The sequence below is a fragment of the Jiangella asiatica genome (genome assembly GCF_004349065.1).
GTDB lineage: Bacteria > Actinomycetota > Actinomycetes > Jiangellales > Jiangellaceae > Jiangella > Jiangella asiatica.
This window is the reverse complement of sequence record NZ_SMKZ01000026.1, coordinates 1-56,340: the sequence shown is the minus strand read 5'-3', so window position 1 is coordinate 56,340 and position 56,340 is coordinate 1. Positions and strand designations below refer to the sequence as shown.

Sequence of the window (56,340 nt, the reverse complement as noted above, 5' to 3'; positions counted from 1 at the left end):
TCCTCCGTACTGATTCGCCCTCACCAGCACGCCTGCGCCGCGCCCCCCTTGGCAGGCCCCGGATACGTACCCGGGACAATCCAGAGAATACCGGGCAATCGTCGCCTATTGATCACCGACTGTCCGCTACCTGTTCAGCCCGCATGCTAGGTGTTTCGCAAGGCAAAGGCCAACGTTTGTCTCACTCGTCACGCCATCCGCAGCGGAACGCCGGGATTCCGCGCCTGCTCCAGAACCACCTGTGCCGGCAGCGGTTTCGACATGAAGAAGCCCTGCGCCCGGTAGCAACCCAGGTCCAGCAGGGTCGTCACCGCGGCCGGATCCTCCACCCCCTCCGCGACTGTCGTCAGGTTGAACGCCTCGGCCAGCCGGACGATCGCGGCGACGATGGCGCGATCCCCGCTGCTCTCGGCCAGCGCCGAGACGAAACTGCGGTCGATCTTCAGGATGTCGACCGGCAGCTGCTTGAGCTGGGCCAGCGAGCTGTAACCGGTGCCGAAGTCGTCGATGGCCAGCGTGACGCCGAGGCCGCGAAGCCCGTTGAGCGTGGCCTGCACGTCGTCGAGCTCACGCATCACCGTGCCCTCGGTGATCTCGATGCCCAGCTCGGCCGGCGCCAGGCCGTACCTGCTCAGCAACGTGGCGACGAACCCGACGAAGTCCGCGCTGATCAGCTCTCCGGCGGAGATGTTGACCCGCACGACCGGCGGCGGCACCGACGATGTGCTCTTCCAGACCGACAGCTGCCGGCAGGCCTCCTCCAGAACCCAGCGGCCCAGCTCCGCCGCGAGGTTGATCTCCTCCACGACGGAGACGAACGACTCCGCGGCGAGCAGTCCGCGCTCGGGGTGCTGCCAGCGCACCAGCGCCTCGACCGCCGTCAGCCGCCCGTCGCGCAGGTCGAACTCGGGCTGGAAGTACAACCGCATCTGGTTGTCGCTGATGGCGGTGCGCAGCCGTAGTTCGAGATCAGCTCGGTTGAGCAGCTTGGACCGCAGCTCGTCGTTGAACGTGACCACGGAGTCACCACCCCGATCCTTCGCCTCCAGGAGAGCGACATCGGCATTGCTCAGCAGCTCATCGGCGGTGCTGGCGATGTCGCCGCTGACCACCAGGCCGATGCTGGCGCTACGGCTGATCGAGTGCCCGCCCACCTCGAGCGGCTCGGCCACCCGGTCGAGGATGCGCCGGGCGGCCCGCTCGGCGGCTGCGACCGAGCCTATGCCGTGGAGCACGATGACGAATTCGTCGCCGGCCAGCCGGGCGACCACGTCGTGCGGCCGCACCGACTCGCGCAGCCGCTGCGCCACCTGCCGGATGAAGCTGTCGCCGATGGCGTGGCCGAGGACGTCGTTGACGGTCTTGAGCCGATCCATGTCCGCGAACAGCACCGCCAGCGGAGCCTGCGGGTCATTGGTCAGCACGGTGCTCAGGTGCTCGACGAAGGCCCGGCGGTTCCACAGGCCGGTCAGCTCGTCGTGGTACGCCTGGTGGTGGAGGCTCTCCTCGGCCGTGACCCGCCCGTCGAGCTGCACGAACAGCGAGGCGATGGCGCGCAGCGCACGAACCTCGGCACGGGTCCAGATGCGGTCGCCGAAATGGATGAGACCGAGCACGCCACGGGTGACGTCACCCTCGATCAGGGGGACGGTGGCCATTGACACCTCGGGGACGCCCGAGCCCGCTTCGACCCGTTCCTGGTAGTCGTGCTGGCCGTCGCCGGGGCGGAGGATGAACGGCTCGCGCAAGTCCTTGATCATGGCGAAGATGGGATCGTCGGTGTCCCACGGCACCTCGCCCAGCGGGTCGGGGTCGGGGATGTGCTCCCGGCGCGGCCACTCGTCGATGAGGATGCTGGCCCGCTTCTCCGGGTCGTTGTGCCGCAGGACGCACGTGTCGGCGCCGAAGTAGCGGCCGAGCTCGCCCAGCACCCGGTGGGTGGTCTCGGCCCGGTCGGTGGTGGAGACGCCCATCAGCTCGGAGGCGACATAAGTGACGAGCGCGTCGAGGCGGCCGTACTGGCCGGGCACCTCACCGGCCTCCATGACGGCGGCGCACAACGCGCCCGCCATCGCCAGCAGCGTGCGGTCGTTGGCGCGCCACGGACGGTCGAGGCCGCGGACCAGGCACACCGCTCCGTGGAAGTCGTGATAGCTCAGCCCGGTGGCGAGCAGCTGGTGGCCGACGGTCTGATCGGTCTCGACCACGCCGTCGTCGCCGTGCTGGACGACCCGGGCGGTGATGCCGCGGATCGCCTCGCGCATCTCGGTCAACGCACTGCCCGACACCCCGGCCGTCGTCGCGCTCCCCCAGGACACCAGCGGCATGCCGCCCCCGACGGCCAGCACGTCGGCGGAGATGCTGTCCGTGGCCTCTGCCAACGCTTTCAGCAGGGGCTGGATGGTCTCGGGGTCCATCTTCATAGGTCGGTCTCCGTGGCCCTCAACGCGTCCGTACGGTTCGGTCTGCAGGCAGGCGGCGGCTTCGGACGCTGATCGACGGAGCGTATCCGATACGCATCACGAGGGCGATGGCCCGGTCGGTCGTTCCGCTCAGATCGGCGAATACCCGGCGAAGCTGCCGTAAACGCGGCGCGTATCGCGGTGACAGCTCCTCGTAGTCGGAGTCGTCCACGGCGAAGATGAACACCGGCGACATCGCCTGCACCGCCAAGCCGTGCCGTTCGGCCTCGATCCAGACGCGCTCGACGGCCTGCCCGGCACGGACGTAGTCGGCTGGCCGGGTGCCGTCGGCGGTCACCACCACCAGCCCGGCGGCCCCGCCGACGCGGTCGCGGGTCGGCTCCCCTAGCGCCCGGCCCAGATCCTGCTCGGCCAGCACGCCCATCACGTCCGCGCGCCGCGCCACCGCCAGCTTCGCCAGGTCGGAGTCGTCGAGCTCGAGCGTCCGCACGTCCAGGCCCCACGCCAGGTCGTCGGTGCCGGGCCAGCGCAGCTCGCGCATCATCTCGCGGTGCAGGTGCGGGGTGAGGTAGCGCAGCCGGTCCGACTCGCCCATCAGCTCGCCCAGCTCGGTGAGCGTGTCGCGGTCGGTGACCACGACCGCGTCGCCGCCCTCCGCCCGGGCCACCCGCACCAGCGCCGGCGCCACGTCGCCGGGTAGTGCTCCGGGCCGGTTGAGGTGTCGGTTGGACACCCGGTCGAGCATCGACTCGTAGAGTCCGGCCAGCTCCTGCGGGGCATCGCCGCCGAAGCGCAGCCGCGCCGCCGGTGCGTCGTCGTCGGCGCCGTCCGGCCGGCCCGCGCGAGCCCCGCCGCCCGGAAAGATCTCGACCACGCCCAGGAGGCCGTGCCGGGCCGCGGCGACCCTGGCGTTGAACAGCGCCGCGCCGATGGCCACGTAGCTGCCGCGGAACGCGACGTCGAGGGTCGAGGTCTGCGCCGGGTCGAGCAGGATGTCCAGACCGGTCTCGTCGACTGCGAAGCGCCACGGTTGGGTGTTGCCGCCCGACGGTGCCATCCGTGCGGCGTGCGCCACGGCGTCCCAGGCCCCCGCCGGTGGCTGCTCCGGCGCGACCTCGCGCGCGGCGGCGGAGACCAGGTCCGGCGGCCGGGGCGGCTCGGCGACCTTGCCGAGCAGCGCCTCGACATCCACCCGCACCCGGCCCGACGGCAGCGCCCGGCCGAGACCGAGCGCCCGGACCGCGGCGGCCACCGTCGCCGCGCCGAGGCTGACGTCTCCGCCCAGCTGCGGCCAGGTGCTCAGCGTCTCGTCGACCTCGGTCATCGAGGCGGCCATGACCGCGGTGAGCTCGTCGGGTTCCAGGACCCGCAGGACGTAGGGGACCTTGTCGTGCGTCGACAGGCCGATCAACCGCTTCGGCTCGACATCGCCGAGCAGGCCGTGGAACATCGGCCGGTCCGGCTCCAGGTCGTACCGTTCGATGTCCAGCAGGCCGCGCTCGTTGGTCTCCATGACCAGCGGCACCCCGTGCCGGCGCGCGGCGTCGCGCACGGCGACCTTGAGGTCGAACGCGTCACACTCCTCGACCACGATGTCCAGGCCGGTCATGAACGCGTCGGCGGTGTCCAGGTCCAGGCCACGCGGCTCGATCTCGACGTCGATGTATGGGTCGAGCTCGGCGATGCGGCGGGCGAGCACGACCGCCTTGTTGAGGCCGAGGTCGAAGACCGTGCCCGGGATGCGGTTGAGGTTCGACAGCTCGATGTGGTCGAAGTCGGCCAGCCGGATGCGTCCGCAGACGCCCTCGAGCGCCAGCGTGTGTGCGATGGCGTGGCCGACGCTCAGCCCGACCACTCCGATCGTGAGCTCGCGCAGGCGTCGCTGCTCCTCGGCGGTGATCTTGTTGCGGTTGCGGTCGGACCGCAGCGCCTGGAAGCCGCCCGGACCGAGAACGTGCACGACGGCTCGCCGCCACGGGTAGTGGTACCAGCGGCTGGGCTCGTCGAGGTGGGCAGGAACCGGCGACGGCAGCATCCGGGCCAGGTCGCGCCGCTGCTGGTCGATCGTGTCGATGACAGCGACCCCCGGATTGCGGCGCAGGTCGGCCAGCTTCTCGGGATCGTCGACGTGGACCGGTCGCCACGCTGCTTCTGGGGCAGGGTCCTCCGTCATGGGCGCGCCTCGGGGTCCCGCCCGAGGGCTTGCCGGCGCTCGGCCTCGTACAGCTCCCGCTGCTCCGGCGCGCACAGCTCCGGCGACCCATCGACGTGCCACCAGAGGAACGTGGTGCGGTACCGCTCGTCCGGGTAGGTCGCGAGGACGAGGCCGTCGAGCGACCGCGCACCGGACTGTCCCCAGCGCGGCGCGGCGTGCTCGGCCGCCGTCCCGAACGCGTAGGCCACCCCGACGACGTGCAGGGCGTGCAGGTACGAGCGGGCCAGCAGGTCGGCCAGCGCGGACTTGTGTTCAGAGGCGGGGTCGACCCAGGCGCCCTTCATCTCCATGACACCGGTGTCGAGCACGCCGTCGATCCAGTCGGCCACCATCGCCGCCGAGTACGGCTGACTGGCGAACTCCGACGGCGCATGCGCGCTCGTGACGGAGTCGAGGCGGCCGTTGGTGTACCAGCCGCCCCGCACCACGCCATCGTCGTCCGAGGCGACGGCGTAGAAGGGGCCGGGCGAGTCCGCCGTGGCCGGCGGGATCTTGAGTGCGCTCTCGACCCGGTAGCGCTGATAGGTCCGCCTGGCGCCCGCGACGTACTCGTCCCAGAGGTCGAACCGGCGCGCGGGGGTGTAGAAGCGCAGCCAGGTCTGGGACGGCTCGTCACGGAACTGGTACAGCGCGGAGGTCTCTGCGCGCGGGTGAGCGGCGGTACTGCGGGGGCCGATACTCGTCATCAGATCAACACCTAGCTTCACGGCTCCGTCCGGTCTGTGATCTCTGTACCGTATGCGCCGTTCATGCTCTAGATGTTCCATAATGCCCGACCGCGGCGCGAAGAAGACGCCGAAATGGAGAACGCGACGGGTGCCTGCCCCCCAACAGACCCGCCGCGCCTCCACCAATGCGGCGACGAGACCAGCCCGCGGAAACCCGTCGCCGCCCCGTTTGGAACGTGGTGCGCACGTCCCCGGACGCGCGCACCACGTTCCCTTTTCACGGCACGGCCTGTGCAGGGCGGAGGGCCGTACCGGTCCAGGGTCACGGCCGAAGCCGTGATACGCACCACGTGCCTCGGTGAACCCCGAGGTTGCCGCGACTACTCACGACGTCCCCGTCCCTCGTGGCTATCCAATCCTTTCGAATTGGGGCCGAGACACGTAATTGCCGGTGCGAATGGTTAGAGAATAGACAGCGGAAAGGGATCGCGCAACAACTACTTTGCGTCACAAAAAGTAACTCAGAGTAGCGGTCAAGCGGGTGACACACAGTGATCAACACCTCACTCTACGTCACGTTTTACCAACACCGTCGCTCAGCGTGACGGAACGGCGCCTAGTCCGCCGAGTCGAATAACAGCGGCCCGAGAAGTAATGCCGACAACCCCGAGCGGGCGCCTTTCAACGGCGCTTTTGGAATTGCACGAGCGGCACAGCCTGCGAGTTCTGTCGGCCGTGGGCGGCGTGACGCATCGGAGACCCCGTCCTTGCCGCGCGTCAACGAAGCGGTAAGACTCTCCCTGTATGTCTGGTTCCCCGGCCACCTATCGTGACGTCTTCGCAGCCACGGAGTTCCGCTGGCTGTGGCTCGCGCACGCGCTCTCGGTGATCGGCGACCAGCTGGCCAGGGTGGCGCTCACGCTGCTGGTGTTCGATCGCACGGAGTCCGCCGGGCTCGCGGCGCTCACGTACGCCCTGACCTACCTGCCCGATCTGGTCGGCGGTGCCACCCTGGCCGGACTGGCCGATCGCTACCCGCGCCGAGATGTGATGGTCGTCACCGACCTCGCGCGGGCCGCACTAGTGGTGGTGATGGCCGTCCCGGTCGTCCCGCTCGCCGGACAGGTGGCTCTGCTCGCGCTGGTCCAGTTGCTCGCGGCTCCATTCTCGGCCGCCCGGCAGGCCGCGCTGGCCGACATGCTGGTCGGCGACCGGCTCACGCTCGGGCTGGGCGTCATCTCCATCACCTACCAGGCCGGGCTCGTGGCCGGGTTCGGCGCAGGTGCGGCGCTGGTGGCCGAGCTCGGCACGTCCACCGCACTGGTGATCAACGCCATGACGTTCGTGGTGTCGGCCGCCCTGATCGCCTACGGGCTGAACGCGCACCGCCCCCGGGAGTCCCTGCCTGGGGACGCCGACGACCTCGATGGCGTGCCGCCCGGCGGGCAGTGGCAGACCATCCGGGCCGGCTGGCGCGTGGTGGCCCACGACGCGCGGCTACGGACCCTGCTGGCCATCGCCTGCTGCTCGGGCTTCTACGTCGTGCCCGAAGGGCTCGCCGTGCCGTACGCCGGGCAGATCGACGCCGGCACCGTCGCCGTCGGCTGGCTGCTGGCCGCCAACCCCGTCGGAACGGTCATCGGCATGCTGCTGCTGCGACGCTTCCGGCCCGACCGCCGGCTGGCGCTCATGGGACCGCTCGCCATCGCGACGAGCGCGGTCCTGCTGCCGTCCGGGTGGGCACCCGGGCTGGCCGTCTCGGTCGTCCTGTGGACGCTCAGCGGCGTGTTCTCGGCGCACGACATGATCACCCAGTCCGCCTACGTCGCGTCGGTACCCGCACACCGGCGCGGTCAGGCGGTCGGTGTCGCCATCGCCGCGCTGCGGGCAGCGCAGGGTCTGGCCATCGTGCTCGCCGGTATCGCGGCCCAGTTCCTGGCACCGTCGGCGATCATCGCCGCCGCGGCTGCTCTCGGCACCGTGGCGGCAGCGGTCGCCACCGTCAGGTGGCGACGCGCGGCCTCGTCCCCCACTCTGTCCATCCCGCCGGACGAGGCCGATGACCTACGCGCCCAGCCGTGATTTGCCGGGCCTCGATCGAATGTCACTCGCTCCAGTTGGTGTCGCGCATCGCGGGCACCTCCTTCTGCTTCCTCGCGGTCACGGACGCCCCCGGTCACGCTCAGCCGTTCCAGTTCGTGTCACGCATCGCCGGCGCCCCCTCTCTTCACCTCGTGCCCATCGACGATCTCCTGACGTCTCAGCCGTTCCAGTTCGTGTCACGCATCGCCGGCACCTCCTTCGCCGCTCGAACCGTCGCCACCAGGTCTCACCGTCACGTCCAGTTGCTGTCGCGCATCGAGCACACCTCCCGTCACCGCTCGAGCCTTACCGTGCCCACTCCTCGCTCACGTCCAGTTGCTGTCACGCATGACGACACACCTCCCTGCCGCTTCCCCTTCCGGCCGGCGGCCAACCGATGTCCGTATGCACCAGTTAGGTCCGATTGCGCTTTCATTCTCCCCATCATCAGGAAGCACCCTGCCACGCAAGGATCGCCCGTTTTCGGTTAGTATGTGCGTCACGACTCACGGGGTACGGCTATTTGCGCAGGTGAATGCGAGTGCACGGCTTGTATCGAAGATCCCGTTCCTGGGTCGCCGGCTGGGCGCTCTGGGCAGCGCCCAGAGCTGTCATCGCGCTGGTCCTGATCGTCGTCGCCGTCGGCGCCTTCGTGACCACGGCCACCACGTTCCTCATGCCCGTCACCACGACGGACGCCCTGCGGTTCGGGGTTCTCGCAGTGTGCGCCACGGTCGCCATCGAGCTGACCCGCCACTTCGAACGCCGCCGAGAGTACGCGCGCACCAGTGCCGCACCGTACATCGATACCAAGTCGGTCTGGAGCTTCGCGGCGGTCATCGTGCTGCCGCCGGTCTTCGCCTCGGCCATGGTCATCTTCACCTACGCACTGGCGTGGTCGCGGGTGAAGCCGCACGCGCAGAAGCTGCCATACCGCTGGGTGTTCTCGTGCGCGACCGTCCTGGTCGGCACCCAGGCAGCGGTGGCAGTCCTCGCGCTCGGCATGCCGGGCTATCCCGGCGCACCGGGCGGTGCCTCGCTGAACGGCCTGCTGGAGCTCGGCGTCGTGGCCTGTGCGGCCGTGGCTCGGTGGGCCATCAACGTGGGTCTGGTCATGGCGGCCATCGCACTGTCCAAGCCCACCACCACCGCTCGCGACATGTTCGCCAACTTCGGTGAGCAGCTCCTCGAGGCCGGCGCCATCGGCCTCGGCCTCGTGGCCGCGGCTGTCGTCGTCAGCAACCCGTTCGTGCTGCCCGGCATCGTCGTCGCCATGGTGGCGCTGCACCGCGGCATCCTGCTCAACCAGTACCAACAGGCGTCGCGCATCGACGCCAAGACCGGCCTGGCCACAGCGGGCTGGTGGCACGACTTCGCCGAGCGCTCCCTGGCCCGGGCACAGGACCACGGCGAAACCCTCGGCTTGCTGATCGTCGACCTCGACCACTTCAAGAGGCTGAACGACACCTTCGGCCACCCACACGGCGACCTGGTGCTCAAGGCGGTCGCTCAGGAGCTCATCGCCGAGATCCGCGACCAGGACGCCTGCGGCCGCTGGGGCGGAGAGGAGTTCGTCGTGGTGCTGCCGGAGGTCGGCACCCGCCAGAACCTCCGCAACGTCGCCGAGCGCATCCGCCGCCGCGTCCAGACCATCGTCGTCGATCCGCCCGACGGTGCCCCTGTCGGAGCCCACACCTCGATCACCGCGTCGGTGGGCGGCGCCATCTACCCGTCCGAGGGCATCGGCACCATCGACGAGCTGCTGCTGGCGGCCGACACCGCCCTCTACGCGGCCAAGAACTCCGGCCGCAACACCGTCCGGCTGGGTGGCTCCGACGCTGACGTGCAGTCACGTCCCGCCGAGCTGCCTAGCCAGCTGGAGCCACCGTCGACCACCCTGTGACGCCGTCGCCGGGTACGGAATGATGTGCGCATGCGTGCATACATCGGGGCCGCCACGACGGGCGGCGGAGGCAGTAGCGCGGCTGGGATCACCGTCGCCGACGTCGACGACGGCTGGGTGAAGCCGATCGGTGTTGGCGCCCAGGGCGTCGACAACCCCATGTACGTGGCACGGTCCGCTGACGGACGGGTGCTGTTCACCGTGCACGAGGTGGCCGAGGGACGGGTCAGCGCCTGGGCTGTCGACGGCGACACCCTCACCCCTCTCGGCGTGCCGCGCCCGACCGGCGGCTCCGGCCCCTGCCACCTGTCGGTGCATCCCAGCGGCCGGTTCGTGCTCACCGCCGACTACGGCTCCGGCTCCATCAGCGTGCACCGGATCCTCGCCGACGGAGCCCTCGACGACGCGACGCACGTAGTGCAGCACTCCGGCAGCGGCCCCAACGGCACTCGTCAGGACGGCCCGCACGCGCACATGATCGTGACCGACCCGGTCCGCGGCCACGTCCTGGCCACGGACCTCGGCACCGACACCGTGTACCGCTACGACTTCGACGAGTCGACCGGCCGGCTCGCTCTCGCCGACGAGATCCGGGTCGCCGCCGGCTCCGGCCCTCGGCACCTCGTCCTCGCCGGCGACCATGCGTACGTCGTCAACGAGCTGAGCTCCACCATCTCGGTCATCGACCTCACGGCCCCGGCGGTGGTGGCCGACGTGCCGACTCACCCTGGCACCGACCGTGGCGGGAGCCAGCCGTCGGCCATCCGCCTCGACCCCACCGGCCGGTTCCTCTACGTCGCCAACCGCGGTCCCGACGAGGTAGCCGCACTCACCGTCGACGGGCCCGACGTCTCTCTGGTGGCCACGGTCCCGTGCGGCGGCACGCACCCGCGCGACCTGGAGGTCGACCCCTCCGGGCGCTACCTCTACGTGGCAAACCAGTTCTCAGACGCGCTCGTGACGTTCCGGCTGGACCCCGAGACCGGCGTGCCGGAGCGCCGCGACCCCGTCCTCGAGACCCCCAGCCCGGCGAGCATCCTCTTCGCCTGACACCACGGATCACTGGTGACGATGCAGCTGCTTCACGGCACGAGCCGGAAGCGCCCGCCGCCCAACGGCCGCAGCACCTCGAAGTGACGGCGATCGAGGGTCGCGACCTGGCCGAGCTCGTCCGGACCAATCGCGGGGAGCTCCCAGGCGCCACCCATTTGACCGCTGCCCTCAGGTCGTCCGGCAGGTAGCTGGTCGTCTTCTCCACGGACGGGTGATACCACCGCTGGCCCCACCCGTGCAGGCCTCAGCCCTGGTGGTTGGGCTTGCGCAGGGCTCCCTGTCGACGGGTTCGGCGGGTGCCTGTAGCGGCGGTGACCCGGCGCCGACCGGCCGGGGCGGCATCGTGCGCGACGGCGTGGCGGCCGTGCCGGCGAGTGGTCAGCCGCGCCGCGCGACGGCGACCCCGCCGGGGCCCTTCGCCGGCCAGGTGCGGGTCGGCGGCCGGCACCGGCGCCTCCGGCTCGACCGCGACCGTGATGGGCGGGTCCGGCTCCAGCCCGCCGATCCGGGCCGGCCGGGCGACGAGGAACATCGCGGCCACCGCCAGCGCCGACATGGCCAGCATGACCCCGGCCATCGGCACCGACGAGCCGGTGCCGAACGCGCCCACCAACGGTGCACTGACCGCGCCGACCAGGAAGTTCATCGCGCCGAGCAGAGCCGCCGCGGTGCCGGCCGAGCGACCGTGGCTGGCCAGGGCGAGCGCCGGGATGTTGGGCATGGTGAAACCGACCGTGGTCAGGATCGCGAACAGCGGCACCGCCACGCCGTAGATGCCGAACAGGCCGGTCACCGCGAACACGAGCATCAACGCCGCGGACGACGACGCGACCACCAGGGCACCGGACAGCACCCACTGCGACCTGACCCGCCGGACGAGCCGTGCGTTGAGCTGCGTGGCGAGGATGAGGCCGGCGGAGTTGACGCCGAACACGATGCCGTAGGACTGCTCGGACAGCCCGTACACGTCCTGGAAGACGAACGACGAGCCGGCGATGTAGCCGAACAGCGCCGCCATCATCAGCCCGCCGGTCAGCATGAGCCCGACGAAGGTCCGCTCGCGCAGGATCGACCCGTAGGTGCGCACGGTGCCGGCGACGCCTCCGGACCGGCGCCGCTCCACCGGCAGCGTCTCCTTCAGGCCGAACACGACCACGGCCAGCAGACCGACGCCCAGAGCACCGAGCACCCAGAACACGCCTCGCCAGTCGGTGAACCGCAGCACCTGGCCGCCCAGGGTCGGCGCCAGCACCGGCGCAACACCGGTTACCAACATGAGCCGCGACAGCAGCTGCACCGCCGGCAGGCCGGTGTACAGGTCGCGGACCACGGCCATCGACACAACGGCGCCCGCGGCGGCCGCCATGCCCTGCAGCACGCGGAAGGCGCCCAGCGTCGCGATGTTCGGTGCCAGTGCGCACAGCAGCGAGGCGAGGACGTGCACGGCGGCGGCCGCCATGAGCGGACGGCGACGGCCGACGGCGTCGGACAGCGGTCCGAGGATCAGCTGGCCGACGGCGAAGCCGAGCAGCGTGCCGGTCAGGGTCAGCTGCACCTGTGACTCCGACGCGCCGAGGTCGCCGGAGATGGCCGGGAACGCGGGCAGGTAGAGGTCGATGGTCAGCGGGCCGAGCGCGGTCAGGGCACCGAGCACGAGCACCCGGCGGATCATCTGCTGGCGGGACGACGCGGTAGCTGATTCGGTAGCAGATTCGGTGGCTGATTCGGTGGCGGTGTCGGGGGCCGGGTCGAGGGCGGCTTCGGTCGCGGAGCGAGCGCGCGCAGGCATGGAGGCAGGACCTCGTTCCAGAGGTGAGTGCGGGGGTGTCAGACGGACCAGGACCGCGGCGTCGACGGCGCGGATGTCGCCATCAACAACTGTGCCAGACGCGGCTGACATTCCACAGCCGAAATTCACCGCGTGCAGCACGCGGAGACGTGTGAACCGTCACTCCGGGCGGCCCGCGGTGCGGTCAGCGCAGCAGGGGCGCGACCGCCTTCCAGCCCGGGTCGGGCCTCGCCTGCACGGCGGCCGTCCCGTGCGTCCACCCCTCCAGGACGGGTCCGACCCGCGACGCGTCGACCTCGAGGCCGTCGACGTAGTAGTGCACGACGATCTGCCCGCCACCGGTGACCCGGCCGACGTGAATGACCCGCGGACCGTCGCCGCCGAGCTCGGCCAGCACCTGCTCGCCGAGCTTCTCGGCCTCGTCGACGATCGCGGGCTCGCGCGGCTGGCCGTCGGGCATGGCCTCGTAGTCGAGTACGACGGCCACATGGGTGTCGGCGAGCGGCCGCTCCACCCGGTCCAGGGGACGGCGGACCAGGGCGACGATCGGGCCGGACCGGCTGGTGCCGCGCAGCACCGCCCACTGCCCCCCGGCCGGGCGCAGCTGGTCGACGACGGTGCCCAGCACCGCGACCGGGATGGCGTCGATGGGGGCGTCGGCGGAGACCTCGACCTCGCCGATCCACCGCTCGGCGTCGTCCTCGCCCAGTGCGGCGTCCAGGCCCAGGAACGCGACCGACAGCCGATGCTCCCGGTCGAGCAGCGGGAACAGGGGATGGTGGATGACGACGTCGAGCACGCCGTGCTGGACGTCGACCCGGGTGCCGGCGACCAGCTCGCGCAGCTCGACGTCGTAGTCGTCGACCTTCATGACGGCCGACTCGAACAGCGACGGGTCGGCCCGTCGCACCGGCGCGAACTCGACGTCGGGGTCGTCCGGCGCCGCGAGCGCCCACCGCTCGGCCAGCGCGCGCAGCTCCGCCTTGCCGCCGCTGGACACCACGAGCGTGAACCGCTTGGTCGTACTGCGCGCCAGCTCCCAGTTGAGCGACGGGTCGATCGCCGCGATCGCCGGGCGCAACAGGGCGATGAGGTCGTCCGAGCGCCTGTCGTCCGCCGCCACGTCGGCGTCGTCGGCCGAGAAACGCACCTCGGTCGCGGCCAGGACGTCGCCGCGGTGCTCGGCCCACCACGCCCAGAACTGGGCGATGGCCGGACGGGGGTCGTCGGGCACACGGGACTTGCGGCGGAAGAACGCCATGTCAGCTCGTCTCTTCAGCGGCGGCGGCTTCGACGATCGGGCGTCGACAGGAGCATCATAGAGAGTGCGGGATCGACCCGAGTCCTCCGAGGAGGTGGGGTCATGTCCATGCCCAGTCCCGACATCGAGCAGCATCCCGACGTTGCCGTCATGAGGAACAGGTACGACCAGATCGCCGAGACCCCCGTGGCCCAGTCCGCCGACGGTCTCGCCTTCCTGGCCGGTCTCTATCTGGCGACGTCACCATGGGTGGTCGGGTTCACCGAGCACTCCGCACTCACCGTCACCAACCTGGTCACCGGCCTCGCCATCGCTCTGTTGGCGGCGGGCTTCGTGGCCTCCTACGGCCACCTGCACGGCCTGGCCTGGGTCGCGCCGATCCTCGGCGCCTGGGCCATCGTCGCACCATGGGTGGTCGCCGGCGACACACCCGACACATCGGCCGTCGTCAGCAACATCATCACCGGAGCGGTCGCGATTCTGTGCGCCCTGGCGATGATGTCCAGCGGCATGCGCCGCAGCCGCGTCTAGAAACGAGTGGACCGGGCGGTGCCGGTACCGGTCCCGCACGGCACCGCCCGGCGGGGGGATGCGTCATCATGCAGCGCATGGAGTTCGCCGACCTGGTCCGCCGCCGCCGCATGATCCGAAACTACGACGAGCGCCCGGTCGACCCGGCCGCCGTCGACCGCATGCTCGAGAACGCGCTGCACGCGCCCAGCGCCGGCTTCAGCCAGGGCTGGGCGTTCTTGCGGTTGGACACCGCCGACGACGTCGCCAGGTTTTGGGCCGCGTCGACACCGCCGGGCCAGGGCGTCGATGCCTGGTCCGAAGGACTGCGGCGAGCGCCCGTCGTGATCGTCCCGATGTCGTCCAAGCAGGCCTACCTGGACCGTTACGCCGAGCCGGACAAGGGCTGGACCGACCGCGACGAGAAACGCTGGCCGGCGCCCTACTGGGACATCGACACGGGCATGGCCAGCCTGCTGATACTGCTGACCGTGGTCGACGAGGACCTCGGTGCCTGCTTCTTCGGCATCCCGCCGGAGCGGGTACCGGCTTTCCGCGAGGCCTTCGGCGTGCCCGCCACGTTCGACCCCATCGGGGCCATCACGGTCGGCCATCGCGCACCCGACCGCCGCTCGCCGTCACTGAAGCGCGGCCGGCGCGGCCTCGACGACGTCGTGCACCGAGGTCACTGGGGCGGCCCCCTTGATCATCAACGATCTCGGGGGTCATAGGACCCGAGATCGTTGATGATCAAGGGGAAGGGGTGGGGCTCAGCGCAGGGGGCGACGGCCAGCACCGTCCGGCGACGACTCGTGGACCGGGTCGGACAGTCCGGTCGGTCATCGGTACTCCTCTCGTATCAGCTCGACGAGCTCGTCGGCGCTCAGGCCCAGCCGGTGCGCGACCGCGCTGACCTCGGCGACCGCTTGCCGCAAAGCCGCGAGCCCGCCCACAGCCTCGGCGGTGATGACGGCGCCGCGGCCGCGCCGCAGCTCGAGCAGGCCCTCGTCGCGCAGCAGCTGGAAGCCGTGCAGGACGGTGTGCACGTTCAGGCCCAGGGAGTCAGCGAGCTCCCGCGCGGCCGGCAGCCGTTCGCCCGCCCGCAGCTCACCCCGGGCCAGCGCGCCACGGACGGCGGCGGCCAGCTGGGCGAACAACGGCTCGGGCGAACCCGGGTTCAACCTGATGAGCACAGTGCCAGTCTGTTGTTCTAGTTCTAATGGAACAAATTGGCCTTCGCGGCGCTGAGATAGCGTCACCCCATGTCCGAGATCTCCCGCCCTCCGGTCGCGAAGCAGATTCCTCACGAGCGGACGGTGCACGGCGACACCGTCGTCGACCCTTACGCCTGGTTGAAGGACCGCGACGACCCAGACACCATCGCGTACCTGGAGGCCGAGAACGCCTACGCGGCAACCGCCACCGCGCACACGAAGGCGCTGCAGGACGAGATCTTCGACGAGATCAAGAGCCGAACACTCGAGACCGATCTCTCGGTGCCGACCCTCCACCACGGCTGGTGGTACTACACGCGCACGGTCGAGGGCAGCCAGTACCTCATCAACTGCCGCTCGCGCACCGAACCGACGCTGCCGGCCGACCCCGCCGAGCCGATCGCCGCCCCCGCGGACGAGCAGGTCATGCTCGACCAGAACGAGCTGGCCGGCGACTCCCCGTACTTCGCCGTCGGCACACTCGACGTCAGCCCGGACGGCCGGCTGCTGGCGTACTCCACCGACTACGACGGCAGCGAGAAGTACACCCTGCGCTTCAAAGACCTCGACACCGGCGCGACCCTGCCGGACGAGGTGCCCGGCACCTACTACGGCTCGGCCTGGTCCGCCGACGGTTCGGTGCTCTTCTACAGCACGGTCGACGAGGCCATGCGCCCATACCGTGTCTGGCGCCACGTTCTGGGCACCGAGGCCGCCGCGGACACCGTCGTGCACGAGGAGACCGACGAGCGGTTCTTCGCCACAGTCGGGCTGACCCGCAGCGAGCAGTACGTCCTCATCGAACTCGGCAGCATGATCACCAGCGAGGTCCGGATGCTCCCGGCTGCCGATCCGTTGGGCGAGTTCAGCGTCGTGGAGCCGCGCGAGCAGGGCGTGGAGTACTCCGTCGACCACACCGGCGACGCGTTCTACATCGTGCACAACCACGACGCTCTCGACTTCGAGCTGGTGGTCGCGCCCGCCGCCGCACCCGGACGGGCCAACTGGCGGCCGGTGCTGCCGCACACCCCAGGCGTCCGGGTCACCGGTGTCGACGCGTTCGCCGGCCACCTGGTCGTCTCCCTGCGCCGCGACGGACGCACGGAACTGCACGTCGTGCCACTGGTCGACGGTGCGTCGGGGCAGGGCCGCGACATCGAGTTCGTCGAACCGGTCCGCACCGTCCAGCCCGCCGCGAACGCCGAGTTCGACACGTCGGTGTTCCGCCTCGGCTACGGCTCACTGACCACACCGACGTCGGTCTACGACTACGACGTCGTCACCGGCGAGCTGCGCCTGCGCAAACGGCAGCCCGTGCTCGGCGACGTCGACCTGAGCGCCTACGAGTCGGCGCGCGAGTGGGCCACCGCTCCGGACGGCACCCGGGTCCCCATCTCGCTGGTCAAACGGCGCGACACTCCGCGTGACGGCACCGCGCCCTGCGTCCTGTACGGGTACGGCGCGTACGAGAACTCGCGGGACCCGTGGTTCTCGATCCCGCGACTGTCGCTGCTGGACCGCGGCTTCGTCTTCGCCATCGCACACGTGCGTGGCGGCGGCGAGCTCGGCCGGCGCTGGTACGAGGACGGCAAGCTACTGTCCAAGAGAAACACCTTCACCGACTTCGTCGCCTGCGGCGAGCACCTGGCGGCCGGCGGCTGGACCTCGCGCGACCGCCTGGCCGGTCGCGGCGGCAGCGCCGGCGGGCTGCTCATCGGCGCCGTCGCCAACCTCGCGCCCACCACGTTCGCCGCGCTGGTGGGCGAGGTGCCGTTCGTCGACGCGCTCGAGACCATCCTCGACCCGTCGATGCCGCTGACCGTGGTCGAGTGGGAGGAGTGGGGCAACCCGCTGGAGTCGGCCGAGGTCTATGCGTACATGAAGTCGTACACGCCGTACGAGAACGTCCAGGCCCGCGACTACCCGGCCATCCTCGCCACCGCCGGTCTCAACGACCCGCGGGTCAGCTACCACGAGCCGGCCAAGTGGGTCGCCCGCCTGCGGGCGACGGCGACGGGCGCGCGGCCACTGGTGCTCAAGACGGAGATGGGCGCCGGCCACGGCGGGCCATCCGGCCGGTACGACGCCTGGCGCGACGAGGCCTTCACGCTCGCCTTCATCATCGACGCCACCACTGCCTGACGCACCGCACGCCTCGCATACCTCGCCTTCTTCGCGTTCGTGACCTGCTGGTTCACGCCCGCGTGTGCCTGCATGCCCGGCGTACATTCGGGTAACTGCCGAACATCTGCGAGCCCAAGGGAGTGATCATGAGAGGCAAGCTGCTACTCCTGGCGGGAGCTGCGGTCGGGTACGTCCTCGGTACGCGGGCCGGGCGCCAGCGGTACGAACAGATCAAGGGCCGCGCCGGCACCATGTGGCACGACCCGAAGGTCCAGGAGAAGGTTTCCGAGGCCCAGCATGCCGTCATGGCCAAGGCTCCGGAGATCCAGGAGAAGCTGACGGAGGCAGCGTCCAAGGCGACCGACAAGGTCAAGTCGACGATGCAGCGCCACGACCCAGACCCCACGGAGGTGGGTGCCCATGGCCACAACGGGCATTACCCCCAGCCAGGATGACCGGTCCGTAGCCGAGCTGGTCCGCCAGTTCTCCGAGCAGACCTCCCACCTGATCCGGGACGAGATGCGGCTGGCTCAGGCCGAGATGTCGCGAAAGGCCAAGCACGCCGGTGCTGGGATGGGCCTGTTCGGTGGCGCCGGGCTGTTGGCGTTCTTCGGCGTGGGCGCGCTCGTGACTTGCGCCATCGCGGCACTGTCGCTGGAGCTTGAGGTGTGGGCAGCCGCGCTGATCGTCGCCGGCGCCCTCTTCCTGCTGGCCGGTGTCGTAGCCATGCTGGGTCGCGGCCAGACGAAGCAGGCCTCGCCCAAGCCGGAGCGGACGGTCGAGAACGTCAAGCGTGACGTCGGGGAGCTGAAGGAGAGGCACCGATGAGCAGCACGGCGAAGAGCACGACGAAGGAACCGCCGAAGGGCGCCAAACCGGAAGAGATCGAGCAGCACATCGAGCAGACCCGTCGTGACCTCGGCAGCACCATCGAGGCCCTGTCGCACAAGCTCGACGTCAAGAGCCAGGCACAGGAGAAGCTCGGGATGGCCCGCGACCGCGCCGGCTCCGTGGGCCGACGGCTCAAGATGCTGGCGATGCGCCCGATGACCATGATGGTGGCCGGCGGGACGGCGGTGGTGGCCGCCGTGGCCGGTGCCGTGGCGTGGAAGCGCCGGCACTGACCGGTCGCCAGGTGATCGCATGGCAACGCACCGGCACGGCCACCGCACCGATTCCGACGACGTCCAGCCGGAAGCTGCCCCGGCTGGACCGGCGGGCGCCCGGCCCGATCCGGACGACGAACGCAAGCCGGACGGCCCGACGCAGCTGAGCCGCCCGTCCTGGGCCTACGTGGGGCGGCGCACCGTCCGGGAGTTCATGGACGACGAGTGCACCGACCTGGCGGCGGCACTGACCTACTATTCGGTGCTCTCGCTGTTCCCCGCCCTGGTCGCCCTGGTGTCGCTGCCGGCGCTGATCGGCCAGGGGCAGCAGACGACGGACCAGCTGGTGTCGATCGTCCAGGACATCGCGCCGTCGGCGGCGGCCTCCGACCTCGAAGGCCCGATCAACCAGCTCACCAACGCGCCCGGCGCCGGCCTGACGCTGGTGATCGGCCTGGTCGCGGCGGTGTGGTCGGCGTCGGCCTACGTCAGCGCCTTCGGCCGCGCGATGAACCGCGTCTACGACATCGGCGAGGGGCGGCCGTTCTGGAAGCTGCGTCCGCTCGTGCTCGGCATCACGCTGCTGGTGATGGTGCTGGTGCTGGCCGTAGCGGTGATGCTGGTGGTCAGCGGGCCGGTGGCGCGCGCCATCGGTGACGCCATCGGTGTCGGCGGCACCGCGGTGACGGTCTGGGACATCGCCAAGTGGCCGGTCATGGTGTTCGTCGTCGCGATGATCATCGCGATCCTCTACTGGTCGACGCCCAACGTCCGCCAGCCGAAGTTCCGGTGGATCAGCATGGGAGCGTTCATCGCCATCGTGGCGTGGGCCCTGGGTTCGGCCGGCTTCGCGTTCTACGTCGCGAACTTCGGCAGCTACAACCGGACGTACGGGTCGTTGGCCGGTGTGATCGTCTTCCTGCTGTGGCTGTGGCTCACCAACCTGGCCCTGCTGTTCGGCGCCGAGTTCGACGCCGAGACCGAACGGGCCCGGCAGCTGCAGGCCGGGATGCCTGCCGAAGAGGAAATCCAGCTACCGCCGCGCGACACCCGGCAGCTGGACAAGGCCGCGGACAAGCAGGCCACGTTGGTCCGGATGGGCCAGCGGCTGCGGTACCGCCGCGGCGGGCACGAGTAGGCCCCGAGTCGCAGCCGGCCGGGCCTGGCTCAGAGCAGCCGGGCCCGGCTGAGCCGGGCCCGGGCCTCCAGCCGGCGGGCGAGCCCTTGCAGGCGGGACGCGGCGTCCTCCAACCGCCGCGCCCGGCGCAGCCGCCGGGTGGTGTCGACGACCCTGGCCTCGTGCTCGAACTGTTCGGCTCGGTGACGATGGAGCGCTTCGTAGTAGTCGATGCTCATGATCACGTCTCCCGGGATCGGACCGGCCTCAACCGGCCCGGTGCAATCGGATGGATCCGCTGACGGTAGTGACGGCCAGCAGCAGCGTGCGGTCGGTTTCGGCCGGCGCGTCGGCAGGGTCGAGGTCGGAGCGGACGGAGCCGGTGATGCTGGAGACGTCGAGCTTCGCGGCCGTGCCGGCGGCCAGGCCGACGGTCACGCCGCCGCTGGCGGTGCCCGCCGTGATGTCGCCCTCGACCGCCTCGCGGACGGTGATGTCGCCGGAGGCGGTGGTCACGCCGACCCGGCCGGCGACACTGCCGATGGTGACGTCACCCGAGGCGGCCGACATCCGGCCGTCGCCGACCGTGCCGTCGACGTCGATGGCGCCGGAGCCGGACTCCAGGTCGACCGAGCCGCTGAGCCGGCGGATCCGGATGTCGCCGGAGCCGGTGCGGACCGCTGCGCCGGCGCAGTCATCGACGGTGACGTCGCCGCTGCCGGTGGTGAGCCGGACGTCGGCGGCGGACTGGACCGACACGGCGCCGGAGCCGGCCTTGCCGGAGACGTCGGCGAGCGGGCCCAGCAGCCGGATGTCACCGGAGCCGGACTGTACCGAGGCGGCGCTGCCGGCGGGCACGGTGACGACGATGTCGACCGACGGCGACCTGCCGATCAGCGACGTGGAGCGCGGCACCTCGACGCGCAGGGCGCCGGGACGGTACTCCACCGTGGTGCGGTCGGCCAGCTCGTCGCCACCCGGCCCGGACGGGTGCAGCCGCACCGTCACCTCCGCGGTGTCGGCGGCGGTGACCTCGACGTCGCCGGAGCGCTGCTCGATCGAGAGCCTGATCGGCCCGTCGGCCGGGAATGTCTTGGTGATGATGTCGGACATGAGGTTCTCCCGTTCGCGAAGAGTCAGCGGACCCAGCCGGAGATGTTGCGGCCGATGTTGATGCGCACCGACGACGACCGGTTGGGTTCGAGGGTCTGGAGGACCGCCCGGATCAGCCAGGCGTTGACGGACATGCCGTCCGCCGCCGCGGCCTCCTCGACCCGGACCTTGAGCGTCTCGGGAAGGCGCAGCGACACGCGGGACGTGCCCTCGTCGGGCTCCGGATGCGTGGGCGGCGTCGGCGGCTGCGGCGGGGTAGGTGGCTGCGGCGGGGCGAGCTCCGCCGCGACGAGCTCAGGGTCGCCGCCGCGCAGCCGGACCTCGACGGCGACACCGTCGAGCTGGCTGGTGACCTCGGCCGCGGCATCGCCGAGCGCCTCGAGCAGCGTCAGCCGCAGCGACGGCTCGACGGCGTAGGAGAGCCGTTCCGCCGCGGCACGCACGTCGTCGGCGGCGGCCTGGCCGGCCGCGGCGAGCGAACGGCGCAGTGCCTCGACATAGGGCGTGAGTTCCATGACGCCATGGTGGCGCCATTATGGCGTCAAGTCAAGCGTCACACGACGCCATCGTGTGATCAACAGGCGACGGTGTCCCTTCCAGGGCTGACGGCCAGCAGCGAAAACAGGCAGATGACCTGCTCGTACGCACCAATGGTGGGCGGGCGCCATGATGACGCCACGTGACGCCTCCGTGGCGCCACGCCATCACCCTCGCCGCAACACGCCCCGCCAGCCCGGCGTGCCTTGGCACGCCGAGTCGCTCCGGGATTCGGACAGATCCCCCGGCCGCAGCGCCAACCAGGCGTGCCAAGGCGCCGACCCGCGACGGATGATCACCGGGTGGCGGGGGCGCCGCGTCTGACGGCGGAGAGCAGCAGCTGGGCGACGTCGACGACCTCGACGCCCTCGCCCGCGCCCTCGGACTGGGCCTGGGTGAGGCCGTCGGAGAGCATGACGCGGCAGAACGGGCAGCCGACGGCGATGGCGTCGGCGCCGGTGGCGAGGGCCTCGGCGGTGCGGTCGGCGTTGATGCGGGTGCCGATGCGTTCCTCCATCCACATGCGTGCGCCACCGGCGCCGCAGCAGAACGAGGTGGACCGGCTGCGCGGCATCTCGCGCAGTTCCACGCCCGGCAGCGAGCCGACCAGCTCGCGGGGCGGCTCGTAGACCTGGTTGTGCCGGCCCAGGTAGCAGGGGTCGTGGTAGGTGACCGGGCGCCCGGCCACGGCGTCGTCGGCCGGGGCGACCGGGGTGAGCCGACCCTCGCGCACCAGCCGGTTGAGCAGCTGCGTGTGGTGCACGACCTCCAGCTCGAGGCCGAGCTGGGCGTACTCGTTCTTGATGGTGTTGAAGCAGTGCGCGCAGGTGGAGACCACCCGTACCGCCTTGGTCTCGCGCAGCACGTCGATGTTCTGCGCGGCCAGCTGCTGGTAGAGGAACTCGTTGCCCGACCGGCGGGCCGGGTCGCCCGTGCACGTCTCACCGTCACCGAGCACCGCGAAGGAGACCCCGGCGGCGTGCAGCAGCTCCGCGACCGCCTGGGTCGTCTTCTTCGCCCGGTCCTCGAACGCGCCGGCGCAGCCGATCCAGAACAGCCAGTCGACCTCGTCGAGGGACTCCACGTCGACCCCGACCTGCTGGACCGGGAATGGGAGGTCCTTGGCCCAGTCCATCCGCTTGGAGGCGTTGACGCCCCACGGGTTGCCGGCCTTCTCCAGGTTGCGGAACAACCCGCCCAGCTCGCTCGGGAACTCGGTCTCGATCAGCGTCTGGTAGCGGCGCAAATCCAGGATGTGGTCGACGTGCTCGATGTCGACCGGGCACTGCTCCACACAGGCGCCGCAGGTGGTGCAGGACCACAGCACGTCCGGGTCGATCACACCGCCGTGCTCGGCGTCGCCGACGATGGCACGGTCGGCCTCCGCGCGCGCCTCGACCGGCACGTCCGCGCCGTCGCCGTCACCGGCCAGCAGGTACGGCGCCTTGGCGTAGGCGTGGTCGCGCAGGTTCAGGACGAACAGCTTCGGCGACAGCGGCTTGTCGGTGTGCCACGCCGGGCACTGCGACTGACACCGCCCGCACTCGGTGCAGGTGGAGAAGTCCAGCAGCGCCTTCCACGAGAAGTCCTCGACCTTGCCCACGCCGAGCGAGGCGTCCTCGTCCAGGTCGTCGAGCTTCTCGAAGTCGACCGGCTCGCCGCCGACGGTGAGCGGCTTGGCCGCACCCAGCGCCGGCCCGCCGTCGGCCTCGCGCTTGTAGTAGATGTTGAAGAACGCCAGCGCACGGTGCCAGCCGACCCCCATGGTCAGGTTCCAGGCCAGCACGGTGAAGAACACCCACGACACGGTGATCTTCACGCCGGCCACCACGTGCACGGCCAGTTCGACGTCGTCGGTGGCAACGCCGTCGAACCAGGACCCTATGAAGGCCGTCAGCGGGAAGTGCAGCATGTCCCCGAACAGCCGGTACTCCAGCCCGCGCAACACCAGGATGCTCACCGCGATCGTCGCGATGGTGAACTCCACGTAATACGCCTGCCAGAACGCCGACCCGAAGAAGCGTGACCTTCGCCCGCTCCGGCGCGGGTGCGACAGCTGCCGGATCACCGTCAGCGTCGCGATGCCCGCCAGCGTCAACCACGCGATCGCCTCGGTGAACCACTCGAACGGCGCCCAGTGCCCGATCAGCGGCAGCGCCCAGTACGCGTCGAACAGCTGCCCGTACGCCGTCACCAACGTGAAGAACAGCGCGAAGAAGCCGATCATGACGAACCAGTGCGCCGCGGCGACGACCGGGCGTTTGGCCATCCTCGTGTGTCCGAGGAACTCACGCACCAACGTCCGGGTGCGCGAACCCGGGTCGTTCTTGCGACCCGGTGCCGGCTGTCCGAGCCGGATCACCCGGACCATCCGCACCGCGGCATCCGTCAGCACCACCAGGGTCAACACGGTGACACCCAGCGCGACAACGATGGCGACGTACTGCATGGCGTCCGGCTCCTTACCGCCGAGTCGGGCTTACCCGCTCGCGCGGGCACCCCTACATATTACCCATGGGTAACTATGGCTGCCCACTCTCCACGTGGGTGCGGTGGAAGTTCAGGTAGGACCGGCTCGGCGTGGGACCGCGCTGGCCTTGATAGCGCGAGCCGTGACGCTGCGCACCGTAGGGCTCCTCGGCCGGCGACGTGAGCGCGAAGAAGCACAGCTGGCCGATCTTCATGCCCGGCCACAGCTTGATGGGCAGCGTCGCGACGTTGGACAGCTCCAGCGTGACGTGGCCGGTGAAGCCCGGGTCGATGAAGCCCGCCGTCGAGTGCGTGAGCAGGCCCAGCCGACCCAGGCTCGACTTGCCCTCCAGCCGTGCGGCGACGTCGTCGCCCAGCGTCACCGTCTCATACGTGGAGGCCAGCACGAACTCGCCCGGGTGCAGCACGAACGGCTCGCCACCATGCGGCTCGACCATGCGGGTGAGGTCGGGCTGCTCCTCCGCCGGGTCGATGTGCGGATAGCGGTGGTTCTCGAACACCCGGAAGTACCGGTCGAGCCGCACGTCGATGCTCGACGGTTGCACCATCTCGGGGTCGTACGGGTCCAGCTGGACCCGCTTGGACTCGACGGCGGCCCGGATGTCGCGGTCGGAGAGCAGCATGTGGGGACACTACCGACCCCGCGAGATCACCGACCACGCGGCCGTCCCCGCCGCCGCTACGTTGAAGATCAGCAGCCCTAGCAGCATAATGCTGCTATGGCTGCGATTACGGTGCGAGACGTTCCCGACGCGACCCGAGACGAGCTCGCGGCCCGCGCATCGCGCAGCGGCCGGTCGCTGCAGGAGTACGTTCGGATCAAGCTCGTGGAGATCGCCAACCGACCCGATCCGGAGGAGCTGGTCGGACACATCCGCGACCGTAAGGCGCGCACGGGTAGCCGGCTGTCCAAGGCCGATATCCTGGCACACCGGGACGCCGACCGCCGGTGACACTCGTCGTCGACGCGTCTCTGGTGGTGTCCGCGCTCGTCGACAGTGGCGCCGACGGCGCCTGGGCCGACAGCCTGCTCGCCACCCAACCGCTCGCCGCACCCCACCTGATGCCGGTGGAAGCGGCTAACATCCTGCGCCGTTCGGCAACGGCCGGCCTCATCTCGGGCGATACGGCGGCCATGGCCCATGCGGACCTCGTCGCGTTGCCCCTCGATCTGTTCTCTTATGCCCCGTTCGCGGAGCGGGCCTGGGAGCTCCGCGACAACGTCACGAGCTACGACGCCTGGTACGTCGCGCTCGCGGAGCATCTCGGCTGTGCCCTGGCCACGCTCGACAACCGGCTGGCCGCCACGCCGGGGCCGCGATGCTCGTTCGCGACCCCGGCGGCGTGACCGGCGTGACTCAGCGATCCAGGGCCGGCATCAGAGCAGGGTGCCGGCGCGCCAGTCCGCGACGAACTCCGGGTTGGCGTCGAGCCACTGCGCGACCGAGCCGGCGTTGTCCTCGCGCCCGTTCTCGACCACCATGATGTCCTCGATCTCCAGCAGCTGCTCATTGGAGAGGTAGAGGTTCTGGATCAGCTGCGCGGCATTCGGGAAGTCCTCGTGGAAGCCCGGCCGGGCCAGGCTGTACAGGCGCTCGGCTTCGCCGAGGGCGCCCTCGGGGTCCTCCAGGTCGCGGATGTCGTAGGCGGCGTACGCCCAGTGCGGGTGCCACAGGGTGACGGCGATGTCGTCACCGGCCGACATGGCGTTGTCCAGCTCGGCCAGCATCGCCGGCGAGGACGACGTCGGGAAGTCCCAGTCGTCCAGGCCGTAGGTCGGGATGACCTCCTCCTGGGTGGTTGCCGTCAGCCCGGCGCCGGGCTCGATGCCGACGAGCCGGCTGCCGTACGCGTCGGCGTTGTCGGCCAGCTCGTCCAGCGACTGGGCCGGCGAGTCGGCGTTGACCGCGATCGTCAGGTAGCCCTCGTCGAACCAGCAGCCGGCATCTTCGAGGTCGTCGCCGAACTGCTCGACGTACTGCGCATGGGTGTTGGGCAGCCACGCGTCCATCAGCACGTCGATGTCGCCCTGTGCCACGCCCGTGTACGCGGGACCGGCCTCCAGCTCCTCGAACTCGACGGTGTAGCCCTGCTCCTCCAGCGCGACCTTGGCCAGCTCGGCGACGACGTAGTTCTCGTCCCAGCCGCTGAAGACGCCGATGGTGATCTCGGTCTCGTCGTCACCGGTGCCTTCCGGGTCCGGCATCTCGGCGTTGCCCTCGGCCGGATCGCACGACCCGGTCTCGACGTCACCGATGGTCTGCACCTCGGTGGTGTCGCCGCCGCCGTCGCTGGTGGTCTCACCGCCGCCGTCGTCATCGCCGCAGCCGGCGAGGACCAGGCCGCCGGCACACAGGCCGGCCAGGAGCGTGAGCGTGGACTTGCGCATGTTTCTCCTCCGTGTCGATCTACCGTGCACTCTTGGTTCGAGGACTTAGCTGGTTGTGGGTGTCAGGTGCGGAGCTTCGTTGCCCGCGCCACGGGGGCGCGGTCGGCCAGTGCCGAGACGATGCGGTCCAGATAGATGGCGAGCACGACGACCGCCAGACCTGCCTCGACGCCGGTCGCGACCCGCAGCGACTGCAGGCCGGAGACGACGTCCAGGCCGAGACCGGCGGCGCCCACCATGGCGGCGAGCACGACCATGGACAGCGACAGCATGATCACCTGGTTGATGCCGGCCATGATCGTCGGCAGCGCTAGTGGCAGCTGGATTTGCCGCAGGATGCGCGTCGGCGACGATCCGAAGGCCTGGCCGGCCTCCACGACCTCGGGATCGACCTGGCGGATGGCGAGCTCGGTGAACCGCACACCGGGCGGCATCGCGAAGACGATCGTCGAGATCATGCCGGGGACCACCCCGATGCCGAAGGCGAAAAGGGTGGGTATCAGGTAGACCATCGCCGGCATGGTCTGCATGAAGTCGAGGACAGGGCGCAGCGCGTTGCTCACCGCCTGCGACTTCGCCGCCCAGATGCCCAGCGGCACCGAGATCAACGTCGCCAGCGCCGCCGCCACCACGACGAGTGACAGCGTCTCCATCGCCGCGTCCCACCGGTCCATCGAGGCGACGAGGTAGAACCCGGCGACGGTGAACACCGCGAACTTCCACGACCGGACCACCCAGCCCAGCGCGGCGAACAGCGCGATCATGACCAGGAACGGCGGTGCGCTCAGCACCTCGTAGAGCCCGTCGTACAGGCCCTGGAGCACCGTCTCGACGACGTCCAGGACCGGCTGGAACGTCTCGGTGAACCAGTCGAACGCGTCGGAGACCCACTCGCCGACGTCCAGCCTCGGGTCCAGCGGGTCGAACGCTTCGTCGCTCATCGCACACCTCCTTCGACGCGAGCCGGCTCGGCGCCATGCTCGGCGTCCTGCTCGGCGTCGGGCAGGGCCTCGACGATGCTGGCCATCGCGGCCAGCAGCGTGACCCGAGGGACGACGCCGACCAACCGGCCGGCGTCGTCGAGCACGGCCAGTGGCAGTGGCGACTCCGCCGACGGCGCGAACAGCTCGGCGAGGTACGCGTCGGCGTGCACCGACGTGAAGTCGTCGCCGACGATGCCGTCCAGCGTCGAGTCGCCCCGGTTGACGGCGGCGACGACGTCCTGGTCGCGGACCACGCCGCGCAAGGTGCGATCGCGGGCGACGACGAACGCGGCGCTCATCTGCTTCTCCCGCATGCCGTGCAGCGCGACCCGAGGGCCGCCCGTGGCGCTGACCTCCAGCTGGGCCGGCTCCATGACGCTGGCAGCGGTGAGGACGCGGGTGCGGTCGACGTCGGCCACGAACTGGGCGACGTAATCGTTGGCCGGATCTTTCAACACCTCCTCGGCCGTGCCGATCTGCACGATCCGGCCGTCGCGCATGACCGCGATGCGGTCGCCGAGGCGCATCGCCTCGTTGAGGTCGTGGGTGATGAACACGACGGTCTTGCCGAGCCTTGCCTGCAGGTCGATCAGCTGGTCCTGCATCTCGCGGCGGATCAGCGGGTCCAGCGCGGAGAACGCCTCGTCCATGAGCATGATGTCGCTGCCGGCGGCGAGGGCGCGGGCGAGACCCACCCGCTGTTTCATGCCCCCGGACAGCTGGGCGGGATATCGGTCCTCCCAGCCACCCAGGCCGACGAGCTCCAGCGCTTCGGCCGCCCGGTCCAGCCGCTCCTTCTTCGGCACTCCCTGGATGTCCAGGGCGTAGGCGGCGTTCTCGGCGACAGTCCGGTGCGGCAGCAGGGCGAAGTGCTGGAACACCATGCCGATCCGTTGTTGTCGCACCCGGCGCAGCTCGGCCTCGTCGATGGCGAAGATGTCTACACCGTCGACGAACACCCGGCCGGCCGTGGGCTCGAGCAGCCCGTTGAGCATCCTGATCAGAGTCGACTTCCCGGAACCGGACAGTCCCATGACGACGAAGATCTCGCCGGGCCGTACGTCGAAGCTGGCATCGATCACCGCAGGGGTGGCGCCGGTCGCGACGACCTCGGCCCGGCTCGCGCCGTCCCGGAGCCGTCGTACGGCATCGTCGGTCTTCTTGCCGAAGACCTTGAACAGTCCTTCCGCGCGTACGGCGGTCACGCCTCACCTTTCGTTCGTCAGCCACGCGACGCACCGGTGAACCGGGCGGGGGCTACGCCAGGCAGCTCCCTACGGGAGCAACCGGTGAGCCACGCGACGAAGCGGCGCGAGCGGGATGAACGTGGCACGCGGGCACCCAAGCCCGCCTCGTCGGCCACAGCCCAACCGCACCTGTCTGGGGTTCGGTCGTCCGTGACGCTAGCGGACCCGATCGGGCCGGTGCGAATCCAGAGCCTCGGGAGCTGCGCGATTGTGATGATTGCAACGCCAGATGGTTACCTGTTGAGACAGGACTAGTCCAGCATGCGGACTATCTGCCGCTCACGCCGTGCGCAGCGCCGTGATCGGCTCGACCGCCGACGCCCGCCAGGCGGGGTAGGTCCCCGCCACCAGGCCGATCAGTCCGCCGAGCAGCGGCGCCGCAAGCGCCAGCCGGATGTCCAGCAGCGGCGTCCAGTCGCGGACCACCGAGACGCCGACCGTCGCCAGCACCCCGATGGTCGAGCCGATCAGCCCGCCCAGGAAGCCCACGATCCCGCTCTCCACCAGGAACTGTCCGGCCACGTGCAGCCCGCCAGCACCGACCGCCCGGCGCAGGCCGATCTCGGAGATGCGCTCCAGCACCGACAGCAGCGTCACGTTGGCGATCCCGAGCCCGCCGACCAGCAGCGACAGCCCGCCCAGCGCCAGGAACAGGCCATTGACGTCGGCGGAGACCGTGTCGCGCAGCGAACCCGGCGGGGGCGGTGCCGTCACGTCGAGCAGGTCGGGCTCGTTGGGGTCGACGGCAATGGGCGCCTGCTCGCCGATCAGCTGCGCCGCTCCGAGTGCGGTGCGGATCTCGACTGCCTCGGGTGCCTCCAGCCCGTAGAGGGCGCGTGCCGTGCCCATCGGGATGATCACCGAATCCTGCACCTCCGACCGGTAGTCGACGGCGTCGAGGATGCCGATGACCGTGAACGAACGGTCGCCGATGAAGATGGACGGCTGCGAGTCCACCCGGCTGATGCCCAGCCGTTCCGCCGCGTAGCGGCCGAGGACGACGACGGGGTCGGCTCGCTGTTCGTGCCCCCCGTCGAAGAAGCGGCCGCCAGCGAGCCGCGCGCCGAGCGCGTCGAACAGACCCGGCGACGCGCCGGCCACCGGAACTGTCTGCTCGATCGTGCCGTACGGGACACCGCGGACCGGCGCGCCGGCGACGTCCACGCTGGCGAAGGTCCCGGCCGCCTCGACCCCGGCCAGCCGACCCAGCCGCTCCGGCGCGTCCCACGGCAGCTGGGTCAGCGCTACCTCCCCGTCGGGCCCGTCGGTCTCGCCCGACTCGATGACGACCCGAACCGCGGCGATCCGGTCGAACTGGTCGTTGATCTGCCCCGCGGCCGTCTGCCCGAGGCCCAGTGTCGCGACCAGCGCCGCGATGCCCAACACGGTGCCCAGCGTCGTGAGCGCCAGCCGCGACGGCCTCGCCGCCACGCCGGCCAACGCCTCCCCGAGCAGGTCGGGCACCGTCATCCGACGCCCGCGCGGCAGCTCTCGCGGCGCCCGCACCCAACGCGACCAGCGAAGACCACGCCGACCGGTGCGCCGTCGCCTCACCGTCGGACCTCCTGCGCATCAACGGCGTGGCGCACCGTTCCGTCGACGATCCGCACCCGCCGCTCGGCCCGCGCGCTGACCCCGTCGTCGTGGGTGATGACGGCGAGCGTGAGCCCGTCGGCGTGCAGCTCGTCGAAGAGTGCCAGGACCGACGCGGCATTGCCGGTGTCGAGGTTCCCGGTCGGCTCGTCGGCCAACAGCAGGCTCGGCCGCGCCACCAGCGCCCGGGCGATCGCGACCCGCTGCCGCTCGCCGCCGGACAGCAGCAACGGGTCGAAGTCGACCCGATGTCCGAGACCGACGCGCTCCAGCGTGGCGCGCGCCCGCGCGGTGCGCTCCCGGCGCGGAACGCGCAGGTAGATCATCGACAGCTCCACGTTCTCCAGCACGCTGCGGTGCGGCAGCAGGTGGAACGCCTGGAAGACGAAGCCGATCCGCTCGCCGCGCAGGCGGGTGCGCCGCCGCTCGCGCATGGTGCTCACATCCACGCCGTCCAGCCGGTAGACACCGTGCGTCGGCCGGTCCAGCAGACCCAGCAAGTGGAGCAGCGTCGACTTGCCCGACCCCGACGGCCCGACGATCGACACGTACTCGCCGGCCTGGATCGTCAGGTCGACGTCGCGGACCGCCTCTACTGCCGGTGGGCCAGGGAAGACCCGGCCCACTCCCGTCATCTCCACGACCGGCGGCGTCACGTGTCCCCCTCCGCGTCGTCGTCGGCGCTCGCGTCCGACGACTCCCCGACGACGACGAGGTCGCCCTCGCCCAGCTCGCCCTCGACGGCCGTCACCTCGGCGTAGCCCTCCGCGGTCAACCCGACCTCCACCTCGACCAGCTCGGTCGCTCCGTCGCGCATGACCTCGACCCGGCTCTCGCCGCCCGGCCCGGCGGTCAGCGCCGCCAGCGGGACCGCGAGGACGTCGCCGTCGGTGCTCTCGACCGGGACGGTGACCCGGACGTTCGCGCCGCGCAGCTCCTCGACCTGCTCGGCGGTGAGCTCCCCCGGCGCGATGGTGACGTCGTGCCCGGTGGCACCCTCGCCCTCGGCCTCAGCGATGGCGGTGATTGTGCCGGCGACCTCGTCGCCGCTGGGCAACTCGATCGTCACCGGCATCTCCGCGGCCAGCAGCTCGCGGGCGGCGTCGTCGACGTTCGCTGTGACGACCAGCGTGGCGCCGCTGACCGACATGACCGCGCCGCTCACCTGGCCGCCGCGGCGCACCTGCACCTCGTCGACCCGCCGCGGCAGGCTGGGCACGAAGACCACCTCCGACGCCGGCAGCGGGGTGCCGGCGGCGGCAGCGGCCTCGTCGCGGGTGGCCCGCGCGTCCACGAGCTGCTCGCGGGCGTCGTCGAGGGCATCCTCCAGCGCGTCCTCGTCGACCGGTGCATCCGGTGCCGCGTCCTCCGCGTCCTCGATTGCCTCCTCGGCATCCTCGACCAGGTCCTCGGCCTGATCGAGCTGGTCGTTCGCGGCTTCGAGCTCGGCCTCGACCTGCGGGTCCGGCGCCGGCGGCTCGTAGCCGATGCGCTCGAACAGCTCGGCCACCGCGTCCCCCGTCGTGGCCGTGTACTCGTCGTCGACGTCGCCGGGGTCCAGGCCGAGCCGCTGCAGCGTCACCTCGAGCTGCTCGACGTCCGGACCGCTCATCCCCGGCCGCAGCGACCGGTACATCGGCAGCTCGCCGGCAAGCACGACCAGCGGCCGCCCGACGATCTCCAGCAGTGCCGTGCCTTCTGTGACCTCGGCGCCGACCGTGGGCACCTGCCCGGTCACCACCGGCGGCGTCTCCAGCCCGCCGACCTCGGGCACGACGTCGACCGCGCCCGCGGCCGAGACGTCGCCGCGGGTGACGACCTCGCTGTTCAAGGTCCGCAGCTCGACCGGGACGGTGACCTCGGACGCCTCAGGCGGTGCCGCGCGCGCGGCGGCATCGGCGGGTGAGGTGATGCGTGTTCCGGCGAAGATGCCGGCACCGAGGGCGATGACGGCAACGCCGCCGACGACGAGCAGGGTCCGGCTGCGTGCCCGGCTCACCCGAGGCCACCGGCGTGCCCTGCCGGCCCTTCGGCCATGGCGTCGCGGTAGCGCTCCAGCTCGGCGCGGTGCTCCTCGACGAACTGCTCCTCCATCGCCACCGCGACCTCACGCTGGACGTCCGCGTAGTGCTCCTGCTCACACTCGTAGTCCGCGGTGGCGATGGCGATCTCGAAGTCCTGCAGCTCCCGAAGGGCGGCCTCGTCGACGTCGGGCTCCTCCGGGCCGGCAATGACGTTGGTCTGGCCCTCCTCGCCCTCGCCCTGGGTGTCCCAGCCGTACAGCTCGCTCATCCGGGACATCACTTGGTCCTCGGGATCGTGGATGGTCTCGACATCGCTGTACCCGGCCGCGGCCATGCAGTCCGCCCACGCCCCCGTCGCCTCGGTGACCCGCGGGTCGCTCTCGATCCGCTGCCGGAGTGCCTCCATGTCGTCGAACAGGCCCTCGAACTCGCTCATGTCCGGGCCGGTCACGGCTCCCTCCTGCTCGCCGTGGACCTCGTCGCTGGCCTGTTGGTGGCAGCCCGGCTCGCCGGCGCCCGCACCGTCCTCGGACGGCAACGGCTGCACCGACACCGCGCCACCACCCTCGCTGACCTCGGCCAGGTCGCCCCACAGCGCCTGGTCGTACGCCTCGCGTGCCGACTCGGACAGGCCCTCGCGGATCTCCTGGTTCGGGTCCTCGGCCTCACCCTCCGGCGCCTCGGCACCCATCAGCGTGCTGATGCCGTAGCCGTACTCGCGGGCGAACTCGTCCGGCGGAAGCGAGAACGCGTCGGCGAACGGGTCATCCTCCGCGTCACCGCCACCGGCCGGGTCCATCGGGACGTACTCGAATCCCTGCTCCCGCATGCATTCCGCGACGAGCTCCTCGACCCGGCGCATCTTCTGCCGATCCTCCTCCGACAGGTCACCCGCGGAAGAGGCCATCGTCACCATCCGGCCGGTGGCCGCGAAACCGGCGCCCTCGCCGAGGAACTCCGCCAGCGGGCTCTGGTCCTCAGCGCCTTCCGTCTCGCCCGACCCCGCGCCGTTCACCTGGTCGTCGGCCTGGCCGCCGTCGTCGCCGCATCCGGTCAGCACCAGCCCCGTCACGCAGGCGAAGGCCAGCAGCCGCGCCCGTGCTCGCCAATTCGTCATGCCGAGAAGGGTGCGGAGGCGGCGGTGAAGAACCTGTGAAGAAGCGGTCAGATCCACGCTCTTCACAGCTTCCTGACAGGTTCCTGCCACACTCGATGCTCATGGGCGCCCGGATCCTCGTTGCCGAGGACGACGTCAAGCAGGCCGAGCTCGTCCGCCGTTACCTCGAGCGCGAGGGCCACTCCGTCGTCGTCACCCACGATGGCCGCGCCGCGCTGGACGAAGCGCGCCGCCGACGGCCCGACCTGCTGGTGCTGGACGTGATGATGCCGAAGGTCGACGGCCTCGACGTCTGCCGCATCCTGCGCTCGGAGTCCGACACGCCGATCATCATGCTGACCGCCCGCTCCACCGAGGACGACCTGCTGCTCGGCCTCGACCTGGGAGCCGACGACTACCTGACCAAGCCCTACAGCCCGCGCGAGCTGGTGGCGCGGGTGCGCACGATCCTGCGGCGAGCCGGCCGGCAGCACACGACGCCCGGCCCGTACCGCATCGGTGCCGTGGTGGTCGACGCGGACCGGCACGAGGTCCTCGTGGACGGCCGCCGCATCGACGTCACGCCGGCCGAGTTCAAGATCCTCGAGTGCCTCGCCGCGGAGCCGGGGCGGGCATTCCCCCGGCAGAAGCTGCTGGAGCAGGCGTTCGGCTTCGACCACTACGCCCTGGACCGGACGGTGGACGTGCACGTGATGAACCTGCGCCGCAAGATCGAAGCCGACCCGGCCGATCCCGTGTACCTGCTGACGGTGTACGGCGTCGGCTACAAGATGGCCGACCGCCCGGGGGTGCGCGATGCGTCGTAACCTGTCCGTCCGCCTGCTCGGGCTGTTCCTCGGGGTCGCGGTCTTCTCCATCGCCGCCACCGCATGGATCGCCACCTCGAGCACCAGCGACCGGCTCCGCGACGAGGTCGAGCGCACCCTGAGCAGCGACACCCTCGTCTATCAGGAGCTGCTGTTCTATGCGCAGAGCAACGACTCGTGGGACGATGTCGACAGTCTGGTGCGCCAGCTCGCCGACACGGTGGGCAACCGGGTGGCCGTGACAACCCCCGACGGCGAGGTGCTGGCCGACTCCGCTGCTCTCTCCGATGACGGCGGGGAGCCGCTGCCGTCCACCCCCACCGCCGACATCGACCCGCTGGCGCCGCAGCAGTTGATGGGTGTCGCGTCGGCATCCACGGTGTCGATGGCCGGCGACGGCGCGATGGTCTGGTCCCCGACGCCCGAGCTCCCGCTGACCACCGGCGAGCTCGAGGTGCGCTCCGACCTCGCCGTCCAGGCGACGGCCTGCGCGCAGGCGGTGACCGATGACACGAGCGTGTTCGTCGGCGCGGACGGCGCGGTGAAGTACGGCGATCCGGCGAAGATCCCGCCGGAACCGACACGGTCACCGACGGCAGCGAGCCCGGAGAGCACGGGAGCTCCGGACGCCGCCAAACAGCCGGGCGGCGCCGCGGGCGCGATCACGACTGTCGACGTCCTGGAGTGCGTTCCGGTGGAGCTCAGCGCGCCCAGCGCGGCCGATCGGGAGGTGGCCGAGACCCAAGCCACGCTCACCGCCACATGCATGGACGAGGCCGGCGTGCCGGTCGAGCGCTCGTTCGACGGGTACGGGCTGCCCGTCATCGAGCCGCCCGCCCACGACGACCCCATGGTCCAAGCCACCTGGGCGAGGTGTTCGTCCGAAGCGCAGCAGCAGGCGATGGAGCCCCACCTCGCCGACCCGGCGCTGCTCTACATCGGCTCCTCCGACCGCTTCGACGCGTTCTCCGGCGGCGGGTGGCTTCGCACCGCCCTGACCGGGTTGGCCGTCCTGGCAGCCGCCACCGGCGTGACGGTTCTCGCCGGCCGGCGCCTGACCCACCCGATCCGCACCCTGACCGCGGCCGCGCAGCGGATGGCCAGTGGCGGACGCGGCGCCAGGGTCCGGGTGACCGGCCGGGACGAGTTGGCCCGGCTCGGCCACGCTTTCAACGCGATGGCGTCGGCCATCGAGGAGAACGAGCGACAGCGCAAGGCGATGGTGAGCGACATCGCCCATGAGCTGCGCACACCGCTGGCCAACGTGCGCGGCTACCTCGAAGCCGCGGAGGACGGCGTCGTCCCGCTGGACCGCGAGCTGGTCTCGTCACTCCTGGAAGAGTCCAGCCTGCTGCAGCGGCTCATCGACGACCTGCAGGACCTCGCCCTGGCCGACGCCGGGATGCTCCGGTTGCATCCGGAGGAGACCGACGTGGCGCACCTGGCGCGGCAGGTGGCCGCCGCCCACGGTGCGTCGGCCGCCGCGGCCGAGCTGTCCCTGACCGTCGAGGCAGCGGACTGCGTCGTCGTCGACGCCGACCCGACCCGGCTGCGGCAGGCGCTCGGCAACCTGGTCTCCAACGCCGTGCAGTACTCGGGCCCGGGCGCGCGCGTCCGGGTGCGCGTCTCGCGGACCGGCGACGACGTCGTCCTGGCGGTGACCGACGACGGACCCGGCATCGCCGCGGAGCACCTGGACCGCCTCTTCGACCGCTTCTACCGCACCGACACCTCCCGCACTCGCTCCACGGGCGGCAGCGGGCTGGGCCTGTCCATCACCAAACACCTGGTCGAGGCGCACGGCGGCACCGTCGCCGTCGACAGCACCGAGGGCTCGGGGTCGACGTTCACGATCCGGCTGCCCGTGCGCGCCCCGGTCCCGGCCGCGTGATGCTTGGGCGTCGGCCTGGCCGGGACTTCACGTCGCCCCCCTTTGCAATGAGCACCTACACGCACCAGGGGGCGCCTGGCCGTTGGTACGTATAGGGCTCATTGCAAAGGCTCCCGGACACGTCGCCGACAGCAACGTTCCGGAAGCGGCCCGGGTGCACGCCACGGCGGGAAGCAGGTATGCTCAGCCTCGTTGCCGCCCCCGTGGGCGGCAGCTGCGGGTGTAGTTCAATGGTAGAACTCCAGCTTCCCAAGCTGACAACGCGGGTTCGATTCCCGTCACCCGCTCTGAACGTTCCGGCCCAGGTCAACGGCAGTCCCGCCGACCTGGGCCGCTTGCTTTGTGGGGTCGCTTGCATGGCGCGTGCCCGCTACGTGCCCGATGGCGCGCCGACGAGCGGCGGGTCGTCGTCATCGTCGCGGCGCTCGGTCTTGGTCTTGTGCTCCTGAGCGAGCGCGTCGAGAGCATCCGCGATGGCGCGGTCACGATCCTTGGTCGCGTGCTGGTAGATCAGCGCGGCCCGCGGGCTGGCGTGGCCGAGTCGCTCCATCAGCTCCCGCAGACTCGCGCCGGTACCGGCGGCCAAGGTGGCTCCGGTGTGCCGCAGGTCGTGCAGGTGCAGCCACGGCACGCCAGCCTTCGTGACGGCCCGTTGCCAATGCTTCTGGAAGTTAGTCCGGCGAGGCGTCGCGCCCTTCGGCCCGGCGAACACCCGTCCGTCCGGGCCGGGCTCGGCGAACACTCGCAGGTGCCAGCGCAGGTCCGGTACAAGCGACGCCGGGATGGCGACGGTGCGGCGGCCTGCAGCGGTCTTCGGCGTGGAGACGATGACCTTGCCCTCGACCTCCTGGACGGCGCGGCGAACTGTCACCGTCCGGTTGTCCAGGTCGATGTCCGGACGGTGCAGACCGACCAGCTCGCCCCAACGCAGCGTTCCGAACGCAGCGAGCAGCACGAGGGCCTTGAACCGCGGTTCGATGGCGTCGGCGACGGCGAACACCTCGGTCAGGGTGGCGGTCCGTCGCTCCGGGCTCGCCTCGTTGCCCGCTCCCCTGATCTGGCACGGGTTCCGCCGGATCAGTCCGTCTTCGACCGCGGTTCCCATGATGGTTTTGAGCAGCCGGTACGCCTTGGCGGTCGTCACCGGACTCAGGCCGGCGTCGAGCCGCTCCTTCCGCCAGGTCCGCACCCGACCCGGCGAGATCTCGGCCAGCCCGAGCGCTCCGAGTTGCGGCTCGATATGCAACCGGAACAGGCCTTGGTAGAGAGCGACCGTTCGCGGACGAAGATTGGGCCGCTCGACGATCCAAGCCCCTCCGTACTCGGCGAGCGGGATCATCCCGGCTTCGGGGTCCAGCCAGTCGCCGCGTCGAATCTCCGCTTCCTTGTCCGACAGCCACACGTTGGCGTCGGTCTTGGTCGCGAATGTGTACGGCGCGGGTCGGTCCGTCCCGTCTGGGCCGTGATACCGAGCCTGGAACCGGCCCGACGGCAGCTTGCGCACTCGCCCAAAGCGTCGCTTCTTCGCCATCAGAACACCCGCCCGTACGGGTCACGACGGGTGCGCCTCGTCGCCTCGACCGTGCGGTCCTTGATGTAGGCGGCGAGGACCGAGGCCGGGATGCGAACGTGCCGGCCGATCTTGACGAACTGGATTCGCCGTTCGGCGATCAGCCGCCGGGGAAACCGGGATGTGGTGCCGAGCAGCTCGGCAGCCTCATCGACGGTCAACAGCCGATCCATGATGGTGGTTCCCTTCTGTCACGCCGCCGGGGCAGCGGCTTGGGTTGTGGTTGCCGAAAGATCCGGCGACGCCGGTCCGGCGCGGGTCTTGGCGTTCTCGTATTGCGTTCGCCACCGCTGTCTCTGGGCGATGGCGTGCGCGATCAGGCGGGCGTAGGTGGGGCCGTCGACGTCGCCGGGGTGGGTGACGGTCCAGACGAAACGCGGCCTGCCATCGGGGGTGGTGGCGGTTGCCGGAAGCTCGTCGTGGTCGTCCATCTCGATCCCGGCTTCGGCGAGGACGGCGCGGACGACGGCGGCCCTGTCGGCGCGATGCTGGTCGAGGGTCTTCCCGGTCCAGCGGCGGGACACGAGGACGCGGCGGCCACCGAGCCCGAGGTGATCCCGGTCGTGGGCCTTGGACCCGCAGCGGCCGGGCTCCATGCCGCCCTTTGCGTCCTTGGGTTGGACGCCGTAGCGCAGCCAGTTCGCGCAGGTGGGTGAGCAGGGCAGCCAGCGGACCTCGTCGGCGAGCCGGTCGATGTGCGCACGCCGCGCGGCCGAGATGGGTGCCTCGCCGTCGTTGTCGTCGTGGAGGGGGTCGGTGATGGACTTCGTGAGGTACTTGGTGAGGTAGCCGATGACCCGGTCGGCTTGTGGGGTTCCGGCGATGACGCCTTGGATGTCGACCTGAGTGCCGGCGCGGATGACGTGTGCCGGCGTCGCGTCGGGGTCGTCGTCGAGGGTGTCCAGCGCCTCATCCCACGACGGCAGCACGGCACCCGTCTGCGAGTCGACGTAGGCGTGGGCCAGCTCGTCCCACGCCGGCAGCACATCGGTGTAGGCGGGGTCGTCGAGCTGCGGCCACCACACTTGGTGATACGTCGCCGCCACCACCTGCTTGAGCAACTTCCTGGGGATGGCACCGCGGATGGCGGCGTGCAGGTGAGGGGCGAGACGGCGCTGTGGCTCGACGGTGGCGAAGTACTGCACGCTGTAGCCGGTGGCGCGGCGCAGGTTCTGCCAGAACCGGTCCATTAGCTTCGGGAAGTGCATCGCATCCAGCGCCGCCCGCCGATAGTCGTAACTCGACGGGTCGACCGGCACACCCTCACCCGTGACGCGCCCGTATGACGGCAGCGTGAGCGTGACGAACATCGACGGCCGGTAGGTCTTCCCATCCTGCGAGGTGAACACGCGACCCGTCGTCCGATCGGAGACAGCCAGCCGCGGGAGGTCCGGGGCGTCCTGGCGTCGCCGGGTCGACCGCACCCGCCGACCAGTCTCGTCGTCGGCTTGGTCGCCGTCGTCGTCCGCACCGTCGCCCGCCGGATCATCGGGGTCGGCCGTCTCGGGCCTGGGTGGGTCGTCGGTGAGGTGCCAGCCCTCGCGGCACTGCTGAATCCTGAGACGCCGGGCAGCGTCGGCACACGAGGGGCAGACCTTGGCGCGCGTGGCCCCACACCGGATCACCACCGTCCGCGACGCTCCGGTCATGGTGTCGGTGACGTGTTGCAGGATCGGCCGGACACAGACGCCTTTCGCGGCGGCGAGCTCACGCAGGGTGGCGTCGTCCGGCAGACCCGCGGTCAGTGGCGTGACGGTCACGCCTTCACCCCCGCAGTCTCGCCCGACGCACCCTCGCCGGCGTCGGTGGTGGGTGTGCCGAAGTCGGTCAGCTCGCGGCGCAGGTCGGCCACGCGGGTGGCGATGGCCTCGGCGGTGTGCTCGTCGACGTAGGGGAACCGGACCCGTTCCAGCCGTCCAGCGGCGTTGGCGACCACGGCCACGCCGCGCATCTCCTCGCCGATGTCGACCGGGGTGATGTCCGAGCGGCGCACGACCGGCCCGAGGATGGCTTCGGCGGCGTCGTCGGTCACCACCCGCCACGCTGTCCGCACGGAGGCGTTGTCGCGGATCGCGGTCGGCAGCGCGTCGCTGGTGGGCTTCTGCGTGAGCAGGCGGGTGATGATGCCTGCGGAGCGGCCCTTCTTCACCAACGCCGACAACCGGGCGGTGATCTGGAACGCGAGCTGCTTGGTGTCGTTGTCCATGCCCTTGGGGTCGGTGAACGTCTGCACCTCATCGACGACCACGAACACGGCCGGATGGGCGGGGTCGAGGGGCAGGTTCCAGAAGTTCGCTCCACCCCGCTCGCGCTTCTGCGTCTTGAGCCGGTGCCGCATCAGCCCGTGGACCTGTTCGACGACGGCCAGCACCGCCTCGAGGTTCTCGTCCTCGGCGCAGTACGCGGCAGCCCTTGGCGTGATCCAGGACCAGTCCTCGCCGCCCTTCCCGTCGATCACGACGTATTGCACGGCGGGGTTTTGGATCAGCCCGCACGCCAGCGACGTCTCACCGGCGGTCTTGCCGGAGCCGGGGACACCACCGCCGACCTCGGCCGCGATGTTCGCGTAGTCACGGGTGCGCCAGCGGCCGTCCTCACCGATCGCGAACCGCACCCTGCGCAGATCCGTCACCGCAGGCACGTCGTCGAGGATGACCGGTTCGGCCAGCACATCGCGTTCCACGAGGACCAGCTCGACCCGGCCAGGGCCGGCGGCGACGACGCGGACGTCGGGGACGCCGAACGCGTGCGCCAGCTCGTCGGCCTGGCGGGTGAAGTCGGCCGGCGCCTGCCCATCCAGCAACCGGACGTGCAGCACGTCCCCCACCGAAGCCAGCGACACCGTCACCAGCCGCGGGGTGAGGTGGTCGCCGCCGGGCAGGGGCCGGTGCAGGTTGCAGGCGACCATGACGGCGTCCCACCGCGCCCGGTAGAGGTGGCGAAGCCGGTGCCGGGCCAGGAGCCGGTTCACGAACCACCCATGCGACTGCGGATGCACAGCCCGCCACGTCAACGACGCCAGCGGCGGCACGACCGCCACCAGGATCAGGCCGACCCAACCCCACGTCGAGTACGCGAACACGACGACGAGCGTCGCGGCAACCAATGCCTTGAGTCGCCAGAGCAGCCGGACAAGCCACCAGCCGGTCAGCAGCGACGCAACCCCGTTCACCCGCCTACGCGGCAGGCTCAGCAGCATCTTCACCAGGCGCAGGACGTTCGCCATCGTCACCACCCGCCGATCTGTTCGTCGGCCAACGTGGCCGCGACAGCGGCACGGGCACGAGCCTCGAAACGCTCGGTGCGGGTGGTGACCCAGCAGGCCGGGCACAACGTCCCAGCACCGTGCAACGGCATCCCCGCACCTTTCAAGCTCGTGGCGCAGCGGTTGCAGTGCCTCGTGTGCAGTCGTGGACGTGTTCTCATCGGTACTCACCTCTCAGCGCGGTCAACCGGGCATGCCGGGACCGGACAGCTTCATGACACGAAGGGCAGGTGGCCTCGCCGGTGCCGGGGTGGAACCACACCTCCACGGCATCTACCGCGGCGCCACAGGACGAGCAGCGAGTCAGCGCAGACACGACAGATCACGACCGCACCGGTCATCGCGGGCCGGGTCGGGCAGGCAGTCCGGGCAGCGGGCGTTGCCGGAACCGTCACCGTCGTGGAAGACGAACCAGGCGCCCGCCGTGCCGTCATCAGCGGTCGTCGCGGCGCAGCCGTCGCAGGACAGCACGCGCGTCCGGGTCACCGGGAACCACGGCCCTTCGTGGTCCGCCGCCGGGTCGGTTTCACCACACGGGCGCAGTACCGGCACAGCTGGTCCGGCGCGGTCGAGCGGACTTTGTCGCAGACCGGGCATCGGAACGCATACGCCCGTGTCGTCGTGTCGTGCGGCAGCAGCCCGAACAGCACCGGGTCGCCGTTCACGACCGACCACCACAACGCGTCGTCTCTGCCGCATTAGCCGCGTCGGAGCGCTCGGCCTCGACGTCAGTGGTCGCGGTCGCCAGCTGCGCGGCCGTCAGCACCAGGACCGCGAGCACGGCCAGCAGGGCGACGGGGAGCCGCCAGAACGTAAGCTTGGGCACACCAATCCCCTCCCTCGTGGGGGTGTGGTTGGGGCCACCGGGGACGGGGACGGTTGTCTAGGCCTTGCACCCGTCCCCGGTGGGGATTCATCGCGAGACGACAACACCACCGCGGGCAGTCGCCGTCATGAGTGGTGAGCGGCGCTGGGCACGGTCCTCGAACGCCGACCCCAGCCGCGTCAGCGACTGCCCAAACGACGACGCCACAGCCGAGGCCACTTCGAGCCGCACCAGACGGCCATCGCGGCCGGTCGTCGTCAACACCACCACCGCGCCACCGTCGATAGCCTCGGCGGTCGAGGTGACCACGACACCGGACGCGGACAGGCTGTCGCCGTAGAACCGGCACGGCCCCTCGTGGCGGGTCGCCTGGTCCTCACACCACGCCTCATGCTCACCCGTCGCCCTCATGTCGACGCACCCACCGGCACCGGCTCGTCGGTGGCGGGGATGGCGTCGCGCCAATGATGCGCCAACGCCTCCCCCGCCGCGTCCACCAGCCGCGCAGACAGCCCGTCCGGGTCGCTGGCCAGAACGGAGCGGATCAGCGACGCCGCCAGCTCCGCACCCTGCTCGGCTGTGAGGTGCAGCGACAGAGCCGGGTAGGTGTCGTGGTTGCCGCGGATGCTGACGATGCCGTGCTCAGTCGACCAGGACGCCGACAAGGCCACCTGCAGGCTCAGGCTCAGGTAGGCCTCACGCTCGGTGGGCATCGTCAGCCGGCCTTCTGCTCGCCCTGCTTGGCCTCACCCTGGCTACGAGCACCAGCAGCGGAGGGCGGGCGCGGCGCGGCGTTCGGGGCCTTCACCCCGGTCGCCCGGTACTCGTAACCCAGGAACTTGAACTCGCCCTGACCCATCACCTTCGGCGACGCCGTCACACCCACCAGCTCGACCGGACGCATCCCCGGCAGCACCTCATCCGGCAGCGGCGCCGGCTGCACCTCCGCGAGGAAGATCACCTCGAAGCTGGCACGCTTCGCCTTCGCCTCGTCCGGGTCCGTCACCGTGGCCTTCCACTGCCGCAGCTTCGTGACGTCGTCCATCCGCTGCCGCTGCTCCTTGCCGCGGGCTCGGTCCTCCTGCGACTGGTACTCCAGATCCGGCTCGATCTCACCGACCATCACCAGACCGCGCGGAAACGCCTCACCGAACTCCACCGGGAACCGGTGACCCTTCATCAACGCCATGACTGGCCTCCCTCACGTGGCGCCGAGGACGTTCCTCGGCATGCCTCATGACCAGAAGGCTACCCGTACTAATAGTACGGGTCAATACTCTAAGTACGACTAACGCACTCAGAGTGTCATGCCAACCTGCCTCGCCAACGCGCGGACCTCGCTCGTCTGCCCGCCCTCAGTACGCAGGAGATCGGACAGAAGCGCGTGAACGGTCGGGTGGTTGACGACCAGCTCAGGCGCGATCTGATACGCCTCACGGATGGCGGTCACGGCGGCAGGAACGTCGCGGCGTTGAGCGTGGGCGCGGGCCAGCTCGACGTGATAGCGGGACCGCCGCTCCGGAGACAGGCCAGTGGGATCGAAGTCCGAGGCGATCCGTAGAGCGCGGCCGGCGTCGCCAAGCTCGACGGCGACAGTGACCTGGTGGAGGGTGACGTTCGCGGGACCGAACTCGGTGCCGTAGTCGTTGCGGTCGGCGCCGAGAAGTTGTGCGAGCCGTTCCGCCTCACCCATGTGCGCGTAAGCCTGGTCGGCGTTGTTGCGCCGGGCCTCGGTGATGGCCATCTGCATGAGCAGTGAGCCGGACAGCGAGATGGCCGCAGCGTCCCCGGCTTCAACACGACCAGAGAGGGCGTCGACGGCAGTGGAGGCGGTCTGGACGACCTGGTCATAGAACCGTGCGCTCTGGAACACGAGCGCGAGACGGAAGGCACCTTCAGCCATCAGTAGTGCATCACCTGAGCGTTCCGCGGCCGCGATGGCACGGTCAGCGGCGACCCAGGCGGCAAACGGCTCACCAAGCTTCGACAGTACGGCCGCACACGCGTGGTAGGCCCGGGCCAGCGTCGCATAGGCCGTCTGCTGAACTTCCCCGTCCGATGCGCGAGCCGCGAACTCTAGCGCTGGCAGAAGACGTGTCAGCAGCTCGCTGACCCGCTCGTACTCGGCCGCGTGAACCTGCGACCATGCCTGATCAACCGATCCGGCCAGCTCCTGCACGTTGGCCGACGAACGGTCAGCGAGGACCGCCGCAAGAGCGTTGCTCGAACTCAGTGCCAAAGTCAGGTCGACAGCAGGTGCCGGCCGCTCGTGCGTCGCTGCGACGACAGGCCGATCCGGCGCCAACTCCGCGAGCGGCACTTCCAGCACCGCGGCCACACGTTCCAGCACCGACATGCGGTCGATCTTCCGCACGCCACGCTCTACCTGCGACAGCCATGTCTCGGACCGGTCAAGCAGGCCAGCTAGCTCCCGCTGCGACAGACCGCGACGCTTCCTAGCCTGCGCGACGCTGCGACCTAATGCCTGGGCGTCGTCGGTCACCCGTTGGCTCCATCTGGCAAACCCTTGGCCGGGCCGTCCGTCAGGAACTCCACGCGGGTCGAGGCCAGGTATTGACCACGCTCCGCCAGGAACGTCTTCACGTGAGGCTGCTCCTCATGCGCCTCGAACGCCGCGCGGTCGGCGTACACCTCATAAAACACCCGCGCCAGCGGCTCACCCTCAATGCCATGCGTCGCGTAGACCAGGGTCCCCGGCTCCAGCTCCCTGATACCAGGAGCCGTCCGTGCCACCAGCCCATCGAACGCGGCAGCAGCATCCTCATCACGCAGATCGAACCGCACCACCAGAGCGAACACAGCGACTCCCATCAATTGGCGCACAACAAGTACGGGCTAGCACTGAAGGTACCAACAACTCCTGGTGCGGCCTGCTGGCCTGCTCACCATCCGAGCCAGCGACCTTGTTCACGGAGGCTACGAGCACCACACGCACGTACTCCGCACCGGCCCGGCGATCAGCCGTAGTAGACGACCGCGCCATCACCGCGCGTTTCGTCCGGCGGCCGCACGCTCGACCCCTCACGGTCCTCAATTGCGCCAGCACCGTGCACCTGCGTACCGCGGGTGCCTTCATTGATCAGGGTGCCTTCGACGTGGATAGTTCCAAGGGCCACAGCCGAGGGCAAGATAGTGATTGTTCCACCCCGTTGGACATTCAACGTATCGTTGGCGTGCTTGTGTACCCTCATCTGTGCATCGGGCTCGACATTAACCGTTCCGTAGACGTCGTTCCTGGCATCGAGAACCGCACCTGATTGCACATTCACAGTGCCCGAAATCACGCCGTGCACCGCCAGTTCCACGCCTGACGCAATCACAAGAGTCCTGTGCACCTCCTCATGGAGGTCACCCGACGTGCGGACGATGAGGTCTGGAACCTCGACGAGCTGGCCATCCCGATATTCGTAACTAGGCATCGCAGTTACCTCCATTATCGCCTGGGCGTCCTTACGCGGATACGTCATTATCCGCCGATCTCGTGCTTATTGGAGGAGACACCCCGTCGCAATCGCTTCAGTAGCGACAAACCGCGCATCGTTCCCACATGTGTCCGAGGGCCGCTGTACGCTCCAACCGACTACTGACCAAGGGGGGTTCCGTGGATGAGTTCTGGGGCATGTCCGCGACTGCGTGGACAGCCATCTACACCATGATTACGTTCGGCCTGCTTGTCGGAGCCGGCGTCGCGGCTTGGTACGCGAAGGAACAGTGGGCGATCGCCCGCGATCAGGCCGCCGACACGCGCAAGGCACAACTGGAGGCGAGCCGTCCATACGTCGTGGTCACCGTCGAACCTTCAGCCGCAAGCCGCCGCCTGTTCGACCTCGTGGTAAAGAACATCGGGCAGCGACCCGCAATGGACGTCTCGATTAAACTCGACCCTCCGCCGATCCGCGCTAAAGAAACACCTGGACACGAGATCGCCAACGCCAAGATGCTTAACACCCCCGTGGCCATGATTGCCCCCGGCCAAGAGATGCGCGCCTTCTATGACAGCCATCTGGATCGCAATGGGAGGGATGACCTCCCGACATCTCATCAGGTCTCCCTTGCATACAGGGACAGTTCGCAGAACTCGTACACGGAGACCAGTGTACTGGACATCGAGGCGATGACTGGCGTTATGTTTGTCGATGTAAAGACAGTTCACGACATCGCGAAGATACTCGATAAGATCGCGAATACGTTACGCAGCGCGTCAATTCTCCAGCGTTCCGGTTCCGTTGATGTCGATGCGGCGATCGAGACCCGTGACGAGCAGCAACAGCGATTCGCCGACGAGCGAGTTGAGCGCGAGCGGCAACAGAGGGAATTCATGGAGCGACTTCGTCCAACTCCCCCGGCCGACGCTGAGGGCGCAACGTCTGACGACTCCACGTCCCCTGAAGACCCGTCGCAGTAGCAATGCCGGTTCACCGGGGACAACCGGGGCGGCGGGCGCATTGCCGGATAGACCTCTCCAGGATCAAGGGCGGCACGCTGCGCTCGCCGCGCACGCCCGGCCTCCCGGCCGGGCGTGCGGCCTGGCGGCCGTTCCGGGCCTACGTCGGCCGGCGTGCGCCAGCTGCAGCACCGATACCCACTTAGGAGTCCTCGTTGCTCGCGGCGGAGTCGTCCCCCTCATAGCGCCCATCTTTTGGCCTCCGCTCCGCGCGTCAAGGGCGTCATGATCTTTCGCCACGACCACCTCACAGCCTGCGGACCGCCACAACCGGGGCGAAACATCATGCCGTCGCTCCGCGATGGCTACGCCACCCTTGACCCGCTCCACGACGGCCAACGACCGGCAGCTATGAGGACGACGCCTCAGAATGGCGGCTCTTCCAAATCGCGCGGTACGTCCACGATTCCCTTACCCACGTCACGTGCCCCGCCTGGCAGGCTAATAGTCCCCCCGAGCTTCTGTCGAAGTGCAGTCGCCAGGCGACCGATCGCCTGACCACCCGGACCATCCAGATTCGAGGTTCTCTCGTTAACCAGCTTCGCAGCGTAACGCGCCCGGAGAGGCTTCGAAGCGCCAATAACCTCAAACGCCTCGAAATACGCAGAACTCCAAACGTCGCCGAGAAGTTTGGCCATGGCGTCCTCGAAGTTTGCATCTAAAGTGGCGTACGAACTCTCCACGTGGAGCGGCTCGTTGCTCAGCGCGGCGGATTGAGCATACGTCGGATCAAGTGAAAGCGATCTGAAAATATCCTGACGGCTTGCCTGCGCTGACTGTGCATCTTTCCCCGATTTATCGGAGTCAGTGTCAAAGATGCAATAGGTCGGAACCTGGAACGCGTCGAATAGCCTAACCCATCTCGCAATACTCGCTATTCCCTCCGCCGACACAAAAGCTACGCCCTCTCGAAGCGCGTCGAAACCTACCAGACCGAGTAGCGTCGGGAAGCTGAGTTCTTCAGACGGCCCTTCAACAAGCACGCACAGCCGAGAGAACAACGCACTCTTGATCTGTGTCGTCGCAGAAGATGAATAGAACTCCCCGATGGACTCGCTTGTGGTCCGAGCAGGGTCACTTCCCTTCCCAATCAGGTGCTCGACTAGATCGTCGCGAGACGTTTGGACGGTCCTGGTCGTACCCGCATCCGGCTTGCTGACTATGACAAGGTTCTCGGGTTTGCTCAGGTCAACGAAATGTGGACTGTGGGTCGTGACTATAACCTGCAGGCCCGAATCCGCTATATCACCCAGCTTAGCGGCAAGCCACATCTGCGCTAGTGGGTGAAGATGAGATTCCGGCTCTTCTACTACGAGAATCAATCCTTCGTAATCGCCAAACGCTTTCGCATATGCGATCGAGAACGCCAGTGCCAGTATTTGCTCTTGCCCTGTGCCAAGCTCATCGAACGATTTTATCTCGCCGTCTAAGCTGGGATAGACTCGAAGTGACCGAAAGAAGTTGCTCGGATCGTATGCCGAAAAGTCGACATCGAGTCGATAGGGCAGGCTCTGCCCCAGCTCCTCTGAAGTCTCGGAGAGTAGCTTGCTAAAGTCGTCGAACTCAGGAACACCTTTGAACTGCTCCAGCAAGCTTAGAAAGATGGTCTTCAAAGCCTCGCGCCGGACGGGATCGGACGTAAGACGTTCATGGAATCTATGCATTAACCGCGACAGCAACGTGTACTGACTATAATAGGACAGCTGCTGTGAGAGCCGGCGGTCCGCACCGATAATCATCGCGAATAGCTGTTGGCGAAGCTTGTTTGACGGATATGAATTTGTGCAATGATCGCAGCGCTTTTTGTACAGGTACGGATCACCATCCGTACTAGTTGAATACTCCCATTTAAGATATGCAACTGTGCCGCCACAATCGCAGCGAACTGCACTCAGGGAAGCTCCAATGCTGATGGATATACCATCAGGATCACGCCCAAAGAAGTCATGCTCTTCGACCTTGTGGCTCTTCGGCCATCTTTCACCGAACAGTATTTCGATACTCTTAACGATGTTGCTCTTGCCCGCGTTATTCTCCCCCAGAAGCACGAGCGGGCCGCTTCGAGGCAAGTCGATTGCGACACCCCCTTGGCCGATCGAGCGAAGGTTCTTAACGGTCAACCGCTCTAGCCGAGGCGGACGAAACTGCGACGGTTCTCTGGACATGCCGTACCCCCCTGCACGCAAGTTGATCATTTACTTTGATCCGAAATGTCTGTGCTGTCAAGAACCGTCGTCGAGCCAGGCACGCTGGTCAGTATGTGGCAGGTGACGGTCCGAACGAGGGTCATCACGCATAGCACGAGATCACCCATCGTTGCTGCTGAGGGCTCTTCTTCCGTGACGCGGGTGGACCTGAGAACGACCTTGTAAGCCGTAGATCACGCCGCCAAGGTCCATGTCCCCGAGGTGTCCCGCTGTGGCAAGAACGGCCGTCAACGGCCCCTGACCGCCGAGGGTGTACACCGCTCGTGATCAGGCGCCGGACGGCAGACGCCGCATCTGGATAGGACTCGTAATGAGGCGGTCAAAGGTCGTCGTTGATGCTAACGCCGTTGCAAACATGCGCTCTGGACGGCCGCACGACATCGATCGGGATCAGCCACGAAGCGCCAGGTCAAGCAGAGGCTGATGACACTCACCTACCCGTCTAGACAGGGCATATCGGCCAACGGATCAGATGACACCGCTGGCTACGGATCGATGATCGACACGTTCAGCCCTGGCGCTCTCGCGAGCTTCTTGTCTGCGGTAACGAGGGTGGCACCGAGGTGGCGCGCCAGGGCGACGTAGAGGCCGTCGTGGATGGTGATGGTATTCCGCATCGTCCAGGCGTCGCGCAGCAGCGGTGTGACCCTGACGACGTTGAGCGGCCATTCAATGAGGTCGTCGACGAGCTGGCCGGCGTCGGCGTCAGTGAGGTCGCCGCGCAGGACGTCGCGACGGATGACCTTGGACACCTCGACGTGGAAGTGTTCGACGGTCCACTCTTCAACGCCGTCTCGATAGGTGCGCGCGGCCAAGGCCATGCCTGCGGGCGTGCGGTTGAGGATCTCGACACCAGCGGAAGCGTCGAGCACATAACGTGGTGGCACTAGTCTTCGTCGCGGATTTCGGCGAGCACCTCAGCCGCAGGACGCGAACGCTCGACAGTGGGTCGCGTCGACCACCGCGCCCACCACTCGGCACGTTCACGCCGCGCGTCAGCCGGCGAGGCAGTCACCTCGATGGCTGGATCGCTGAACGCCGGAACCGTCATGCCCCCATCATACCGAAGACTCATCCGCACGCCCCCTAGCTGCATCTTTACTCCTTTCCTAGCTCCGCACGCCCAACGGTCACGGCCTGAACCCAACCGGCCAGCGTCGCCCAGTCCAGATCAATGACGATCTCGCGCCCCGACCAGGCCAACCCCGGTCCAGATCGCACAACGACGACCCTCAACGGCGGGCGGAACCAACCTCCCGACACCATCGCCGAGCGGCGCGGAGTCCATCACCTCGATAACCAACCGGATGCTCGCCTCGGGACCGGGGTACTCGTGCGCCGGCGAGATACGCCAACGCCCCTCCCAAGCCTCCACGTCGGACACATCAGCCCTTCTTGTCAGCTTGACCTGCTGCTTCCAGCAGCGCCCGACCGACGCCGCGAGCCTCAGCGGATGTGATCATCACGATCACGGGGTCAACGAGGCGTGCACTGGCCGTCAGCTCGACGTTCACAAGGTCCCCGTGGTCGACGCTCACGATGCTCACGCCCACGATCCCTCGCCCTTGCGACACCACCAGCGACGACAGATAGCGACGGTGAATAGTGTGCTCGGAGTCTTCCTCACACCAGGTGATGAAGCAGCTCATGTCCGCCCGTGCCTCGCCTTCAGCACGGCATCCGCCAGCGGCGTCAGCGTTCCGTCCGGTTGCAGCAGTGACGCCGCATCGATGTAGTCCGCCAGCTTCTCCAGCTCGGCAAGGACGTTGTCGTCATACCAGCCGAACAGGTACGTGTCGTTCACGTGCTGGACCACGTCAGGTGTCCACTCGGCCCGGCGAGCTGCCTGTGCCATCTGGGTGATCTGTCCGGCCAACCGGAGCCCGTCGTCCACGGTCATCGTGAAGTCGAAGACTTCCTCCTGACCGTCGTTGCGTAGATGCGCCGAGATGATCGGCCAACGGCCGGGCCTGGCGTGCACAACCATGTGACCGAGCGTGTCCTCGACAAACCACGACCACGCGACCACACCCGGCGCACGAACCGGTACCTTCCTCATGGGTCTTCCTCCTGCTTCGCTCAGGTTGGAGATCAAGTCCCCGGCCCGGTGCTCCAACACCGGCCGGGGGCGCCTAATGGGATGAAGCCGATCCCAGCTCAAGGAGGCCCACGCGCCGTGCCCGCTACGTGCCCGATCGCGGAGGAAGCCGCGGATAACCGCAGCACAAGCCCGCGACGAGAAATCGGCCAGAACACAACTAGCTGGGAGAACGCCGAAGAACGCCCGGTTCCCAAGCTGACAACGCGGGTTCGATTCCCGTCACCCGCTCTCGTGGTTCCGGCCCAGTCAACGGCAGCGTCGTTGGACTGGGCCGTCGTCGTTGTGGGGTCGCTTCCATATCGCGTGCCTGTTACGCGGTTCGAAGTGTGGCGTCAACGAATGCTCATCGCGATTGGGCGGTCCGATCCCACCCATCCGACAATGAAGTCTGCCGCCTCGGATTGGCGCAGAGGTGCTCATCTCCGGGTGCGACCGCAGCGCGATCCATTCGGCGGGGCGCTACCAGGCGACATCGTCGAGCGCCAGCCACGGCGGACCGTCCCGCAGAGCGTTGAGGAACGCGAATCCTGATTGCCTCCCGCTGGGGTGTTGGTCGTCGCGGCTCCAGCGGTGGGTTGCGATGATCGCCAGAACGACGCCCCGGCAGTCGCCCACCAAGTCTTCGTCAAGGTTCGGATAGCGCTTGCCGACATCTTTGGGCACCCACGCGATGTCGTACTCGACTGGCCCTTCGGCGGTGTTTTCGAAGTCGATGAAGAGCGGCCCGTTCTTCGTGTTGAGCAGGTTCCCCGGGTGCGGCTCGCCGTGCAGTAGCTGCTCGGGAGCGCGCCGGTTGACGATCGACTGGCGCAGATCGCGCAGCGTGTTGGCGAGCAGCGCTCGATCCGCATCGGCGATGCCGGGAGTGACGTCACGGCTCGCAACGTCTCGTTGAGTAGCCGCTATGCGATCCATGAAGTGCGGTGTCGTGACATCAAGTTGCCGAAGGCCAGCATGAAGACGCTCGAGCGCCTGCGCGTAATCGGCCGGCAGAAGCACTCGAGCCTGCACTGGCTCGTAGTGGGTCCACATGGTGATTTTGAAGCCGTCACGCACGAAGACGCGTGGCTGGACGCGAGGCTCGAGCGCGGCAACTGGGCTGTCCGTCTGCGTGAGCCGTTTCACGAGTTCGACTTCTCGCTCTGCGCTCGCGAAATGTGTCATGGGTGTGACTCGAGCGACGATGTCGCATGGCGTCAGGCGGACGACGAGCCGGTTGGAGTCGCTGAGAACGACCGAGTCATTGACCGTCAAGTCGAGCGATGAGACCGTCGATATCGCTGCATCCACCGCACGCCGCGCCACCGCTGCCTCCATCTGCTTGTGCCCTCCCACCGTGCGCAGCAGCAACACCCATGCGCGACCTGCGTACACCGTGCACGATACGTTGACCCCCCGCCGCCAGCAGGTGGCAGGCTGGTCCGGTGCCGGGCCGGGCCGCTGCTGTGCGGAGACGTTGCCGGGCAGACCTCTTCACGATCAAGGGGCGCGCTGCGCGCGCCGTGCCCGCCCGGCCTCCGGGCCGGGCGTGCGGCCTGTCGGCCGTTCCGGGCCGCGTCAGCCCGCCAGGAATCGGAACGAGGCGGGCCACATGCGGGGCCACTCGGGACTGCTCAGGCGAGACTTCCAAGCTGGCGCTGTACGGAGAAGACGGCTCGGGCTACGGCAGACGAAGGAACTCGACGGCGCGGAAGTGATTCGTGAACGTGAGCCGTGCGCCTTCGCAGCTAGCGAAGGTCCCGCCCCAGCGCGAATGATCCGCATCTGGGAGGCAAGCAACTAACGCGGTCTCCAACTCACCCGAGTGTCCGATCATCAGAGCGGTGTCGTCGTGTGACAGCGGCGTGATCAGGTCTCGCCAGAGCGCGGCCAGGGAGTGTGCGTATCGGTAGTAGGCACCACCGGTTTTGATGGCGGACGCCAGCGCAACGAAGGGATGATCGGCCAGCCACCATTTCGATGCCTCGGACTCGGCATAGACCTCCGGATCAGAGGCCAGCGTTACCAGCTCATGGTCAACTGCGAAGCCCATCGCGAGTGCAGTCTCACGAGCACGGGGAACTACCGATGTCGCCACCATCGCGAAGGGGCCCATCGACTCACCAAGCCTCCGGGCCAGGTCCACTCCGGCCTGAGACAACTGCGAGCCACCAGTGTTCTTGCGCATGCTGTGCCGTCTAACCTCAAGCATCGCCACGGCAGCCGACCTTACCGAGTGCCTGCTAACGCCTGTGCTAACACGAGCCGTAGACGCCGCCAGACAAGACCGAAACCAACGGACCAAGCACAGCCGCGACGGCGCAGGCGAGCCGACAATCGTGGACGCCGGCGGAGCACCCCCAGCCGCCTACGGATCAGATGACGTGCATCTTCAAGGTGCGATGACGGGCACCTTCGTACCTGGCGCCTTGGCGAGCTTCAGGTCCTCCGCCGTTACGAGGGTGGCGCCGAGGTGGCGCGCCAGGGCGACGTAGAGGCCGTCGTGGATTGTGATGGTGTTCCGCATCGTCCATGCGTCGCGCAGTAGCGGTGTGACCCTGACGACGTTGAGTGGCCATTCAATGAGGTCGTCCACGAGCTGGCCGGCGTCGGCGTCGGTGAGGTCGCCGCGCAGGACGTCGCGGCGGATGACCTTGGCCACCTCGACGTGGAAGTGTTCGACAGTCCACTCTTCAACGCCGTCCCGATAGGTGCGTGCGGCCAGGGCCATGCGGAAGAGCGCAAGACGACTACAGCGTCATCTACTGGAGGCGCTGACCCAGCAATAGACCTGTGGCTTAAGGATGCATGAGCCCGTGGCGACGTTCGATGGCGTCGTGTATCGCTCGCACGGTCGCTTCCGGCGTGAGCTGGCTGTTGTCCACGACGTGCGTCCAGGTGCCGAGCGCTTGGCGGACTTGGAAAAGCATCTCGACTGCCTCCGCCGCTCTCTGCTCATCGACGGCCAGGCCGGCTGCTTTTGAGCGTTGCGCTATTCGTTGACGGAGGATTTCCTCTTCTGGATCCAGCGTGATGTGATGGACGGAGACGTTTTCGAGTAGAAACGGTCGTACGAACTCCCGCGTGCTTCGTTGCTTCCAGTGCCCGTTCGACGCGATCGCCACCCAGGCGAAACCGGCACGCAAGAATCCTAGAGCGGTCTCCCGCAATAACCATCCGGACACCGCATTGTAGTGATCGACTCGATCCGGTGGACATGTCCAGCGCGGATCGATCATCATGTAGAACTGGTCGGATTCGAGCACAGCAATCTCCCCGACCATGTCGATGAGCGTCTCTCGCATCGACTTCAGGGTTTCCGACTTGCCGACACCCATCGCACCGCTGATCACGACAACTCTCTTCATCGTCCTCCCAACTGAAGGATATCCGGCCACGGATGCACGGGAAGTAGGCGGTTGGTCGACCGGACGGCAAACGGCTGGACGCAGATGGCAGCATAACCGGGCCGGCGGCGAGAGAGTGTGGGCCGCCGTCATCCTGGCCAGGTGAAAGGCGGGGGCGTAACCGCCGTGCCCGGATGGTAAGTCGACGCCGATGGCGCGGATCCGTTGCGGATCATCTGGCACAAGACACCCACGTGAGCAGCTGGGCACACTCTGTGATCCGATAACAGATCCGCGACATCTGTCCGCCACCTGATGTGCGACAGATCGAGCGACCTAGCGGCAGCAGGTCGGCACCCGACGAAACGTCCTGTCATCCCGAATTAAGTGCAGCTATGAACGTCTCCTGGTTTGCTTCGACATAGGCGAGTTCGCGGCGGGTCCAGGCGAGCACCTCGGCAGAGCGTGCGCGAGGTATCGAGGTCGCGTCGTGGTCGTGGACGCCTCGCCAGAACGCTTTGTTGCGGCATAGGCGCTCGCGGATGGCGGCTGGTAGGCGGTCGCGGGCGGTCGGGCTTAAGCCATAGGCATCAGTCATAGTCCGCACCTGGCGGGCCTGTTCTGTCGCGGGTCCCCGGTCGGGCCGTGACGAGATGCACCATGCCCACGCCATGTACCCCACGTCTTCCAACGGGTGGCCAGGTGCCGCGAAGTCGAAGTCGATGAACGCGACAGGCCGGACGTCGCGGAAGACTGTGTTGTTCGGACCGGGGTCATGGTGGCAGACCACCTCAGCCCCGAGGGCGGACGCCAAGTCTCGCGTGGCGTCATGCAGTTGTCGCAGCAGCGCCGCTGCGCAATCGACCTGGTCGTCGGTGAACTGCTGCCATCGTGGAGGAACATAACCAGGCACGAACGACAACATGTCACGACCGTATTGGTCCCAACCCAGGTGTTGGGGACAGCCGTCGAAACCACTCTTCGCGAGATGACTCAGCAGCCGGGCCACGAAACGCGACGCAGGCGAGGCGGAACGGCGCACCGTGTCTCCGACCCGGACCACGCCACCCGTCACACGGCCGCCGGCCAAGGGTTGCTCCTTGTCATGCTCGTCGCCCGGACCCATCTGGCGACCCTAGCGACCGCGCACGCTGAAGCACCTGCAGGCTCGGCCGCTGGCCGCCTGGTTCGAGGTGTCGCGGATGAGTTGGCGGACCAACGTCGCACATCAGCCGACGGAGCACACACTCTGAGCACACTCTGCCTTGACGCGGTTGATGCTTGACGGTTCTGTGTCGGCTGATCCTTGACGGTCGGCCTTGGTCTCTAGGTGGCGGTCCGCGGCCACCTGGTTGTGATGCTAGGGAGTGGGGCCGCTGAGGGCCAGATCGACTTGTGGGTGTTGGACTGTGATCGCGCCCCAGCGTCCACGAGCTGGCCGGCGTCGGCGTCGGTGAGGTCGCCGCGCAGGACGTCGCGGCGGATGACCTTGGCCACCTCGACGTGGAAGGGCAGGCCATGGTGTCGCCACCGGTTGATGATCACGAGGGTCAGGTCGCACGACCTCGCCCGAACGACTGACATGACAGCGCGGGCCGCCCCACCTACGTTCAGCCACACGCGCTTTCAGGAGCGAAGCGTTTGACCCTCACGTGGCGTCATGCCACATAGTCGGTGGCGTGGAGGAGCACCTGACCGTGGGACGTCTGGCCGAGCTGGCCGGCGTGACCGTCCGCACGCTGCATCACTATGACGAGATCGGGCTCGTGCTGCCGTCCGCGCGGACCGCGGCCGGGTACCGGGCCTACTCAGCGGGCGACGTGGAGCGACTGCGGGAGGTGCTGGCCTACCGACGGCTGGGCTTCGGATTGCGCGAGATCGCGGATCTGGTTGACGACCCGGCTACCGACGCGGTCGCGCACCTGCGTCGGCTGCGCAGCCTGCTGCTGGAACAGCACGACCGCGCTGCCGCCATGGTGACGGCGATCGACAGGGAACTGGAGGCACGGGCGATGGGGATCAGGACGACGCCAGAGGAACAACTGAAAGTGTTCGGCGCGCAGTTGTACGACGTCATCGGGTCCGCTTACCCAGCGACGCGGCGTACCGAGCCGCGGATCGCCGCGAAGATCTGGGATGCACTCGGGGACGCACGGACGGTATTGAACGTCGGGGCTGGCACCGGCTCCTACGAGCCCCCCGACCGCGACGTCACGGCGGTGGAACCGTCGGCGGTCATGCGGGCGCAGCGTCCCGCAGGCGCGGCGCCGTGCGTGGCCGCCGCCGCGGAGAGCCTCCCGTTCGAGGACCAGTCCTTCGACGCCGCGATGGCGGTCAGCACCGTTCACCACTGGCCGGACCCGGTCGCCGGGCTGCGTGAGATGCGACGTGTGGCCCGGCGCGTGGTGGTGTTCACGTACGACGCCAGCGGCACCGGCTGGCGACAGCGGTTCTGGCTCACCCGCGATTACCTGCCCGAGTTCGCTGACCTTCTCGTCGGCTGGCCTTCACTGGCCGACCTGACCCGCGCGATCGGAGGCCACGCGGAGCCGTTGCTCGTCCCGTGGGACTGCGCTGACGGCTTCTTCGAGGCCTACTGGCGCCGGCCCGAGGCGTACCTGGACGAACAGGTGCGCCGCGCGGTATCGGTGTGGACCAGAGTCGGGCCTGAGGCCGAGCAACGCGCAGTGGACAGACTTGGCGACGACCTTTCCTCAGGCCGGTGGGCTGAGCGCAACCGTGACATCGTCGCCCTCGACGCGGCCGAGCTCGGCCTCCGCCTGCTCGTAGCCTGAACCAGGGCCCGGCCGTCAGCTGGTCCAGGTGCGGCCGGTGATGCGCTCGTACATGAGCCGATAGCGGCGCGCCGCTTCCTCCACGACCGGGGCGGGGATCTCGGGGCCGGGCCCTTGTTCAGGCTACGAG

58 protein-coding genes and 1 tRNA gene are annotated in these 56,340 nt (G+C 68.9%); 17 read left to right on the top strand and 42 right to left on the bottom strand.

What is annotated here, in order from left to right:
- Positions 1–188: 188 nt before the first annotated feature.
- The 3 genes from E1269_RS18225 to E1269_RS18215 are packed head-to-tail and all read right to left on the bottom strand — an operon-like array spanning position 189 to position 5,324.
- On the bottom strand, positions 189–2,423 hold the full coding sequence (locus E1269_RS18225) for a putative bifunctional diguanylate cyclase/phosphodiesterase (protein WP_131897091.1): 2,235 nt from the start codon (positions 2,421–2,423) through the stop codon (positions 189–191).
- Positions 2,424–2,442: 19 nt separating this feature from the next.
- On the bottom strand, positions 2,443–4,596 hold the full coding sequence (locus E1269_RS18220) for an Rv1355c family protein (RefSeq protein WP_131897089.1): 2,154 nt from the start codon (positions 4,594–4,596) through the stop codon (positions 2,443–2,445).
- On the bottom strand, positions 4,593–5,324 hold the full coding sequence (locus E1269_RS18215) for a hypothetical protein (RefSeq protein WP_131897087.1): 732 nt from the start codon (positions 5,322–5,324) through the stop codon (positions 4,593–4,595). Before E1269_RS18215 ends, E1269_RS18220 begins: the two co-directional genes overlap by 4 nt.
- Before the next feature lie 786 nt (positions 5,325–6,110).
- Between E1269_RS18215 and E1269_RS18210 the strand changes: the two genes are divergently transcribed.
- From E1269_RS18210 to E1269_RS18200, 3 genes are all read left to right on the top strand, one after another.
- Positions 6,111–7,388 (top strand): MFS transporter, encoded by a 1,278-nt coding sequence (locus E1269_RS18210; protein ID WP_131897085.1) that lies wholly within the window; start codon positions 6,111–6,113, stop codon positions 7,386–7,388.
- Positions 7,389–7,929: 541 nt separating this feature from the next.
- Positions 7,930–9,291: a GGDEF domain-containing protein gene (locus E1269_RS18205; protein ID WP_420810648.1), complete on the top strand. Its 1,362-nt coding sequence runs from the start codon at positions 7,930–7,932 to the stop codon at positions 9,289–9,291.
- 30 nt (positions 9,292–9,321) lie between these two features.
- Entirely contained in the window at positions 9,322–10,341 is a 1,020-nt protein-coding gene (locus tag E1269_RS18200; protein WP_131897081.1) for a lactonase family protein, read from the top strand.
- Between the two features lie 247 nt (positions 10,342–10,588).
- Here the strand turns inward: E1269_RS18200 and E1269_RS18195 are convergent, their stop codons facing one another.
- A complete protein-coding gene (locus tag E1269_RS18195; RefSeq protein WP_131897079.1) occupies positions 10,589–12,016 on the bottom strand; it encodes a multidrug effflux MFS transporter in 1,428 nt (475 codons plus the stop codon).
- Between the two features lie 301 nt (positions 12,017–12,317).
- Positions 12,318–13,394, bottom strand: coding sequence for a hypothetical protein (locus tag E1269_RS18190; protein ID WP_131897077.1), 1,077 nt, complete (start codon positions 13,392–13,394; stop codon positions 12,318–12,320).
- A 102-nt stretch (positions 13,395–13,496) separates the two neighbouring features.
- On the opposite strand from E1269_RS18190, the gene E1269_RS18185 reads away from it, so the two are divergent.
- Complete coding sequence (locus E1269_RS18185; RefSeq protein ID WP_131897075.1) at positions 13,497–13,925, top strand: SPW repeat protein; 429 nt, start codon at positions 13,497–13,499, stop codon at positions 13,923–13,925.
- Positions 13,926–14,002: 77 nt separating this feature from the next.
- Positions 14,003–14,635 (top strand): nitroreductase family protein, encoded by a 633-nt coding sequence (locus E1269_RS18180; protein ID WP_131897073.1) that lies wholly within the window; start codon positions 14,003–14,005, stop codon positions 14,633–14,635.
- Between the two features lie 108 nt (positions 14,636–14,743).
- On the opposite strand, the gene E1269_RS18175 is transcribed toward E1269_RS18180, so the two are convergent.
- On the bottom strand, positions 14,744–15,097 hold the full coding sequence (locus tag E1269_RS18175) for a GntR family transcriptional regulator (RefSeq protein ID WP_131897071.1): 354 nt from the start codon (positions 15,095–15,097) through the stop codon (positions 14,744–14,746).
- A 69-nt stretch (positions 15,098–15,166) separates the two neighbouring features.
- Here E1269_RS18175 and E1269_RS18170 point away from each other — a divergent pair, with 69 nt between their 5' ends.
- From E1269_RS18170 to E1269_RS18150, 5 genes are all read left to right on the top strand, one after another.
- Positions 15,167–17,260, top strand: a complete 2,094-nt coding sequence (locus E1269_RS18170; RefSeq protein ID WP_131897069.1) for a S9 family peptidase — start codon at positions 15,167–15,169, stop codon at positions 17,258–17,260.
- 128 nt (positions 17,261–17,388) lie between these two features.
- Positions 17,389–17,697 carry a YtxH domain-containing protein gene (locus E1269_RS33470; protein ID WP_131897067.1) on the top strand — a complete coding sequence of 103 codons (309 nt, stop codon included), beginning with the start codon at positions 17,389–17,391 and terminating at the stop codon, positions 17,695–17,697.
- Complete coding sequence (locus tag E1269_RS18160; RefSeq protein WP_131897065.1) at positions 17,663–18,070, top strand: phage holin family protein; 408 nt, start codon at positions 17,663–17,665, stop codon at positions 18,068–18,070. The genes E1269_RS33470 and E1269_RS18160 overlap by 35 nt, the downstream gene beginning before the upstream one ends.
- Positions 18,067–18,366, top strand: a complete 300-nt coding sequence (locus E1269_RS18155; RefSeq protein ID WP_131897063.1) for a DUF3618 domain-containing protein — start codon at positions 18,067–18,069, stop codon at positions 18,364–18,366. The genes E1269_RS18160 and E1269_RS18155 overlap by 4 nt, the downstream gene beginning before the upstream one ends.
- Before the next feature lie 19 nt (positions 18,367–18,385).
- Complete coding sequence (locus E1269_RS18150; protein ID WP_203433845.1) at positions 18,386–19,486, top strand: YihY/virulence factor BrkB family protein; 1,101 nt, start codon at positions 18,386–18,388, stop codon at positions 19,484–19,486.
- Positions 19,487–19,515: 29 nt separating this feature from the next.
- Here E1269_RS18150 and E1269_RS18145 read toward each other — a convergent pair whose 3' ends face one another.
- The 5 genes from E1269_RS18145 to dcd all read right to left on the bottom strand — a co-directional run bounded on the left by E1269_RS18145 (position 19,516) and on the right by dcd (position 24,228).
- Positions 19,516–19,704 carry a hypothetical protein gene (locus tag E1269_RS18145; RefSeq protein WP_131897061.1) on the bottom strand — a complete coding sequence of 63 codons (189 nt, stop codon included), beginning with the start codon at positions 19,702–19,704 and terminating at the stop codon, positions 19,516–19,518.
- Between the two features lie 28 nt (positions 19,705–19,732).
- Positions 19,733–20,578, bottom strand: coding sequence for a DUF4097 family beta strand repeat-containing protein (locus E1269_RS18140; protein ID WP_131897059.1), 846 nt, complete (start codon positions 20,576–20,578; stop codon positions 19,733–19,735).
- A gap of 23 nt (positions 20,579–20,601) precedes the next feature.
- Complete coding sequence (locus tag E1269_RS18135; protein ID WP_131897057.1) at positions 20,602–21,093, bottom strand: hypothetical protein; 492 nt, start codon at positions 21,091–21,093, stop codon at positions 20,602–20,604.
- Positions 21,094–21,410: 317 nt separating this feature from the next.
- On the bottom strand, positions 21,411–23,564 hold the full coding sequence (locus E1269_RS18130; protein ID WP_131897055.1) for a (Fe-S)-binding protein: 2,154 nt from the start codon (positions 23,562–23,564) through the stop codon (positions 21,411–21,413).
- Between the two features lie 73 nt (positions 23,565–23,637).
- Positions 23,638–24,228 carry a dCTP deaminase gene (dcd, locus tag E1269_RS18125; RefSeq protein WP_131897053.1) on the bottom strand — a complete coding sequence of 197 codons (591 nt, stop codon included), beginning with the start codon at positions 24,226–24,228 and terminating at the stop codon, positions 23,638–23,640.
- Between the two features lie 96 nt (positions 24,229–24,324).
- On the opposite strand from dcd, the gene E1269_RS18120 reads away from it, so the two are divergent.
- On the top strand, positions 24,325–24,558 hold the full coding sequence (locus E1269_RS18120; protein WP_131897051.1) for a FitA-like ribbon-helix-helix domain-containing protein: 234 nt from the start codon (positions 24,325–24,327) through the stop codon (positions 24,556–24,558).
- Positions 24,555–24,953: a type II toxin-antitoxin system VapC family toxin gene (locus tag E1269_RS18115; protein ID WP_131897049.1), complete on the top strand. Its 399-nt coding sequence runs from the start codon at positions 24,555–24,557 to the stop codon at positions 24,951–24,953. The genes E1269_RS18120 and E1269_RS18115 overlap by 4 nt, the downstream gene beginning before the upstream one ends.
- Positions 24,954–24,983: 30 nt before the next feature.
- Here E1269_RS18115 and E1269_RS18110 read toward each other — a convergent pair whose 3' ends face one another.
- The 7 genes from E1269_RS18110 to E1269_RS18080 all read right to left on the bottom strand — a co-directional run bounded on the left by E1269_RS18110 (position 24,984) and on the right by E1269_RS18080 (position 32,958).
- Positions 24,984–25,994, bottom strand: a complete 1,011-nt coding sequence (locus E1269_RS18110; RefSeq protein WP_131897047.1) for a glycine betaine ABC transporter substrate-binding protein — start codon at positions 25,992–25,994, stop codon at positions 24,984–24,986.
- 62 nt (positions 25,995–26,056) lie between these two features.
- The gene (locus E1269_RS18105) at positions 26,057–26,935 is read right to left on the bottom strand and encodes an ABC transporter permease (RefSeq protein ID WP_131897045.1); all 879 of its coding nucleotides are present in this window, start codon (positions 26,933–26,935) and stop codon (positions 26,057–26,059) included.
- A complete protein-coding gene (locus E1269_RS18100) occupies positions 26,932–28,182 on the bottom strand; it encodes a quaternary amine ABC transporter ATP-binding protein (protein WP_131897043.1) in 1,251 nt (416 codons plus the stop codon). The genes E1269_RS18105 and E1269_RS18100 overlap by 4 nt, the downstream gene beginning before the upstream one ends.
- A 321-nt stretch (positions 28,183–28,503) precedes the next feature.
- A complete protein-coding gene (locus E1269_RS18095) occupies positions 28,504–29,694 on the bottom strand; it encodes an ABC transporter permease (RefSeq protein WP_131897041.1) in 1,191 nt (396 codons plus the stop codon).
- Between the two features lie 80 nt (positions 29,695–29,774).
- Complete coding sequence (locus E1269_RS18090; RefSeq protein WP_131897150.1) at positions 29,775–30,452, bottom strand: ABC transporter ATP-binding protein; 678 nt, start codon at positions 30,450–30,452, stop codon at positions 29,775–29,777.
- 17 nt (positions 30,453–30,469) lie between these two features.
- The gene (locus E1269_RS18085) at positions 30,470–31,816 is read right to left on the bottom strand and encodes a peptidoglycan-binding protein (RefSeq protein WP_131897039.1); all 1,347 of its coding nucleotides are present in this window, start codon (positions 31,814–31,816) and stop codon (positions 30,470–30,472) included.
- Positions 31,813–32,958, bottom strand: a complete 1,146-nt coding sequence (locus E1269_RS18080; RefSeq protein ID WP_131897038.1) for a hypothetical protein — start codon at positions 32,956–32,958, stop codon at positions 31,813–31,815. Before E1269_RS18080 ends, E1269_RS18085 begins: the two co-directional genes overlap by 4 nt.
- Positions 32,959–33,059: 101 nt before the next feature.
- On the opposite strand from E1269_RS18080, the gene E1269_RS18075 reads away from it, so the two are divergent.
- The 3 genes from E1269_RS18075 (at position 33,060) to E1269_RS18065 (ending at position 35,942) form a co-directional block, all read left to right on the top strand.
- Positions 33,060–33,764, top strand: coding sequence for a response regulator transcription factor (locus E1269_RS18075; RefSeq protein ID WP_131897037.1), 705 nt, complete (start codon positions 33,060–33,062; stop codon positions 33,762–33,764).
- Positions 33,754–35,655 (top strand): ATP-binding protein, encoded by a 1,902-nt coding sequence (locus E1269_RS18070; RefSeq protein ID WP_131897036.1) that lies wholly within the window; start codon positions 33,754–33,756, stop codon positions 35,653–35,655. Before E1269_RS18075 ends, E1269_RS18070 begins: the two co-directional genes overlap by 11 nt.
- A gap of 216 nt (positions 35,656–35,871) precedes the next feature.
- Positions 35,872–35,942: transfer RNA gene (locus E1269_RS18065), tRNA-Gly, on the top strand.
- Positions 35,943–36,025: 83 nt separating this feature from the next.
- Here the strand turns inward: E1269_RS18065 and E1269_RS18060 are convergent.
- From E1269_RS18060 to E1269_RS18005, 14 genes are all read right to left on the bottom strand, one after another.
- A complete protein-coding gene (locus E1269_RS18060; RefSeq protein WP_131897035.1) occupies positions 36,026–37,186 on the bottom strand; it encodes a tyrosine-type recombinase/integrase in 1,161 nt (386 codons plus the stop codon).
- The gene (locus tag E1269_RS18055; RefSeq protein ID WP_131897034.1) at positions 37,186–37,401 is read right to left on the bottom strand and encodes an excisionase family DNA-binding protein; all 216 of its coding nucleotides are present in this window, start codon (positions 37,399–37,401) and stop codon (positions 37,186–37,188) included. The genes E1269_RS18060 and E1269_RS18055 overlap by 1 nt, the downstream gene beginning before the upstream one ends.
- 15 nt (positions 37,402–37,416) lie before the next feature.
- The gene (locus E1269_RS18050) at positions 37,417–38,985 is read right to left on the bottom strand and encodes a replication initiator (protein WP_203433839.1); all 1,569 of its coding nucleotides are present in this window, start codon (positions 38,983–38,985) and stop codon (positions 37,417–37,419) included.
- Complete coding sequence (locus E1269_RS18045; RefSeq protein WP_131897033.1) at positions 38,982–40,451, bottom strand: hypothetical protein; 1,470 nt, start codon at positions 40,449–40,451, stop codon at positions 38,982–38,984. Before E1269_RS18045 ends, E1269_RS18050 begins: the two co-directional genes overlap by 4 nt.
- Before the next feature lie 2 nt (positions 40,452–40,453).
- A complete protein-coding gene (locus E1269_RS33860) occupies positions 40,454–40,582 on the bottom strand; it encodes a hypothetical protein (RefSeq protein WP_275264607.1) in 129 nt (42 codons plus the stop codon).
- A 211-nt stretch (positions 40,583–40,793) separates the two neighbouring features.
- Entirely contained in the window at positions 40,794–40,976 is a 183-nt protein-coding gene (locus E1269_RS18040) for a hypothetical protein (protein ID WP_131897032.1), read from the bottom strand.
- Positions 40,973–41,155, bottom strand: coding sequence for a hypothetical protein (locus E1269_RS18035; RefSeq protein WP_131897031.1), 183 nt, complete (start codon positions 41,153–41,155; stop codon positions 40,973–40,975). Before E1269_RS18035 ends, E1269_RS18040 begins: the two co-directional genes overlap by 4 nt.
- Positions 41,152–41,316: a hypothetical protein gene (locus E1269_RS32345; RefSeq protein WP_162606485.1), complete on the bottom strand. Its 165-nt coding sequence runs from the start codon at positions 41,314–41,316 to the stop codon at positions 41,152–41,154. The genes E1269_RS18035 and E1269_RS32345 overlap by 4 nt, the downstream gene beginning before the upstream one ends.
- An 87-nt stretch (positions 41,317–41,403) precedes the next feature.
- Entirely contained in the window at positions 41,404–41,625 is a 222-nt protein-coding gene (locus E1269_RS18030; RefSeq protein ID WP_131897029.1) for a hypothetical protein, read from the bottom strand.
- A gap of 98 nt (positions 41,626–41,723) precedes the next feature.
- Complete coding sequence (locus tag E1269_RS18025; protein WP_131897027.1) at positions 41,724–42,029, bottom strand: hypothetical protein; 306 nt, start codon at positions 42,027–42,029, stop codon at positions 41,724–41,726.
- A gap of 2 nt (positions 42,030–42,031) precedes the next feature.
- Positions 42,032–42,505, bottom strand: coding sequence for a hypothetical protein (locus tag E1269_RS18020; RefSeq protein WP_131897025.1), 474 nt, complete (start codon positions 42,503–42,505; stop codon positions 42,032–42,034).
- Positions 42,506–42,613: 108 nt separating this feature from the next.
- Positions 42,614–43,819: a helix-turn-helix domain-containing protein gene (locus tag E1269_RS18015; RefSeq protein ID WP_131897023.1), complete on the bottom strand. Its 1,206-nt coding sequence runs from the start codon at positions 43,817–43,819 to the stop codon at positions 42,614–42,616.
- Positions 43,816–44,136 (bottom strand): putative quinol monooxygenase, encoded by a 321-nt coding sequence (locus E1269_RS18010; protein WP_131897021.1) that lies wholly within the window; start codon positions 44,134–44,136, stop codon positions 43,816–43,818. Before E1269_RS18010 ends, E1269_RS18015 begins: the two co-directional genes overlap by 4 nt.
- A 158-nt stretch (positions 44,137–44,294) precedes the next feature.
- Complete coding sequence (locus tag E1269_RS18005; protein ID WP_131897019.1) at positions 44,295–44,756, bottom strand: hypothetical protein; 462 nt, start codon at positions 44,754–44,756, stop codon at positions 44,295–44,297.
- Between the two features lie 182 nt (positions 44,757–44,938).
- Here E1269_RS18005 and E1269_RS18000 point away from each other — a divergent pair, with 182 nt between their 5' ends.
- Positions 44,939–45,742: a hypothetical protein gene (locus tag E1269_RS18000; protein WP_131897017.1), complete on the top strand. Its 804-nt coding sequence runs from the start codon at positions 44,939–44,941 to the stop codon at positions 45,740–45,742.
- Positions 45,743–46,146: 404 nt separating this feature from the next.
- Here E1269_RS18000 and E1269_RS17995 read toward each other — a convergent pair whose 3' ends face one another.
- The 10 genes from E1269_RS17995 to E1269_RS17955 form a co-directional block, all read right to left on the bottom strand.
- The gene (locus E1269_RS17995; protein WP_162606484.1) at positions 46,147–47,901 is read right to left on the bottom strand and encodes an ATP-dependent nuclease; all 1,755 of its coding nucleotides are present in this window, start codon (positions 47,899–47,901) and stop codon (positions 46,147–46,149) included.
- A 572-nt stretch (positions 47,902–48,473) separates the two neighbouring features.
- On the bottom strand, positions 48,474–48,875 hold the full coding sequence (locus E1269_RS17990; RefSeq protein ID WP_131897013.1) for a type II toxin-antitoxin system VapC family toxin: 402 nt from the start codon (positions 48,873–48,875) through the stop codon (positions 48,474–48,476).
- Positions 48,875–49,039, bottom strand: a complete 165-nt coding sequence (locus E1269_RS32340; protein WP_157552597.1) for a hypothetical protein — start codon at positions 49,037–49,039, stop codon at positions 48,875–48,877. The genes E1269_RS17990 and E1269_RS32340 overlap by 1 nt, the downstream gene beginning before the upstream one ends.
- Positions 49,040–49,373: 334 nt before the next feature.
- On the bottom strand, positions 49,374–49,637 hold the full coding sequence (locus tag E1269_RS17985) for a hypothetical protein (RefSeq protein WP_131897011.1): 264 nt from the start codon (positions 49,635–49,637) through the stop codon (positions 49,374–49,376).
- On the bottom strand, positions 49,634–50,083 hold the full coding sequence (locus E1269_RS17980) for a hypothetical protein (protein WP_131897009.1): 450 nt from the start codon (positions 50,081–50,083) through the stop codon (positions 49,634–49,636). The genes E1269_RS17985 and E1269_RS17980 overlap by 4 nt, the downstream gene beginning before the upstream one ends.
- Positions 50,084–50,548: 465 nt before the next feature.
- Complete coding sequence (locus E1269_RS17975; protein WP_203433837.1) at positions 50,549–51,442, bottom strand: phosphotransferase family protein; 894 nt, start codon at positions 51,440–51,442, stop codon at positions 50,549–50,551.
- A gap of 307 nt (positions 51,443–51,749) precedes the next feature.
- Positions 51,750–52,256, bottom strand: a complete 507-nt coding sequence (locus E1269_RS17970) for a histidine phosphatase family protein (RefSeq protein WP_131897007.1) — start codon at positions 52,254–52,256, stop codon at positions 51,750–51,752.
- 204 nt (positions 52,257–52,460) lie between these two features.
- A complete protein-coding gene (locus tag E1269_RS17965; protein ID WP_131897005.1) occupies positions 52,461–52,799 on the bottom strand; it encodes a type II toxin-antitoxin system VapC family toxin in 339 nt (112 codons plus the stop codon).
- Between the two features lie 67 nt (positions 52,800–52,866).
- Positions 52,867–53,436: an AAA family ATPase gene (locus E1269_RS17960; protein WP_162606483.1), complete on the bottom strand. Its 570-nt coding sequence runs from the start codon at positions 53,434–53,436 to the stop codon at positions 52,867–52,869.
- A gap of 352 nt (positions 53,437–53,788) precedes the next feature.
- Positions 53,789–54,541, bottom strand: coding sequence for a phosphotransferase (locus E1269_RS17955; RefSeq protein WP_131897001.1), 753 nt, complete (start codon positions 54,539–54,541; stop codon positions 53,789–53,791).
- 553 nt (positions 54,542–55,094) lie between these two features.
- On the opposite strand from E1269_RS17955, the gene E1269_RS17950 reads away from it, so the two are divergent.
- Positions 55,095–56,210 carry a MerR family transcriptional regulator gene (locus E1269_RS17950; protein ID WP_131896999.1) on the top strand — a complete coding sequence of 372 codons (1,116 nt, stop codon included), beginning with the start codon at positions 55,095–55,097 and terminating at the stop codon, positions 56,208–56,210.
- The last annotated feature ends 130 nt before the right edge of the window (positions 56,211–56,340 follow it).

What these genes read in the sequence shown, in the direction of transcription:
- E1269_RS18225 (WP_131897091.1), bottom strand. Translation starts at nt 2,423, where the DNA reads ATGAAGATGGACCCCGAGACCATCCAGCCCCTGCTGAAAGCGTTGGCA.
- E1269_RS18220 (WP_131897089.1), bottom strand. Translation starts at nt 4,596, where the DNA reads ATGACGGAGGACCCTGCCCCAGAAGCAGCGTGGCGACCGGTCCACGTC.
- E1269_RS18215 (WP_131897087.1), bottom strand. Translation starts at nt 5,324, where the DNA reads ATGACGAGTATCGGCCCCCGCAGTACCGCCGCTCACCCGCGCGCAGAG.
- E1269_RS18210 (WP_131897085.1), top strand. Translation starts at nt 6,111, where the DNA reads ATGTCTGGTTCCCCGGCCACCTATCGTGACGTCTTCGCAGCCACGGAG.
- E1269_RS18200 (WP_131897081.1), top strand. Translation starts at nt 9,322, where the DNA reads ATGCGTGCATACATCGGGGCCGCCACGACGGGCGGCGGAGGCAGTAGC.
- E1269_RS18195 (WP_131897079.1), bottom strand. Translation starts at nt 12,016, where the DNA reads ATGATCCGCCGGGTGCTCGTGCTCGGTGCCCTGACCGCGCTCGGCCCG.
- E1269_RS18190 (WP_131897077.1), bottom strand. Translation starts at nt 13,394, where the DNA reads ATGGCGTTCTTCCGCCGCAAGTCCCGTGTGCCCGACGACCCCCGTCCG.
- E1269_RS18185 (WP_131897075.1), top strand. Translation starts at nt 13,497, where the DNA reads ATGTCCATGCCCAGTCCCGACATCGAGCAGCATCCCGACGTTGCCGTC.
- E1269_RS18180 (WP_131897073.1), top strand. Translation starts at nt 14,003, where the DNA reads ATGGAGTTCGCCGACCTGGTCCGCCGCCGCCGCATGATCCGAAACTAC.
- E1269_RS18170 (WP_131897069.1), top strand. Translation starts at nt 15,167, where the DNA reads ATGTCCGAGATCTCCCGCCCTCCGGTCGCGAAGCAGATTCCTCACGAG.
- E1269_RS33470 (WP_131897067.1), top strand. Translation starts at nt 17,389, where the DNA reads ATGAGAGGCAAGCTGCTACTCCTGGCGGGAGCTGCGGTCGGGTACGTC.
- E1269_RS18160 (WP_131897065.1), top strand. Translation starts at nt 17,663, where the DNA reads ATGGCCACAACGGGCATTACCCCCAGCCAGGATGACCGGTCCGTAGCC.
- E1269_RS18155 (WP_131897063.1), top strand. Translation starts at nt 18,067, where the DNA reads ATGAGCAGCACGGCGAAGAGCACGACGAAGGAACCGCCGAAGGGCGCC.
- E1269_RS18150 (WP_203433845.1), top strand. Translation starts at nt 18,386, where the DNA reads ATGGCAACGCACCGGCACGGCCACCGCACCGATTCCGACGACGTCCAG.
- E1269_RS18145 (WP_131897061.1), bottom strand. Translation starts at nt 19,704, where the DNA reads ATGAGCATCGACTACTACGAAGCGCTCCATCGTCACCGAGCCGAACAG.
- E1269_RS18140 (WP_131897059.1), bottom strand. Translation starts at nt 20,578, where the DNA reads ATGTCCGACATCATCACCAAGACATTCCCGGCCGACGGGCCGATCAGG.
- E1269_RS18135 (WP_131897057.1), bottom strand. Translation starts at nt 21,093, where the DNA reads ATGGAACTCACGCCCTATGTCGAGGCACTGCGCCGTTCGCTCGCCGCG.
- E1269_RS18130 (WP_131897055.1), bottom strand. Translation starts at nt 23,564, where the DNA reads ATGCAGTACGTCGCCATCGTTGTCGCGCTGGGTGTCACCGTGTTGACC.
- dcd (WP_131897053.1), bottom strand. Translation starts at nt 24,228, where the DNA reads ATGCTGCTCTCCGACCGCGACATCCGGGCCGCCGTCGAGTCCAAGCGG.
- E1269_RS18120 (WP_131897051.1), top strand. Translation starts at nt 24,325, where the DNA reads ATGGCTGCGATTACGGTGCGAGACGTTCCCGACGCGACCCGAGACGAG.
- E1269_RS18110 (WP_131897047.1), bottom strand. Translation starts at nt 25,994, where the DNA reads ATGCGCAAGTCCACGCTCACGCTCCTGGCCGGCCTGTGTGCCGGCGGC.
- E1269_RS18105 (WP_131897045.1), bottom strand. Translation starts at nt 26,935, where the DNA reads ATGAGCGACGAAGCGTTCGACCCGCTGGACCCGAGGCTGGACGTCGGC.
- E1269_RS18095 (WP_131897041.1), bottom strand. Translation starts at nt 29,694, where the DNA reads ATGACGGTGCCCGACCTGCTCGGGGAGGCGTTGGCCGGCGTGGCGGCG.
- E1269_RS18090 (WP_131897150.1), bottom strand. Translation starts at nt 30,452, where the DNA reads ATGACGGGAGTGGGCCGGGTCTTCCCTGGCCCACCGGCAGTAGAGGCG.
- E1269_RS18080 (WP_131897038.1), bottom strand. Translation starts at nt 32,958, where the DNA reads ATGACGAATTGGCGAGCACGGGCGCGGCTGCTGGCCTTCGCCTGCGTG.
- E1269_RS18075 (WP_131897037.1), top strand. Translation starts at nt 33,060, where the DNA reads ATGGGCGCCCGGATCCTCGTTGCCGAGGACGACGTCAAGCAGGCCGAG.
- E1269_RS18070 (WP_131897036.1), top strand. Translation starts at nt 33,754, where the DNA reads ATGCGTCGTAACCTGTCCGTCCGCCTGCTCGGGCTGTTCCTCGGGGTC.
- E1269_RS18060 (WP_131897035.1), bottom strand. Translation starts at nt 37,186, where the DNA reads ATGGCGAAGAAGCGACGCTTTGGGCGAGTGCGCAAGCTGCCGTCGGGC.
- E1269_RS18045 (WP_131897033.1), bottom strand. Translation starts at nt 40,451, where the DNA reads ATGGCGAACGTCCTGCGCCTGGTGAAGATGCTGCTGAGCCTGCCGCGT.
- E1269_RS33860 (WP_275264607.1), bottom strand. Translation starts at nt 40,582, where the DNA reads ATGCCGTTGCACGGTGCTGGGACGTTGTGCCCGGCCTGCTGGGTCACC.
- E1269_RS18025 (WP_131897027.1), bottom strand. Translation starts at nt 42,029, where the DNA reads ATGCCCACCGAGCGTGAGGCCTACCTGAGCCTGAGCCTGCAGGTGGCC.
- E1269_RS18020 (WP_131897025.1), bottom strand. Translation starts at nt 42,505, where the DNA reads ATGGCGTTGATGAAGGGTCACCGGTTCCCGGTGGAGTTCGGTGAGGCG.
- E1269_RS18005 (WP_131897019.1), bottom strand. Translation starts at nt 44,756, where the DNA reads ATGCCTAGTTACGAATATCGGGATGGCCAGCTCGTCGAGGTTCCAGAC.
- E1269_RS32340 (WP_157552597.1), bottom strand. Translation starts at nt 49,039, where the DNA reads ATGACGGTTCCGGCGTTCAGCGATCCAGCCATCGAGGTGACTGCCTCG.
- E1269_RS17985 (WP_131897011.1), bottom strand. Translation starts at nt 49,637, where the DNA reads ATGAGCTGCTTCATCACCTGGTGTGAGGAAGACTCCGAGCACACTATT.
- E1269_RS17970 (WP_131897007.1), bottom strand. Translation starts at nt 52,256, where the DNA reads ATGCGCAAGAACACTGGTGGCTCGCAGTTGTCTCAGGCCGGAGTGGAC.
- E1269_RS17965 (WP_131897005.1), bottom strand. Translation starts at nt 52,799, where the DNA reads ATGGCCCTGGCCGCACGCACCTATCGGGACGGCGTTGAAGAGTGGACT.
- E1269_RS17960 (WP_162606483.1), bottom strand. Translation starts at nt 53,436, where the DNA reads ATGAAGAGAGTTGTCGTGATCAGCGGTGCGATGGGTGTCGGCAAGTCG.
- E1269_RS17955 (WP_131897001.1), bottom strand. Translation starts at nt 54,541, where the DNA reads ATGGGTCCGGGCGACGAGCATGACAAGGAGCAACCCTTGGCCGGCGGC.